The sequence below is a fragment of the Klebsiella sp. RC2 genome (assembly GCF_014192815.1).
GTDB classification, from domain to species: domain Bacteria; phylum Pseudomonadota; class Gammaproteobacteria; order Enterobacterales; family Enterobacteriaceae; genus Klebsiella; species Klebsiella variicola.
This window is the reverse complement of the sequence record NZ_JACHYL010000009.1, coordinates 1-56,218: the sequence shown is the minus strand read 5'-3', so window position 1 is coordinate 56,218 and position 56,218 is coordinate 1. Positions and strand designations below refer to the sequence as shown.

Here is a 56,218-nt window from a genome sequence, read left to right as displayed (position 1 = left end):
AAGTAGGGTATCGACTGCCCGCCGGTAAAGGCGATCGCGCCCCAGCCGGCCAGACTGGTAAACAGTTTTGGGCCGAAGTCGCGCGCCGGATTCAGTGCAAAGCCGGTTAGCGGCCCCATCGACGCGCCGATCACGGCGATCAGCAAGCCAATCAGCAACGGCGCCAGCGGCCCGCGCGGAATTCCGTTGCCGTCGTCGGTCAGGGCCATGATCATCGCCATCAGGATTGCCGTGATGGTGGTCTCCACGGCAAACGCCTGTATAAAAGTGATATGTGAATGCGGGTACGTGGAAAAGACCCCGGCCAGGTTAAGGCTGGCGGCAGTGCCGCGCACGATATGCTGACTCTGTTCAAGATCGAGAAACAGCTGGCGATAGAGCCCATACACCAGCGCGGCGGCGCAGAAGGCCCCGGCCGTCTGGGCAACAATAAACGGCAGCACCTTGCGGCGTTCAAAACAGGCGAACAGCCACAGGGCAATGGTCACCGCCGGATTAAGGTGCGCGCCGGAGACACCGGCCGTCAGGTAGATGGCCATGGCGACGCCAAGGCCCCAGATAATACTGATCTCCCACTGACCAAAGCTGGCCCCGGCGACCCGCAGCGCAGCGACGCAGCCCGCGCCGAAGAAAATGAGCAATCCGGTGCCAAGAAACTCGGCCACGCACTGCCCGGTTAAGGTAGAAGTCTGGTTCATTATCGGCATCCTGAAATAGCACGTTAAAGAGAGAGGCTGGCGCGAGCGCCCGTTTAATTCGCCTGACCGGCCAGTACCAGCCCGGTGGCGACCGCATTGCGCGGCCCTTCTGTTCCCCGAATATTGCCCTGCCCGGCGACCACGCCATAGTGCGACAAGGCTTCCGTGATAAGCTGCGGGATCTCAAAGTCCAGCGATGAGCCGCCCACCAGCACCACAAAGGCGATATCGCGAATGGAACCGCCGGGTGAGACCTGGCGCAGCGCGCGCAGGCAGTTGGTGACAAACACTTTCTCTTTCGCCTGCCGGCGCACGAGACGAATTTTTTCCAGCGGGCTGGCGTTATCGATCGGCACCAGTTCGCCCTCCCTGATGTACACCACTTTGGCGAACACCGCCGGGCTGAGGGCTTCCCGAAAGAACTCCACCGCGCCATTCTCATGACGAATACTGAACAGGCTTTCCACTTTGGCCAGCGGGTATTTTTTAATCGCTTCCGCCAGCGAAAGATCCTCGAGGCCTAACTCGGTTTTAATCAACAGGCTGACCATATTCCCCGCCCCGGCGAGATGGACCGCCGTTATCTGCCCCTCCGCGTTGACGATCGCCGCATCCGTCGAGCCGGCACCGAGGTCGAGGATCGCCAGCGGCGCCGCACAGCCGGGAGTGGTTAACGCCCCGGCGATGGCCATGTTGGCCTCCACGCCGCCCACCACCACCTCGGTCTGCAGTCGGGCGCTCAGTTCGCGGGCGATAACCTGCATTTGCAGGCGATCCGCTTTCACCATCGCCGCCATCCCGACGGCATTCTCCATGGCGCACTCGCCGGCCATCCCGCCCTGCACCTTGCGCGGAATAAACGTATCCACTGCCAGCAGATCCTGGATATATATCGCGCTCATCTCATGGCCGGTCAGGGACGCCATTACCTTGCGCACCCGCTCAAGCATGCCGCCGGCGTGGGTGCCCGGTTCGCCGCGGATATCGCGTACCGGAGCGCAGGCGCTCATCGCCTGCATGATGGCTTCCGCGCCCTCGGCGACATCGGCCTCTCCGCGGCGCTTTTCGCCGCTAATGTAGAGGTTGCCCGCCGGGATCACCCGCGACTGTACGTCCCCCTGCGGGGTCTTGAGCACCACCGCTGAACGGTTGCCAATCAGGGCGCGGGCGATGGGGACGATGGCCTGGGTCTCTTCCGGGCTTAGCCCGAAGAAGGTGGCGATCCCGTAGGGATTCGACAGGATCCGCACCACCTGGCCCGGCGCAGCCACTTCCACCGCCGCCATCACCCCCTCCGGGACCTGCTCCAGCAGCGTCACTTCATCCACCACCGGCAGGGTTTTACGTAGGCGGTTGTTCACCAGCACGCCGTCGTCCTTTTTGAGGATCGCCGCCACCACGTTGATCCCCCGGTCGAGCGCCTCATTGAGCCACCACACGGCGTCAAGGAAATCGACGGCGTCGTCAATCAGTACGATCCACCCCTCGGCATACTGCGCCGCCGGCAGCGTCGCCAGCCGCCCGAGGGCCATAGTCGTCCCCACGCCAACGCCCACCCCGCCCGGAGTCTGCGGGTTATGACCGATCATGGTCGATTCGGTGATAATGGTCTCGGTGATGGTTTCCATCGCCACATCGCCAATCACCGGCGCGGCTTCGTTAAGATAGATGCGAGAGACATCGCTCATCGACCACGGTGTTTTCGCCAGGGCCTGCTCCAGCGCGGCGAGGGTCCCGGCGATATTGTCCCGCGTCCCTTTCATGCCCGTCGTCGCGACGATCCCGCTGGCAACAAACGCCCTCGCCTGCGGGTCGTCGGACGCCAGCGCCACCTCAGTGGTGGCGTTGCCGATATCAATCCCGGCTATTAACGGCATGCTGACCTCCGCTTAGCTTCCTTTACGCAGCTTATGCCGCTGCTGATACACTTCCGCCGACTCCCGGACAAAGGCGGCATTCACTGTCGCATGCCAGGTGTGCTCCAGCTCGTCGGCGATCGCCAGCAGCTCCGCCTGCGAGGAGCGGAACGGGCGCAGCGCGTTATAGATAGCCAGAATGCGCTCGTCAGGAATGGCGATAAGCTCCGCCGCGCGGCGAAAATTGCGCGCCACCGCATGGCGCTGCATCTGCTCGGCAATCTGCGCCTGGTACTCAAGGGTCTGGCGGGAGATCCGCACATCCTGCGGGCCCACCTCGCCAGAGAGCACCTTCTCGAGGGTAATATCGGTCAATGGTTTGCCGGTAGGCGTCAGGATATGCTCCGGGCAGCGGGTGGCTAACGGATAATCCTGCACGCGCATGGTTTTCTCGCTCATGGTCACTCCCTTACTAAGTCGACGTGCAGGGTGACGGGCTCGGCGTCCTGCACCACATGTTTGGTCTCTTTGATATGAAATAGCGCGGCTTTGGCCATAAATTTCGGCCGCACCATCTGATCGTTCACCACCGGCACCGGCGAAGGTGACTCTTTGCGCGCATAGCGCGCGGCGTTTTTGCCAATCTGCCGGTAGGTCTCCAGCCTCAGCAGCGGCGCCTGGGAGAACAGCTCCAGGTTGCTGAGCGGCAGCAGATCGCGCTGATGGATGACCGTGGTCCCCTTCGACTGGATACCGATGCCGATCCCCGAGCCGCTCAGGTTGGCCGCATCCCAGGCCATAAAGGAGACGTCGGACGTGCGCAGAATGCGCACCACCCGGGCGTGAAGCCCCTCTTCTTCCACCCCGGCAATCAGCTCTTTGAGGATCGCGCCATGGGGCATATCGATCAGCGTGTGATGCTGGTGTTTATCGAAGGCAGGGCCGACGCCGATCACCACTTCATCGGCACGTTCATCGGCAGAAGCCACCCCGCCCTCGCGGGTTTTCAGGGTAAAAGAGGGCTGAATTTGGGTTGTCTGTTGCACAGGAATACCGCCTTATTCAATGGTGTCAGGCTGAACCACGCCCGGAATATTTTTGATCTCCGCCCAGCGTTCGGCAGAGATGCGATAGCCGGTGCCCGGCCCCTGATAGTCATTGATGTCGTTGACCGCGCTCACCACCTCGAATTGCCGATCGAGAATGGCCGAGGTCTGCAGGTAATCGCCGGTGACCCGCTGGCGCAGCATATTGAGAATATTGCTGGCGATATCCTCAAAGCCGCTGCGGCTCAGCGCGCCGACAATATCGAGGCCGGTGATGTTGCGCTTCATCATCTCTTCCACCGCGCTCAGATCCTCCACCACGTTACGCGGCGGCATCTCGTTGCTGCCGTGCGCGTAGGTGGCGGCCTCCACCTCCTCGTCGGCGATCGGCGGCAGCCCCAGCTCGCGGAAAACCGCCTGGATCGCCCGCGCCGCTTTCTGGCGAATGGCAATGGTTTCCGCCTCGGTCACCGGACGCAGGCCGCCGTCAACCATCAGGTCACGCTGCAGGATGTTGTAATCATCAAAATCTTCCGCATCGAAGTTCGAGCCGGCGAACATGTTGTCGTAGTTCGGCACCGCGCTGTAGCCGGAGAAAATAAAGTCGGTGCCCGGCAACATCTGCATCAGGGTGCGCGCGGTGCGGCGAATATCCGAGTGGGAGAAAGTCTGGTCGTTGGCGGACGCCACTTCGAGGTCGAGCATAGAGGCAATCAGGTTTTCCGCCAGCACCGCCCGAATGCCCGACGGCACAGCACCGGTCATGCCGATACAGCTCACCGCGCCGTTTTGCAGTCCCTGAACCCCGGCGCCTTTGGTAATGAAGATGCAGCGCGATTCGAGGTAGAGCATCGACTTGCTCTCCGAATAGCCCATCAGCGCTTCGGATCCGGTGCCGGAGGTGTAGCGCATTTTCAACCCGCGGGAGGCGTAGGCCGAGGCGAGGAACGCCTTTGACCACGGCGTATCATCGCCGTCGGTAAATACCGCCTCGGTGCCGTAGACCGACACCGTCTCGGCGTAGCTGGTTAAGCCACGCATGCCCAGCTCAAGCTCGGTGGCCTCTTCCACCGAGCACTGCGTCAACACGCCGGGGCGGCCGCACTGCGAACCGACCAACAGCGCCAGGGCGTTAAACGGCGCGTAGCGCGCGATACCGACCGTGGTCTCCTGTTCTGAGAAGCCGCGGATCCCGGCCTCGGCGGCGTCAGCGGCAATCTGCACCGGATTATCTTTGAGATTGGTGACGTGGCACTGGTTGGAGGGGGTCCGGCGGGCACGCATCTTCTGCAGCGCCATCATCATCTCCACCACGTTCATCTGCGCCATCACCTCGACCGCTTTGGCCGGCGTGATGGCGGTAGTGATGGCAATGATCTCCTCCCGGCTGACGTGAATATCCACCAGCATGCGGGCTATTTCCACCGCCTCCAGGCGCATTGCCTGCTCTGTGCGCTCAACGTTGATCGCGTAATCGGCGATAAACCGGTCGATCATGTCAAACTGGTCCCGGCGTTTGCCGTCCAGTTCGACGATCAGACCGTTGTCCACTTTTACTGAAGAGACAGGGTCAAAGGGGCTGTCCATGGCGATCAGCCCCTCTTCAGGCCACTCGCCAATCAGCCCGTCCTGATTGACGGGGCGCTGGGCCAGTACTGCAAATCGTTTTGATCTTTTCATTGTTCATCGGCTCAAAAGGTGAAATCCGCAGACGGTAGCGAATACGCCGGGCCAGCGTCGTTGCCGCCCGGCCATTACCGGCAATAGCGGAACTTTAAATGAGCCAGTGGTGAAAAAAATAAATTTAATTTCGTTTCAATTTGGCACACGAAATCTACCGACAGTTTCACTATGAAACTTTACTCCGGCGGCAAAAATAAAAAATGTGATCGCCCGCAATGATGTAAATCAATTAATAAAAAACGCCCTTAATTACGTTTTGCCGACGCTATTTTAACCCTATTGACTAAATCATGGCGGGCGACAAAATAACGCTGACAAAAATAAAGCAAGCCAACCGAATGGTAATGGTTTTTTACTATCACCCCCTACTGACTATTCGCGCCAGCGTTATCCTGGTGCGGGAGAGAATGATGAACAAGAGCCAACAAGTTCAGACAATCACCCTGGCCGCCGCCCAGCAAATGGCGGCGGCGGTGGAAAAAAAAGCCACTGAGATCAAGGTGGCGGTGGTGTTTTCCGTGGTTGACCGCGGAGGCAACACGCTGCTTATCCAGCGGATGGACGAGGCCTTCGTCTCCAGCTGCGATATTTCCCTGAATAAAGCCTGGAGCGCCTGCAGCCTGAAGCAAGGTACCCATGAAATTACGTCAGCGGTCCAGCCAGGACAATCTCTGTATGGTCTTCAGCTAACCAACCAACAGCGAATTATTATTTTTGGCGGCGGCCTGCCAGTTATTTTTAATGAGCAGGTAATTGGCGCCGTCGGCGTTAGCGGAGGTACGGTCGAGCAGGATAAATTATTAGCCCAGTGCGCCCTGGATTGTTTTTCCGCATTATAACCTGAAGCGAGAAGGTATATTATGAGCTATCGTATGTTTGATTATCTGGTGCCAAACGTTAACTTTTTTGGCCCCAACGCCATTTCCGTAGTCGGCGAACGCTGCCAGCTGCTGGGGGGGAAAAAAGCCCTGCTGGTCACCGACAAAGGCCTGCGGGCAATTAAAGATGGCGCGGTGGACAAAACCCTGCATTATCTGCGGGAGGCCGGGATCGAGGTGGCGATCTTTGACGGCGTCGAGCCGAACCCGAAAGACACCAACGTGCGTGACGGCCTCGCCGTGTTTCGCCGCGAACAGTGCGACATCATCGTCACCGTGGGCGGCGGCAGCCCGCACGACTGCGGTAAAGGCATCGGCATCGCCGCCACCCATGAGGGCGATCTGTACCAGTATGCGGGAATCGAGACCCTGACCAACCCGCTGCCGCCTATCGTCGCGGTCAACACCACTGCCGGCACCGCCAGCGAGGTCACCCGCCACTGCGTCCTGACCAACACCCAAACCAAAGTGAAGTTTGTGATCGTCAGTTGGCGCAACCTGCCATCGGTCTCCATCAACGATCCGCTGCTGATGATCGGTAAACCGGCCGCCCTGACCGCGGCGACCGGGATGGATGCCCTGACCCACGCCGTAGAGGCCTATATCTCCAAAGACGCTAACCCGGTGACGGACGCCGCCGCCATGCAGGCGATCCGCCTCATCGCCCGCAACCTGCGCCAGGCCGTGGCCCTCGGCAGCAATCTGCAGGCGCGGGAAAACATGGCCTATGCCTCTCTGCTGGCCGGGATGGCTTTCAATAACGCCAACCTCGGCTACGTGCACGCCATGGCGCACCAGCTGGGCGGCCTGTACGACATGCCGCACGGCGTGGCCAACGCTGTCCTGCTGCCGCATGTGGCCCGCTACAACCTGATCGCCAATCCGGAGAAATTCGCCGATATCGCTGAACTGATGGGCGAAAATATCACCGGACTGTCCACCCTCGACGCGGCGGAAAAAGCCATCGCCGCTATCACGCGTTTGTCGATGGATATCGGTATTCCGCAGCATCTGCGCGATCTGGGAGTAAAAGAGGCCGACTTCCCCTACATGGCGGAGATGGCTCTGAAAGACGGCAATGCGTTCTCGAACCCGCGTAAAGGCAACGAGCAGGAGATTGCCGCGATTTTCCGCCAGGCATTCTGAGTGTTAACGAGGGGGCCGTCATGTCGCTTTCACCGCCAGGCGTACGCCTGTTTTACGATCCGCGCGGGCACCATGCCGGCGCCATCAATGAGCTGTGCTGGGGGCTGGAGGAGCAGGGGGTCCCCTGCCAGACCATAACCTATGACGGAGGCGGTGACGCCACTGCGCTGGGCGCCCTGGCGGCCAGAAGCTCGCCCCTGCGGGTGGGTATCGGGCTCAGCGCGTCCGGCGAGATAGCCCTCACTCATGCCCAGCTGCCGGCGGACGCGCCGCTGGCTACCGGACACGTCACCGATAGCGACGATCATCTGCGTACGCTCGGCGCCAACGCCGGGCAGCTGGTTAAAGTCCTGCCGTTAAGTGAGAGAAACTGAATGTACCGTATCTATACCCGCACCGGGGATAAAGGCACCACCGCCCTGTACGGCGGCAGCCGCATCGAGAAAGACCATATTCGCGTCGAGGCCTACGGCACCGTCGATGAACTGATATCCCAGCTGGGCGTCTGCTACGCCACGACCCGCGACGCCGGGCTGCGGGAAAGCCTGCACCATATTCAGCAGACGCTGTTTGTGCTGGGGGCTGAACTGGCCAGCGATGCGCGGGGCCTGACCCGCCTGAGCCAGACGATCGGCGAAGAGGAGATCACCGCCCTGGAGCGGCTTATCGACCGCAATATGGCCGAGAGCGGCCCGTTAAAACAGTTCGTGATCCCGGGGAAGAATCTCGCCTCTGCCCAGCTGCACGTGGCGCGCACCCAGTCCCGTCGGCTCGAACGCCTGCTGACGGCCATGGACCGCGTGCATCCGCTGCGCGACGCGCTCAAACGCTACAGCAATCGCCTGTCGGATGCCCTGTTCTCCATGGCGCGTATCGAGGAGACTAGGCCTGATGCTTGCGCTTGAACTGGCTGGCGTCAATATCGTACTGCTTCATTTTGCGCCATAGGGTGGTGCGGCCGATATTGAGCAGCTGCGACATCTCCTGCACCCGCCCGCTGGTCACTCGGGCGGCGTGAATAATAGCTTCCTTTTCGATGGCGCTAAAGGTCAGGCTGGCCGGCAGCAGCGATGACGCGCTATCCCCGCCCGGCCGCTCGGAAAAGAGATATTCCGGCAGATTACTCAGGCGAATGTGGCCGTTGTCGCTGCTGATGGCGATATTCTCAATGACGCTGTTGAGCTCAAAATCATTCCCCGGCCACGAGTAGGCCACCAGCTGCGCCAGCGCGTCATCGTCCACTTTCAGTCGCGAAGAGAAACGCTTCTCCAGGCTCTTCAACCGGTTATGCACCAGCGACGGAATACTGTTGCGTCGGGCGCGCAGCGGCGGGATGACGATCTCGAACGAGTGCAGCGCATAGTACAGCTGGCGGCTAAAGCGGTTCTGCTCCACCAGGTTGGCCAGATCGACGGTGGTGGTGGCGATCACCTTCACATCCACCGGGATCAGGCGCCGGGCGTCAAGGCGGGTGAGCACTCCCTGCTTAATGACCTGCAGCAGAGCCGACTGCAGCTCCGGCGCCAGATACTCAATCTTTTCCAGAAACAGGGTGCCGCCGTTGGCCAGCTCAAGCCGGCTCAGGCGGCCATTCTCATCATCAGTGGGGGCGCTGCCCATAAAGTCCTGGCCCAACACGCTGTCGGCATACAGCTGGCAGTTGACGGCGATGTAGGGGCCGCCCGCCCGCTCGCTTTCATTGTGGATGGCCTGGCTCAGCAGCTCTTTCCCGACCCCCTCTTCGCCGCACAGCAGCACCGGGAAGCCGCCGCGCGCCGCCTGGCGGCCAAAGTGGATCAGGCGCCGGGTTTCCGGATCGTCAGCAGACATCTGCTCAAAGGTGTGGCTGACTTTACCGAGCTGGCTGGTCATCAGCTGCCGCATCTGCTCCACCGGGTGCAGGAGCAGGATAAAGCTGTTGCCTTGCGCCTCGACAATCGGTTTTAAGGTGATCACCGCGTCGACAAACTGATGCTGACTTTCAAAGGTGACTTCGACGTGATTCAGGCCGCGGGCGTGTTTGATGGCGCGGCGCAGCAGCGCAGGGAGGGTCACCAGATCGGCGATATTTTTCCCCTGGCTGGCCTGGGCATCAAGATGCAGCAGTCTCGCCGCCTGAACATTGAGAAACTGCAGGACGCCCTGCTCGTTCCACGCCATCACCCCATCGTCCATGCTCTCCAGCAGGCCGTACATCTGATTGAGGTGGCGGTTGGATTCCGCCAGCAGGCTGTCGGTGAGCAGTGAATTGCCCACCTCGCGGGCGATGGCCAGCGTCAGGGAAAGGTCGGCGCTGGATTGATTCTCCACCAGGCAACCGAGGGAGATGGAGCCGAATAGCCGCCCGTGATTATCAAACACCGGCGTCGAACAAAAGCTCCATGGCTGCAGGGCCTGCTTAAAATGCCGATCGCCGGCGGTGTTGATCGGCTGCCCCTGCATCGCGGCCAGCGACAGCGCGCAGGTGCCGATAATGCTCTCCGCGCAGTAGCTGCCGTCGCGAAATCCCAGGTCAGCCAGCTGGGCCAGCGTTTGCGGTTCGCCGCAGCGGCTCAGGATGCAGGCGGTCTCATCAAGAATAAACAGCGCGCAGGGGCGACCGTCCATAAACTCCCAGGCGTCCTCCAGCGCCGCCTGACCGATGGTCAGCAGCGCGGTTTTACGCCGACAGATCGAGTCAAAAGTCAGGCCCTGGGCCTGGTGCGGCTTTTGCCAGGTTTCACGCTGCATAAACTTGCTGCAGCGATGCCATGACTGGGCGATGACGGCAGAGACCGCCTTCCCGGTATCCTGAGTCTGAACAGTCATACTGTTTTCCGCGTTTTACCATAGAGAACCCCTCCGGCAGTCACTGCCAGAGGGGAGAAAGAAAAACCGCCGACCGGCGCCAGCGGTTTAGCCACCGCGAATTAACGCGCCAGCCACTGCTGGCCTAACAGATCGGCGGTGAGGATAGCGGCGTGCACACTCTCCGGGGTCACCGCGAACGGCATATTGTGGATGGTCTCCCCTTCCGCGCAGGTGGCTTTCGCCACCGCGGCGATTTTCGCGTCGATCCCCTCTTTGACGCCCATCTGCGCGAGGGTCACCGGCAGGCCGACGCGCTGGCAGAAGCCCAGCACCGTTTCAATTTCGTCCAGCGGGCTGTTCTGCAGCACCAGCTGCGCCAGGGTACCGAAGGCCACTTTCTCACCGTGATACAGATGGTGGCACTCTTCCAGAATGGTGAAACCGTTGTGGATCGCGTGGGCGGCGGCCAGGCCACTGCTTTCAAAGCCAATGCCGCTGAGGTAGGTGTTCGCCTCGATGATGCGCTCCAGCGCTTCGGTCACCACCCCGGCCTGCGCCGCCAGACGGGCCTTTTCGCCCTCCGCCAGCAGCGTATCATAGCACAGGCGGGCGAGGCTCAGCGCCGCCTCGGTGGACTGCCCCCCGGCCATGCTGGTGGCGCGCGCATCGTAGCAGGCCTTGGCCTCGAACCAGGTGGAGAGCGCATCGCCCATGCCGGAGACCAGCAGGCGTACCGGCGCTTTGGCGATAATCGCCGTGTCCATCACCACCATATCCGGGTTTTTCGGATAGATCAGATACTCTTCAAACTCGCCCGCTTCGGTGTAGATCACCGACAGCGCGCTGGTTGGCGCATCGGTCGAGGCGATGGTCGGGATCACCACCACCGGCAGCTTCTGGTAGTAACCGATCGCCTTCGCGGTATCGAGGGTTTTACCGCCGCCGATGCCAACCACGCCGCGGCAGCCCTGTTTTTGCAAAATCGCCATCAGACGGTTAATTTCCGCATGGCTGCATTCACCGTTAAACCGTTCCGCATGGCAGCGAATATCGTGGCTCTGCAGACCATTCACCACTTTCTCTCCCGCCAGCTTCATCACGAAATCGTCGGCGATGACGAAGAAGCTATCCGCCAGGTTTTTGGCATATTGACCGAACAGGACAGCAGCATCAGGACCCTGAAGATATTTGGCTGGAGATTGAATAACTTTTAGCATTCCTTTCACCCTCAAATAAGTGCGCATGTAGACATGAAGAGCCCTGGCGTTATCCGCGCCGGCCGGAAAACGCGGCCTGAACGGAACGGTACCGGAGCAGTGCGATCACTGTAGGGCCGGCAGGGAACAAAAAAATCTTTCGCCTTTTTGTTCTGATATGAAACACAGGTTAATTTTTTACGTTCCATATTGGAACAAAAAACCCTGTTCTCTGTCAGGATTGCGATCCCGATCCGCTCATCTGCCGCATAATGCCCTTACCATCCCCCCTTTTCGGCCTTTTTTTCTCCCGCAGCCGGCAGAAAATCAGCAAAAATTTTTTCCCACCCGCTTCGCCAGCCATCCTGACCGCCGCTTATGACAGAAGAAAAAAAGCGCGCCAGCTCGCATTTTCACCGTATCCTCGGCAAAAACGTTCCATAAAGAAACAAAATCAGGAAGCAATGTTTCGTAATGAAACCCGATCGTCGGGGCATTCTTTTTTTCGTCCGCTCAGCCAGAATCATCATATCGCCAGGCACGCTCCACCGTCAGACGATACCCCTACGCGATGACCGCCTCCGCCAGCAGAGAGGCCGCATCGAACCTTCTCCAACGGAGCACTGAATAATGAAAAAGCTGATTAACCGTGTTGAAGATGTACTGAATGAACAATTACAGGGGCTGGCTAAAGCCCATCCGCAGCTGACCCTGCATCAGGACCCGCTATATGTGACCCGCACCGACGCGCCGGTGGCCGGCAAGGTGGCCTTGCTCTCCGGCGGCGGCAGCGGACATGAGCCGATGCACTGCGGCTATATCGGCCAGGGCATGCTCTCTGGCGCCTGCCCGGGGGAAATTTTCACCTCGCCGACGCCGGACAAAATGTTCGAATGCGCGATGCAAATTGACGGCGGCGAAGGCGTTCTGCTGATTATCAAAAACTACACCGGCGACATCCTGAACTTCGAAACCGCCACCGAGCTGCTGCATGAGAGCGGCATTAAAGTCACCACCGTGGTGGTCGACGACGACGTGGCGGTGAAAGACAGTCTCTATACCGCTGGTCGCCGCGGCGTCGCCAATACCGTGTTGATCGAAAAACTGGTCGGCGCCGCCGCCGAGCGCGGTGACTCGCTGGAAGCCTGCGCTGAACTGGGCCGCCGCCTGAACAATCTCGGCCACTCGATTGGTATCGCTCTCGGCGCCTGCACCGTACCGGCCGCCGGGCAGCCCTCCTTTACGCTGAAAGATGACGAGATGGAGTTCGGCGTCGGCATTCACGGCGAGCCGGGCATCGACCGCCGCCACTTCAGCTCGCTGGACCAAACCGTCGATGAGATGTTCGATACCCTGCTGGAGAATGGCGCCTACAGCCGCACGCTGCGCCAGTGGGATACCGTCAAGGGCGCGTGGCAGGAAGTGAAGCAGAGCAAAACCGCGCTGCAAAACGGCGACCGGGTCATCGCGCTGGTCAATAACCTCGGTGCCACCCCGCTGTCCGAACTGTACGGCGTGTATCACCGTCTCGCCCAGCGCTGCGAAGCGTCTGGCATCATCATCGAACGTAACCTCATCGGCAGCTACTGCACCTCGCTGGATATGTCGGGCTTCTCCATCACCCTGCTGAAAGTGGATGATGAGACGCTGGCGCTATGGGACGCCCCGGTTCATACCCCGGCGCTGAACTGGGGAAACTAAGGAGCACGACATGTCACTGAACAGAACGCAAATCGTCGACTGGCTGTACCGCTGCGGCGACATTTTCACCAAAGAGAGCGATTTTCTCACCGGCCTCGATAAAGAGATCGGCGACGCCGACCACGGTCTCAATATGCACCGCGGCTTTAGTAAAGTGGTCGAAAAGCTGCCGTCGATCGCCGATAAAGATATTGGCTTTATCCTGAAAAATACCGGCATGACGCTGCTCTCCAACGTTGGCGGCGCCAGCGGCCCGCTGTTCGGCACCTTCTTTATTCGCGCCGCGCAGGTCACTCAGGCCCACCAGAGCCTGACCCTCGACGAACTGTACCTGATGATCCGCGAAGGCGCGGACGGGGTGGTCAACCGCGGCAAAGCGGAGCCAGGGGATAAAACCATGTGCGACGTCTGGCTGCCGGTGGCGGACTCCCTGCGCCAGTCCAGCGAGCAGCACCTGTCGATCGCCGCCGCGCTGGATGCCGCCTGCGAAGTGGCCGAGCGTGCGGCCCACGCCACCATCACCATGCAGGCGCGTAAAGGCCGCGCCAGCTATCTCGGCGAGCGCAGCATCGGACATCAGGATCCCGGCGCAACCTCGGTGCTATTTATGGTTCAGATGCTGGCCGCCGCCGCCAAAGAGTAAGGAAATCGCGATGGTAAACCTGGTTATTGTTTCTCATAGCGCCCGGCTGGGCGAAGGTGTCGGAGAACTGGCCCGGCAGATGTTAATCAACGATGGCTGCAAACTGGCGATCGCCGCCGGGATCGACGATCCCGACAGCCCGATCGGCACCGATCCGCTTAAAGTCATGGAGGCGATCGAATCTGTCGCCGATACCGATCACGTGCTGGTGATGATGGATATCGGCAGCGCGTTGCTCAGCGCCGAAACCGCCCTCGATCTGCTCGATCCGACGATTGCCGCGAAGGTGCGGCTGTGCGCCGCGCCGCTGGTGGAAGGGACGCTGGCGGCCACCGTCAGCGCTGCCTCCGGCGCCGGGATCGACAAGGTGATCGCCGACGCCATGAGCGCCCTGGAGGCCAAGCGGGTTCAGCTGGGTTTACCTTCGCCAACTTCTGACGCCGCGCCGGCGCCGACGCTTGCCGACGATGGCGACACAAAATCGGTTTCAGTTATTATTAACAACCACAACGGCCTGCACGTGCGACCGGCGTCGAAGCTGGTCGCCGCGCTGGCGGGTTTTAACGCCGATCTGCTGCTGGAGAAAAACGGGAAGTGCGTCAAACCGGACAGCCTCAACCAAATCGCGCTATTGCAGGTCCGCCGCAACGATAAGCTGCGCCTGCTGGCCCGCGGTCCGGATGCCGACGCGGCGCTGGCGGCGTTTCAGACGCTGGCCGCCGATAACTTCGGTGAATCGCCTGCGGGGCAACCGGCAGCGGCTCCGGCAACGCCCGAGCGCGTCGAAGGCGCAGCCCTGCGCTATCCGCTGGCCCTGATCCAGCCGCTCCGCCCGGCTGCCGCCGATGCCGCCCGCGAGCAGCAGCGCCTGCGCCAGGCCATCGACCAGACGCTGGCGGATCTTATCGCCCTGACCGAGCTGGCGGAAAATAAATTTAACGCCGATATCGCGGCGATCTTCGCCGGGCACCACACCCTGCTCGACGATGACGATCTGTTTGATGCCGCCAACGATCGTCTGCTCACCGAACAATGCTCGGCGGAATGGGCGTGGCATCAGGTGCTAATGGAGCTCAGCCAGCAGTATCGCCAGCTGGATGACCCCTACCTGCAGGCGCGCTATATCGATATCGAAGATATTCTGCAGCGCACCCTGCGCCATCTGCAGGGTATTCAGGAGACGCTGCCGACGCCCGGCGAGCCAACAATTATTATTGCCGACAACATTTATCCCTCAACCGTCTTACAACTGGATGCCAGCCTCATTAAAGGCCTGTGCCTGCGCGATGGCAGCGAACAGGCTCACGGCGCGATTATCGCCCGCGCCGCGGGGATCGTCTGGCTGTGCCAGCAGGGCGAGGCGCTGAAGGATATTCAGCCTGGCGAAGCCATCGCGCTCGATATGCGTAACCAACGCCTTATCCGTGACTAAAATTCACGTTGACCGTTACCGCTCCGGAGGCCTGCCTCCGGAGGGTGAGTTTTCGCTTACTCTTCAGGAACCACTATGTCTCAATTCTTTTTTAACCAGCGCGCCAGCCTCGTCAACGATGTGATTGAGGGTACCATTATCGCCAGCCCGTGGAATAACCTCGCCCGTCTGGAGAGCGACCCGGCGATCCGGGTGGTGGTCCGTCGCGATCTGAATAAAAACAACGTGGCGGTGATCTCCGGCGGCGGCGCCGGCCATGAACCGGCGCACGTCGGCTTTATTGGTAAAGGCATGCTGACCGCCGCGGTCTGCGGCGATCTGTTCGCCTCGCCGAGCGTCGACGCGGTGCTTACCGCCATTCAGGCGGTGACCGGCGAGGCGGGCTGCCTGCTGATCGTCAAAAACTACACCGGCGATCGGCTTAACTTCGGCCTGGCGGCGGAGAAAGCGCGCCGTCTCGGCTACAACGTGGAGATGCTGATCGTCGGCGACGACATTTCGCTGCCGGATAACAAGCAGCCGCGCGGCATCGCCGGGACCATTCTGGTGCATAAAGTGGCGGGCTATTTCGCCGAGCGCGGCTTCAACCTCGCCACCGTCCAGCGTGAAGCGCAATACGCCGCCAGCCATACCGCCAGCATCGGGGTGGCGCTGGCCAGCTGCCACCTGCCGCAGGAAGCCGACAGCGCGCCGCGCCATCAGGCCGGTCATGCCGAGCTGGGAATGGGCATCCACGGTGAGCCAGGCGCCTCGACGATCGCCACGCAAAACAGTGCGGAAATCGTCAACCTGATGGTGGAAAAACTGACTGCCGCCCTGCCGGAAACCGGCCGCCTGGCGGTGATGCTTAATAACCTCGGCGGCGTGTCGGAGGCTGAGATGGCGATCCTGACCCGCGAGCTGGCCAACACCCCGCTGCAGGCGCGCGTTGACTGGTTAATAGGCCCGGCCTCGCTGGTGACGGCGCTGGATATGAAAGGCTTCTCGCTGAGCGCCATCGTGCTGGAGGAGGGTATTGAAAAAGCGCTGCTGTCGGACGTGGAAACCGCCGGCTGGCAGACGCCGGTGCAGCCGCGGGCAGTTAACATCATGCCGTCCACTCTCGCCAGCGCGCGCGTCGACTTTATACCATCGGGCAATCCACTGGTGGGCGATTACGTCGCGCAGGTGACCGGCACCCTCTCCGACCTTGAAGCCCATCTCAACGCGCTGGACGCCAAAGTGGGCGACGGCGATACCGGCTCCACCTTCGCCGCCGGGGCGCGCGAGATTGCCGACCTGCTGCAGCGCCAGCAGCTGCCGCTAAACGATCTGCCAACGCTCTTTGCGCTGATCGGCGAACGTCTGACGGTGGTGATGGGCGGCTCCAGCGGGGTATTGATGTCTATCTTCTTCACCGCTGCCGGGCAGAAGCTGGGACAAGGCGCCAGCGTGGCCGAGGCGCTGAACGCCGGTCTGGAACAGATGAAGTTTTACGGCGGCGCCGATGAGGGAGACCGGACGATGATCGACGCTCTGCAGCCGGCGCTGGCGGCGCTGCTGGCCGAACCGGAGAATCTGCAGGCCGCTTTTGCCGCGGCGCAGGCCGGGGCGGATCGCACCTGCCAGTCGGGCAAAGCTGGCGCCGGACGAGCGTCCTATCTCAACAGCGATAGCCTGCTCGGCAACATGGACCCCGGCGCCCATGCGGTAGCGATGGTGTTTAAGGCCCTGGCGGAACGATAAGCCTTCCCCGGTGGCGCAGCGCTTACCGGGGCTACAAATCGGCGCCAACCGTACGCAAGCCGCTATCCGGGTTTTACTGGGGCGACGTCACACCGCCGAATAGAAGGTCGGGTAAGGCGTAAGCCGCCACCCGACAAAAAACGGCGCCAACCGTAGCCCGGATAAGGCGCAAGCCGCTATCCGGGTTTTACCACGATGGCTTTTTACTTACTGTGCCAGTACGCCTGGGAACGCACCAGCTGCTGATCGATACTCTCGTCTTCAAAGCGCGCCAGCAGCGATTTCACCACCGCGCCTTCGCCGGTCAGCCAGATGAAATAATCCTCCGCCGGCACCTTCACCTGGGCCAGACGCTCGGCGACGAAGGCCGGGTTGTGGCCCACCACCCACTCGATGTTAAAGCCGTCGAGATCCGCCAGATAATCTTTATACGACGCATCGGCGATAGTAACGATGACCGTCACCTGCGGCCTTGCCGGCAGCTGGCGTAATCCCAGCAGACGACGGCGCAGCGCCGGCATGCCGGACTCATCGCAAACATACAGCTGCCAGGCATAATCTTCCGGCACCACCAGCGAGCCGCGCGGGCCGCCGATCACCAGCTTATCGCCCACTTTTGCTTCCAGCGCCCAGCGGCTGGCGATACCGCCATCGTGGATATAGAAATCGTAAGTCAGCTCGTGACGTTCGGCATCGTACAGCGGCGTATAGTCACGAGTGGCAGGCCGCACGCCCTCGCCCCAGTCAATCCCCTCCTCGGTCACCTGCGGCGGGGTAAATGCCGCGCCCGGCTCGGGGAAAAAAAGCTTGGTATGATCGTCAAAGCCGTGAGAAGCGAAGCCTTCCAGCGCCTCGCCTCCCAGCACGATACGCTGGAACGCCGCGCCTGCGCGCTCCACGCGCAGCACCGTCAGCTCACGGAAACGCAGCTCATTGCGGACACGCTGCGGGTACTTGTCTGCTTTGGTTTTTGTCATCATCGATTGCCTTCGTGAACGGTAAATAGATATATCTAAACTTGATGCAAATGATAATGATTGCCAACTAAAAAGAATGCAAGTCTTTTTTTGATATAGTCAAAACAAACCGCATCAAAATCCACAATCAGAAAATAATTACATATATATCAATATATTAAAAAATAAATATCAACCAGCATTGCGAACATTCATTTTTTAGATATAAATTAGATATATCAAAAACAGCAGGAGGTAACCATGCGACATCATCATGAAGAGGGGCGTGGGCCACGCGGGCGCCACGGTGATCCCAGCGAACACGGCGACCATGGCCGCCGCGGCGGCGGACGCCGCCAGCGTTTCTTTGGCCACGGTGAACTGCGGCTGATCATTCTGGATATCCTCAGCCGCAACGCCAGCCATGGCTATGAGCTGATCAAAGAGATCGAAACGCTTACCCAGGGGAACTACAGCCCCAGCCCGGGGGTGATCTACCCGACGCTGGATCTGCTCCAGGACCAGGGCCTTATCAGCGTGGAAGATGACAACGGACGTAAAAAAATCGTTATCAGCGAGGAAGGAAAACAGCTGCACGCCGAGAACCAGGAGCACCTGGCCCATATCCAGGAGCGTCTGCAGGCGCGGATGGTCGGCTGCGAGCTGCGCCGGGATCCGCAGATGAAGCGCGCGCTGGAAAACTTCAAAGCGGTCCTCGACCTGAAAGTGAACCAGCAGGCCAGCAGTGCCGCCCAGCTCAAGCAGATCATCGGCATTATCGACCGGGCGGCGATGGAGATCTCTCAGCTCGACTAAGCCTCTTTTTTCACCACCGGCTGCCCCGCGCTGGGGCAGCCCGCACCACGGCGGATCGCCCCGTCCATTGCTGCCAGGCAGAAAATCTTGTCAGCTCAGGAATAAAACATGCCAATAGTGGCGCAATGAGATTAAATTTTACACATTTCGTCTTTTACCTTGCATTTATCCCGATTTTCACCGCTTCTGCCGAACTGGCGTAATCCCTGCAATACTTAATCCAGTATCGTGTGATACGTCCGCCCCAGGAGCACATTTTGAACAGGTTACCTTCCAGCGCATCGGCTCTGGCCTGCAGCGCACACGCACTGAATCTCATTGAAAAGCGCACGCTTGATCATGAGGAAATGAAAGCACTTAACCAGGAGGTCAGGGAATACTTTAAAGAGCATGTGAATCCGGGGTTTTTAGAGTATCGAAAATCGGTCACAGCCGGCGGGGATTACGGAGCCGTAGAGTGGCAAGCGGGAGGGTTAAATACGCTTGTCGACACCCAGGGACAGGAATTTATCGACTGCCTTGGTGGGTTTGGCATCTTCAATGTAGGGCACCGTAATCCAGTTGTGGTATCCGCCGTCGAGAATCAACTCGCGAAACAACCGCTTCACAGTCAGGAACTGCTGGATCCGCTACGCGCGATGCTGGCGAAAACCCTGGCAGCCTTAACGCCCGGCAAACTAAAGTACAGTTTCTTCTGCAACAGCGGTACCGAATCGGTAGAGGCGGCTATCAAGCTGGCGAAAGCCTATCAGTCGCCGCGCGGTAAATTTACCTTCATCGCCACCAGCGGCGCCTTCCACGGTAAATCGCTGGGTGCGCTGTCGGCCACCGCCAAGTCGACCTTCCGCAAACCCTTTATGCCGCTGCTGCCGGGCTTCCGCCACGTGCCGTTCGGCGATATCAACGCCATGCGCACCATGCTAAGCGAGTGCAAGAAAACCGGCGACGACGTCGCGGCGGTGATCCTCGAGCCGATTCAGGGCGAAGGGGGCGTGATCCTCCCGCCGCAGGGGTATTTGCCGGCGGTGCGTAAGCTGTGCGATGAGTTTGGCACCCTGCTGATCCTCGACGAAGTGCAGACCGGCATGGGCCGCACCGGCAAGATGTTCGCCTGCGAGCATGAGAACGTTCAGCCCGATATTCTGTGTCTGGCGAAAGCGCTCGGCGGCGGTGTGATGCCGATCGGCGCGACGGTGGCGACGGAAGAGGTCTTCTCGGTGCTGTTCGACAACCCGTTCCTGCACACTACCACCTTCGGCGGCAACCCGTTGGCCTGTGCGGCGGCGCTGGCGACGATCAACGTGCTGTTGACGCAAAACCTGCCGGCGCAGGCGGCGCAGAAAGGCGATATGCTGCTGGACGGGTTCCGCCTGCTGGCGCAGGAGTATCCGGACCTGGTGAATGAAGTACGCGGGAAAGGCATGCTGATGGCCATCGAATTTGTCGATAACGAGATTGGCTACGACTTTGCCAGCGAGATGTTCAGACAGCGGGTGCTGGTCGCCGGGACGTTAAACAACGCCAAGACGATCCGCGTTGAACCGCCGCTGACCCTCACCCTGGAGCAGTGTGAGCAGGTACTGAAAGCGGCGCGTAAGGCGCTGGCGGCCCTGCGCGTCTCGGTTGAAGAAGCGTAATAAGTGCCCTTCCCCCTCTCCCACAGGGAGAGGGGGAAGGAAAATCCTCATACCTGCGGCAACAGGCCGATAAAGCTGCGTTTCTGCCGCGGCTGCGACATCATCTCCTCCAGCTTTTCGACGCAGGCTAAATAGTGCGGCGTCTTCTTATGCGCCAGCACCGCCTCATCGTCTTTATAGGCTTCGTAGATAAAAAAGCGGGTTTTCACCTCGGGATCCTGCAGGACATCAAAGCGCAGGTTGCCCGGCTCCTGCAGCGCGCCTTCGTGGTTGGCGCGAAACACCTCAAGAAACTCATCCACCCGCTCGGGTTTAATATTGATCTCCACCAGCGTCACATTCATTTCAGCTCTCCCTGTTTCTCTTCCTGCCAGAACTGATACGCTTCGCGCGCGTTCAGATTCTCATGCACCACCTTTTTCACCGCCTTCAGCATCGCGCGTGGGGCGCTGGACTGGAAAATATTGCGCCCCATATCCACCCCGGACGCCCCCTGATCGATCGCCCGCCAGCACATCTCCAGCGCCTCATGCTCCGGCAGTTTTTTACCGCCGGCAATCACGATCGGCACCGGACAGCTGGCGGTCACTTTTTCAAAGCCTTCCTCAACGAAATAGGTCTTCACAAACTGCGCCCCCATTTCGGCGGCAATCCGGCTGGCCAGCGAGAAGTAGCGCGCATCGCGGGTCATCTCTTTGCCGACGCCGGTAACCGCCAGGACCGGCATACCGTAGCGATTGCCGGCATCCACCAGTTTGATGATGTTATTGATCGACTGATGTTCGTATTCGCTGCCGATATAGACCTGCGCCGCCACCGCGCAAACGTTGAGACGCAGCGCGTCTTCCATCGCCACCGCCACGCATTCGTTGGAGAGTTCGCTCAAAATCGAATTGCCGCCGGAGGCGCGGAGCACCACCGGCTTATTGGTGGCCGCCGGTACCTGGCTGCGCAGTACGCCGCGGGTGCACATCAGCACATCGGTGTCGGCAAACAGCGGCGCAATCGACAGGTCGATACGCTCCAGCCCGGTGGTTGGCCCCTGGAAGTAGCCATGATCGAAGGCCAGCATCACCGTGCGGTTGCTGTGCGGATTAAAGATGCGCGCCATCCGCGACTGCATGCCCCAGTCCAGCGAGCCGCAGCCTTTCAGGGTATACAGCGTATTCTGCTGCGGGCGGTCGATACCGAAGTCCTTACCTTCTTTGATGTCGTCTAAATCAGCCATCTCATCCTCCGTCAGAAGTCGTAGTTATTGATGTTCTCTTTGCTGAACACCACGCGCTCCGGCAGCAGCACGATACCGTTGCCCTTCGCCTCATACTGGTAGCCCTGCACGCTATTCGGTTCGACCTTCAGCGAGCCGATATCTTTCACCTCAACGCTGTCGCCGACGTTAAGATCGCCCTTTTTCAGCAATCGATCGGCGACGTTAACCGCAATTTTGCCCTGCTGAACCACATCCCACAGGCCGAACGCTTTCACCGTGCCGCGCTCAACGTACGGGCGCATCACGTTCGGCGTACTAAAGCCGACGATCGCCACGCCCTGACGCTTGAGGTTCTCCGCCGCCTGCGCCGCCGCCGGCAACGCATTGGCATCCGGCGCGATAATGGCGTCGAGATCCGGATACGCTTTTAAGATCCCCTCGGCGGTTTGCAGCGATTTGGTGGCATCGTTATAGCCAAACTGGGTGGTGACGATTTGCCACTGCGGATGCTCTTTTTCGATTTTGGCTTTGGCTTCCTTCACCCACTGGTTCTGGTCGGTCACCGTCGGGCTGGAGTAGAAAAACGCGACTTTGGCGGCAGGTTTGCTGACCTGCTTTTCCGCCATCTCCACCAGCAGGCCGCCGAGCTGCTGCGGCGTGCCCTGGTTGATATAGATGCTGCGGCACTCCGGTTTGGTATCGGAATCCCAGGTCAGGACTTTCACCCCGCGCTGCATCGCCCGCTTCAGCGCCGGGCACAGGCCGTCCGGCGAAACGGCGGAGACGATAATCGCGTTGTAGCCCTGGTTGACGAAGTTGTTGATAAGCTGCACCTGGCCGGAGACGCTGGGCTCGGTGGGGCCGTCATAGGTGACATCAACGCCCAGCGCTTTCCCCGCCTCTTTCGCGCCGTTGCCGCCGCTGGTAAAGAAGCCGACGCCGACCAGCTTAGGAATAAAGGCGATGCGGTCCGCCGCTTGCGCGGTAACCACGCTCATCGCCAGCGCCAGCGCGCTGACCTGCAGGATACGTTTTGTTTTCATTGTTGTGCTCCGATTGTTCTATGCGAGAAAAGACGCCGCCAGGTCGCGCGCACCCATTCACGGTGCAGGCTCAGCGAACGCCCCATCACCACCACAACCAACAGCGCCCCTGACAGCGCGCTCGACACCTGGTTGGGGATGCCGACCATCTGTAAACCCTGTTGCAGATACCCCACCAGCAATGCCGCCAGCGCGGTACCCAGTATCGATCCCGAGCCGCCGTAAATATTGGCCCCGCCGAGCACCGCCGCGGTCAGCGCCGGCATCAGCAGGTCGCGGCCTAAATCCGAACGCGCCGAGCCGAAATAGGAGACCATCACCAGCGCCGCGACCGCCGAGGCGACGCCCACCAGGCCATACAGCACGTACGGGATGCCGTTCACCGACAGCGCGGCATAGCGCGCGGCGCGCGGGTTTTGCCCGAGTAAAAAGAGATGGCGGCCAAAGCGCCCGCGATGGGCCAGCAGCCAGAAGAGAAAGGTGATAATCGCGAACAGCACCAGCGGTAGCGGCAGTCCGGCGAGGGTTAAATTGGCGATGGCGGTGAAGCTATCGGGAAAACCGCCAATCCCCTCGTAACCGGTCGCGCCGGCCATCCCGGAAAGCAGCAGCGCGCCGCCGCCGTACAGATACAGCGTACCAAGCGTGATCACCAGCGGGCTGATGCCGGTGTAGTGGATCAGCGCGGCGTTGAATAACCCGCACAGCAGTCCCAAGAGCAACGTCAGCGATACCGCCAGCCACAGCGGCCAGGCCGCCTGGGTCATCACCCCGAGGGCGATGGCGCACAGGCCGATGGTCGAGCCCAGCGAAATATCGATCCCGCCGCTGATGATCACCAGCGTCAGCGGCAGCGCGACAATACCGATGCAGATAAAGTCGCTGGTGCTAAAGAGCAGCATATTGAGATCCAGCATGCGCGGATTCAAGGCGCCGAACAGCAGGATTTCCGCGATCAGCAACGCCAGCAGCGCGCTTTCCCAGTTAAGCTTCAGCTTCATTTAAGCCACCTCTTTGCTTTTGCGTTCGGGAAAGCGGGCAACCTGTTTGCCCCCTTTATTACCGGGCTGGAAACGGCTGTACTTTAGCGCCCGCTGATGGCGGGCCAGCGCCTGGCGCAGGCGGCCATCGAGCACCAGCACGCCGAGCAGCACCAGACCGGCGATAAAGTCATTCCACCAGGCGGGAAGGCGGAACAGCACCAGTACGGTGTCGATTTGGGTAAGGAAAAAGGCGCCGAGAAACGCGCCGAGCAGCGTACCGGTACCGCCAAGCAGCGAGATCCCGCCCAGTACGCAGGCGGCGATGGCTTTCATCTCCAGGCCGCTGCCGGTCTGATTAGGCACAAAACCAATCTGCGCGGCGAAGACGATCCCGGCGCAGGCCGCCAGCATACCGTTGAGGGTAAAGGCCAGCATCCGCGTGCGGTTGACCGCCACGCCCAGCTGGCGCGCGGCGGCGAGGTTATCGCCAACGGCGTAAAAATCACGACCAAAGGCGGTGCGCGACAGCAGCCAGCCGCCCGCCAGCAGCAGCGCCAGCACCAGCCAGCCCAGCGGCGACACGCCGATAAACGCCGGCTCCGAGAGCGACTTCAGGCTGTCGGGCAAGCCCTCGATCCATTTCCCGCCGGTCCACAGCAGCATCACCCCGCGATACAACCCCAGCGTGCCGAGCGTCGCGACGATCGCCGGAATGCGCAGCCCCACCACCAGCAGGCCGTTAAACGCCCCGGCCAGCGCGCCAATCGCCAGCGCAAAGGCGATAGCCGTCGCCAGCCCGTAACCGTTGTTCAGCGCCACGCCGACGGCGATGGCGCACAGCCCAACGGTGGAGCCTACCGACACGTCAATATTGCGGGTCAGCATCACCAGCGTCGCGCCCAATGCCAGCAGGCAAAGGATCTGCGAGCTGGCGAAAATCATCGCCAGGGTCTGCAGGCTGAAATAGGCTGGATTGAGCGCCACCAGCACGGCAAAGAGCGCCACGATGGCAAAGAAGGCGCTCAGTTCGCGATTCTTCAGTAACGTTTTCATGCCTGCCCTCCGAAGGCCAGGGTCATCATGCGATCGACGGTCACCGCCTGTCGCGCCAGCTCACCGCTGTAGCGGCCCTGATGCATCACCAGCACCCGGTCGGCCAGGCCAACGAACTCATCCACATCGGAGGAGATCATCAGCACCGCCACGTTTTGCGCGGCAACGCTTTTTAGCAGTTGATAGATATCGGCGCGGGCGGAGACATCCACGCCGCGCGTCGGCTCATCGACAATCAGCAGTAACGGATTAGCTTCCAGACAGCGCGCCAGCAGCACCTTTTGCTGGTTACCGCCAGAGAGAGTGCGCACGGGCTGATCGCCATCGGCCAGCTTGATCCCCAGCGCCCGGTGATAGCGTTCAACCACCGCCGCCTCCCGTTTCCCCTGCTGCCACCACGACGGCTGATTGAACATCACCGTGTTCCAGCGCACCGGCGCATCGAGAAACAGCCCCGAGACCTGACGGTCTTCCGGGAGATAGACCAGCCCGCTGGCCAGCCGGGCGCGGGTACTGTCGCGGCTAATCTCGCGGTTCTCCAGCCAGATCCGCCCGGCGCGCGGAGGACGCAGGCCGTATAAGGTTTCGGCAAATTCGGTGCGCCCGGATCCCACCAGTCCCGCCAGACCGACGATCTCCCCGGCGCGGATCTCCAGATTGAGATCGATAAAGCCTTCTCCGGTAAGATCCTCCACCCGCAGCACGGGAAAATCCTGCGCCTGGGTGCGGCGGTTGCCCGGCAGCGCCAGCCACAGCTTTTGCGTGTCGCTCAGCGTATGGTCGCGGCTGGCCGGCGTCATAGCGCTAATCAGTTGCTCATCGCGGTAAGTTGCGGTCTCGCCGCTCAGCACCACCGCGCCGTCGCGCATCACCGAAATATGGCTGGCAAGCTGGCGGATTTCGGGCAGTTTGTGCGAGATAAACACGATCCCCACGTCCAGCACCTGTAACGCGCGGATCTGGCTAAACAACCTCTCCGTTTCGCCCGGGGTTAAAGAGGCGGTGGGTTCATCCAGGATCAGGATCCGCGCCTCGCGCATCAGGCCGCGCAGGATCTCGACCATCTGTTGATCGGCCACTTCCAGCGTGCTGGCGCTGGCATCGAGGTTGATCTGGCAGTTCAGCTGCCGCAGTTTGTCCTGCAGTCGCGCGACGGTATCCGCCCGCTTCGGCAGGCGGAAAAGAATGTTCTCGCGCACGCTGAGGTTGGGAAACAGCATCGGCTCCTGCGGCACCAGATAGATGCCCAGCTGGTGGGCCAGCGCCGGGCTGAGGCGCGCAAACGCGCGGTCGCCGATCGTCAGTTCACCGCTATCCGGCGTTTCAACGCCGGCGATGATCTTCATCAACGTCGATTTACCCGCGCCGTTGCCGCCCATCAGCGCATGCACCTGGCCCGCGCCTAGTGTGAAATCAATGCCCTTGAGCACCGCAACGCCGGAGAACTGTTTGCAAATCTGGCGAGCTTCAAGCAGTGGCTTCATCATCGCGCCTCGATTGAACAAATGATTTTTAAATTTAATAATGTTCAAAAGCGTAGACGGTGAACTATATTTACAACCGTGCGAAGATCACACTTTGGCGCTTTAGATCCTCAGGAAAAAATGGGCCAGCGATGAAAGATCCGTTTTGCCAGTCGGCTCACACTTTCCGACCGCGCAATAGCGAACATATGATCTAAATTTTTATAAGAGTTCAATTTATGAGCGAAAAACGCATTACGGAAGAGAACCGCTACGCCGGGCTGGCGTTAGCCGAGGAAGAGCTGGTGGCGCGGGTGGCGTGGTGCTACTACCACGACGGCCTGACGCAAAATGACATCGGCGAGCGTTTGGGGCTGCCGCGGCTGAAGATTTCCCGTCTGCTGGAGAAAGGCCGCCAGTCCGGGGTGATCCGCGTGCAGATTAACTCGCGCTATGAGGGCTGTCTGGCGCTGGAAAGTGAACTCCAGCAGCGCTTTGGCCTCAAGATTGCCCGCGTGCTGCCGGCGCTCAACACCCCGCCGATGAATACCCGGCTGGGTATCGGCGCGGCGCAGTCGCTGATGGGCATTCTGCAACCGGGTCAACTACTTGCGGTCGGGTTCGGCGAAGCCACCATGAGCTGCCTGCAGCATCTCAGCGGCTTTATCGGCTCGCAGCAGGTGCGGCTGGTGACCCTCTCCGGCGGCGTCGGCCCCTATATGACCGGCATCGGCCAGCTTGATGCCGCCTGCAGCGTCAGCATTATTCCGGCGCCGCTGCGGGTCTCTTCGGCGGAGGTCGCCGAGATCCTGCGCCGTGAGTCGAGCGTGCGCGACGTTATCCTCGCAGCAACGGCGGCGGACGCGGCTGTGGTTGGCATTGGCGCCATCGATCAGCGGCGCGACGCCACGATTTTACGCTCCGGCTATATCAGCGAGGGCGAACAGCTGATGTACGCGCGCAAAGGCGCGGTCGGCGACATTTTAGGTTATTTCCTGCAGGCCGACGGCCGGCCGGTAGAAGGACTGGAGATCCATCGGGAACTGCTCGGCGTAACCCTGGATGAGCTGGCGCAGCTGCCAACCATCGTCGGCGTCGCCGGGGGAGAAGAAAAAGCGCAGGCGATTTATGCCGCTCTGACTGGAAAGCGCATAAATGGCCTGGTAACGGAAGAGACAACAGCACGCGCGGTGCTCGCGCTGGCCTCCTGACGGCCTGGCGCCGCGCGACAACAGCGAGGCGCATGTCATGAGTTACCTGTTAGCGTTAGATGCCGGGACCGGCAGCATTCGGGCGGTCATTTTCGATCTTAATGGCCGCCAGCTGGCGGTAGGCCAGGCCGAATGGAAACACCTGAGCGTCGATAACGTCCCCGGCTCGATGGAGTTCGACCTTACCACCAACTGGCAGCTGGCCTGCCAGTGTATTCGCCAGGCGCTCAACGCCGCCAGGCTCTCTGCCGCCGATATTCAATCCGTCGCCTGCTGTTCGATGCGCGAAGGGATCGTCCTCTATGACCGCGACGGCGAGGCCATCTGGGCCTGCGCCAACGTCGATGCCCGCGCCAGCCGCGAAGTGGCGGAGCTTAAGGAGATCCACGACTATCGTTTTGAATCCGAGGTATACGAGGTCTCGGGACAAACCCTGGCGCTTAGCGCCATGCCGCGCCTGCTGTGGCTGGCGCACCACCGCCCCGATATCTACCGCAAAGCGGCAACCATCACCATGATCAGCGACTGGCTGGCGGCGAAGCTATCCGGCGAGCTGGCGGTCGACCCGTCAAACGCCGGCACCACCGGCATGCTCGACCTGTTCAGCCGCGACTGGCGTCCGGCGTTGCTGGATATGGCCGGGCTGCGCGCCGATATGCTGTCGCCGGTCAAAGAGACCGGTACCCTGCTGGGCGCCGTCACCGAAGCGGCGGCGCAGCAGAGCGGCCTGCGCGCCGGGACGCCGGTAGTGATGGGCGGCGGCGACGTCCAGCTCGGCTGTCTGGGCCTTGGGGTGGTGCGCGCCGGGCAAACTGCGGTACTCGGCGGCACTTTCTGGCAGCAGGTGGTCAACCTGCCGCAGGTGCGCACCGATCCGCAGATGAATATTCGTGTTAATCCTCATGTCATTCCCGGCATGGCGCAGGCGGAATCGATCAGCTTCTTTACCGGCCTGACCATGCGCTGGTTTCGTGACGCCTTTTGCGCTGAAGAAAAACTGATTGCCGAGCGGCTCGGCGTCGATGCCTATTCGCTGCTGGAGGAGATGGCCAGCCGCGTGCCCGCCGGTTCCCACGGCGTGATGCCTATTTTTTCCGACGCCATGCACTTTAAGCAGTGGTACCACGCCGCGCCGTCGTTTATTAACCTCTCCATCGATCCGGAGAAGTGCAACAAAGCGACCCTGTTCCGCGCGCTGGAGGAGAACGCAGCGATTGTCTCCGCCTGCAACCTGGCCCAGATTTCGCAGTTCTCCGGGGTAACATTCGAGAGCCTGGTGTTTGCCGGCGGCGGCTCTAAAGGCGCGCTGTGGAGCCAGATCCTCAGCGACGTCACCGGCCTGCCGGTGCGGGTGCCGGTGGTTCGCGAAGCCACCGCGCTGGGCTGCGCCATCGCCGCCGGAACCGGCGCCGGGCTGTATGACGATATGGCCAGCACCGGAGAGCGGTTAGTGAGCTGGCACCGCGAGTTCACCCCAAATCCGCAGCATCGCGAGCTGTATCAGGAGATGATGAGCAAGTGGCAGACGGTGTACGCCGATCAGCTTGGCCTTGTCGATAGCGGGCTGACAACGTCGATGTGGCAAGCGCCGGGTCTGGAGCGCCGCCAGCGCGTAGCCCCCTCACCCTAACCCTCTCCCGGTGGGAGAGGGAACCGTTCGGCACAGGCCTTGAATACCGATGCCGATCCGCCTTTCCCCCTCGCCCTTTGGGTGAGGGAACCGTTCGGCACTAGCGTTGAATATCGGTGCCGGTCCGCCTTTCTCCCTCTCCCTTTGGGAGAGGGTCGGGGTGAGGGACAACGTGTTCCGTTCTTTGAATTCCATCACAATCACCGCACTCCCCTTTTCCCTTTTTCTTCGCGACGGCTAAATTAGTAACTCATCCGACCACATAACAATAATTTTACATTGGAAGCCACTATGAGCCGCTATCCGTCGCTTTTCGCCCCGCTTGAGCTGGGCTTCACAACGCTCAAAAACCGCGTGTTGATGGGCTCGATGCACACCGGGCTGGAAGAGCTGCCGGACGGCGCGCAGCGGCTGGCGGCCTTTTACGCCGAGCGCGCCCGCCACGGCGTGGCGCTGATCGTCACCGGCGGCATCGCTCCCGCGCCCTCTGGCGTCACCATGGCCGGCGGCGCGGTACTCAACGATGCCAGCCATCTGGCGCACCATCGCCATATTACCGACGCGGTACATCAGGAAGGCGGCAAAATCGCCTTGCAGATCCTGCATACCGGCCGTTACAGCTACCAGCCCGCGCTGGTGGCCCCCTCGGCGCTACAGGCGCCGATTAACCGTTTTACGCCCCATGAACTGAGCCACGATGAGATCCTGACGCTGATCGATGATTTTGCCCACTGCGCCCAACTGGCGCGTGAAGCGGGCTATGACGGCGTCGAAGTGATGGGTTCTGAGGGCTATCTGATTAACGAATTTCTCGCCGCGCGCACCAACCAGCGCGACGACCAATGGGGCGGCGATTATGCCAGGCGCATGCGTTTCGCCATTGAAGTGGTTAAGGCGGTGCGCCAGCGCGCCGGCCACGATTTCATTATCATCTACCGCCTGTCGATGCTCGATCTGGTCAACGACGGCAGCACGCTGGCGGAAGTCACCGAACTGGCTAAAGCGATTGAAGCGGCGGGGGCGACAATTATCAACACCGGGATTGGCTGGCACGAAGCGCGCATTCCGACCATCGCCACGCCGGTACCGCGCGGAGCGTTCAGCTGGGTCACCCGCAAGCTGAAAGACGCGGTGTCGATCCCGTTGATCACCACCAACCGCATCAACGATCCGCAGGTCGCGGAGGATATTCTCGCTCGCGGCGATGCCGATATGGTATCGATGGCCCGCCCGTTCCTCGCCGACGCCGAATTTATGTCTAAAGCGCAGCGCGATCGCGCCGGGGAGATCAATACCTGTATCGGTTGCAACCAGGCGTGTCTCGATCGAATCTTCGTCGGCAAAGTCACCTCCTGTCTGGTCAACCCGCGCGCCTGTCATGAAACCCTGATGCCGGTCCTGCCGGCCAACGCGCCTAAACGGCTGGCGGTCGTCGGCGCCGGGCCTGCCGGTCTGGCCTTCGCCGTTAACGCCGCCGCTCGCGGTCATCACGTCACGTTGTTCGATGCGCTCCCGGAGATCGGCGGCCAGTTTAATATCGCCAAACAGATCCCCGGCAAAGAGGAGTTTCACGAGACGCTGCGTTACTACCGCACCATGCTCGATCTTCATGGTGTCGATCTACGCCTGAACACCCGCGTCACGGCAGACGATCTGCTGACGTTCGATGAGACAATCCTCGCCACCGGTATCGCCCCGCGCCTGCCGGCGATCGACGGGATCGATCATCCCAAAGTGCTGAGCTACCTGGATGTCTTGCGTGATAAAGCGCCGGTTGGCGCGAAGGTGGCGATTATCGGCTGCGGCGGCATCGGCTTCGACACCGCGATGTTTTTAAGCCAGTCGGGCATGGCCACCAGCCAGGATATCGGCGAGTTCTGCCGCGAATGGGGTATCGATACCAGCCTGCAAACGGCGGGAGGGCTGCATCCTGAAGGCCCGCAACTGAGTAAAAGCCCGCGACAGATTGTGATGCTACAGCGCAAAGCCAGCAAACCGGGCGAAGGGCTCGGCAAAACCACCGGTTGGATCCACCGCGCGACGCTGCTGGCGCGCGGCGTGAAAATGATCCCGGCGGTCAGCTATGAAAAGATCGATGATGAAGGGTTACATGTCATTATAGGCGGCGAGCGCCAACTGTTGGCGGTCGATCAGGTGGTGATCTGCGCCGGTCAGGAACCGCGCCGCGAGCTGGCGGAACCGCTGCGCGCGGCAGGGAAAACGGTGCATCTCATCGGCGGTTGCGACGTGGCGGCGGAGCTGGATGCGCGTCGGGCGATTGCCCAGGGCACAAAACTGGCGCTGGCGATTTAGCCGTGTCCCGGGGGCGGCGCGATGCGCCTTCCCCGGGCTACCACGATAATCCCGTACGCTAGCCCGGCTAAGGCGACAGTCGGTAGCCCGGCTAAGGCGACAGCCGCAAGCCGGGGGGAAACAACAAAAGGAATCAGCGCTGCTTACGCACCTTCGTTGCTTTCAAAATGACAAACTTATTGTTCGTCGCAATCGTCGTGCAATTACCAAAAGCGCGCTTCAGCTTACGGAAGTAATCGAGGTGGCGGTTGCCGACGACGTACAGCTCGCCGCCATATTTCAGGCTGCGGCGGGCATCGTTAAACATCTGCCAGGCAATATGGTCGGTAATCGCGTGCTGCTGATGGAACGGCGGATTACACAGGATCGCCGTAAAGCGATCCGGCTCAATGCCGGAGAGCGAGTTATTGACCATAAATTCACAGCGTGCGATATCGTCCGGCAGGTTGCGCTCGACGTTCAACCGGCTGGAAGCCACCGCCATGTGCGACTCATCGGTGAACATCACGCTGGCGTTTGGGTTTTGCGCCAGCGCCTGCAGGCCAATCACCCCATTGCCGCAGCCGAGATCGGCGATCTCGCCTTCTAGATCAGACGGTAAATGCTGCAGGAAGAAACGCGCGCCGATATCCAGTCCGCTGCGGGCAAAAACGTTGGCGTGGTTATGGATGGTCCACGGCGTGCCGTCCAGCTTCCAGCTGTAGGTTTGCGGCGCATCGGCAAGCTTGGGGGCGGTGAAAACGCAGTGGATCAGACGCGCTTTTTTCCACGCCAGCGAGGTGGTGGTGGTGCCGAGGATTTTTTCAAACAGCGCCAGCGTCGAGTTGTGCACATCACGGGCTTTCGCCGCGGCGATAATGCGGGTTTCCGGCGTGACCACTTCGCGCAGGGCGCGCAGCTGCTGTTCCAGTAGCGCCAGCTGTTTTGGCACCTTAATCAGCACCAGCGCCGGCGCAGCCGGTAGCGGGCTCAGGCTATCCTGAAAGCGCACGCTCTCTTCATCGATACCGTTCATCCGCAGGTTGTGGCGGGTCGCCAGCTCGGAAATAAAGGAGTCGTTGATGCTGACCGGGTTGCGCGCCGCCAGCGCGCAGGCGAGCGCGCCGAAGCCGTCGTTGAAGATGAGCGTCAGGCCGTCGACGTCATTCACCTGTTGCAGCAGATATTCATCCGCCGCTTCCCATGCCTGTAGCGCTTCTTCTTCAGCGTTAGGTGGGAACCGCTCTAATGTGAATAACTCACCGTTTAACTCTGCCTGGCTCATCGCCTCTCCGCCTCCGGAATACTAAAACCCGCGAGTTTATACGCAAACTTCGCCCAGTTGAATAGAGATCGGTCGATTATCTCCCGCTTTCCTGCGCCATATGCGACAGACGTTTATCATCCAGACTGTAGCGATTCATTATCACTATCAACAGCGCCACCAGCACACCCGGGAAGAGAGTGAACAACAATTTAATCATCTGCAGCGCTGAAGCCGATTGCTGCGCGGCGCCGCCGACGTAGTCCCCCCACGCCAGCAGATAACCCACCAGCGCGCCGCCGATGGCAATCCCTAATTTGATTGCAAACAGGTTGGTTGAGAAGACAATTCCGCTGAGCTTCTTGCCGCTGCGCTTTTCTTCCGCATCAATGATATCTGAGAGCATGCTCCACTGTAGCGGTGTTGCCGCCAGCTGAATGATATTGATGATTATCACCAACGTGAAGATGGCGGCGACGTTGCCCGCCGGGACGAAATACATCGCGATTAACAGCACCGCCTCCAGCGCCATTGACAGCTTGAAGCCCTTCACTTTATCGATGTTCTTAAATATGAACGGCGACAGCATGGCTCCCACCACTCCGGAAGCCAGCGTGGTGGTCAGCAACAAGCTGCCAAGATCCGCGCGCCCCATAATGTTATTGACGTAGTAGAGCGTGGTACCGCCTTTGAACAGCACGGCGATCAGGTTCACCACGTTCAGCGTAAATAAAATGCGCCAGTCTTTGTTCGCCAGCAGGGTTTTCAGGTCATCAAGGATGCTGCTCTGATTATTGGCCGTAATGTCTGTAGAGTAGCGCTCTTTAGTCAGGCCAAAACAGATAAAGAACAGCACGATGCTCAAGGCGCCCATCACCATCATGGTGTAGAAATACCCGTTTTGCAGATTGCCTTTCCCCAGCCAGGCTACCAACGGTAGCGCAGTCAGCGACACAATCAGGCCGCCTAAGGTACTTAGCGCAAACCGCCACGACTGCAGCGATACTCGCTCGCGGGAGTCATTGGAAATATTATTAATCATCGCGCAGTACGGGACGTTAATAGCGGTATACACTAACGATAATAAAGTATAAGAAACATAGGCATAAATTAACTTACCGCTATAACCTAAATCCGGGGTATAAAACGTTAAGCAGCACAATACGCCAAACGGAATGGCAAACCATAAAATATAGGGCCGGAATTGACCATATTTAGTGCGGGTTCTATCAGCCACCGCCCCCATTAATACATCGGTCACCGCATCTAATACTCTGACGGCTAAAAACATGGTTCCCATATGCGCGGGGCTTAAACCAAATACGTCAGTATAAAACCAGGCCATGAACAACATCACTGTTTGCCATACTAAATTACAACCGGTGTCGCCTAAACCATAGCTGAATTTTTCTTTGATACTAATACGGGCAGTATTCATCGCGCCTCCGCAATAAGAGCACTGGTAGATTTGATATGCATACGTTATTGCTAAGGGCAATCCGGTTATGTATAAATTATCCTGTTAAATATAAGAAGAGTGTACCCGATGAGTGACGAATCTCCCGTTTTCGAAAAGATCCCCGTTGGCGCAGGTGAACTCTTTACGCTGCGAGCAGATAACATAAATGATTTCAATGGGATAAATGTAGTTCCACATTTCCATATGATGGACGAACTGATGTGGTTCAGAGAATCAGGGGGAAGCTATTCCATTGGCGACGAAAAATTTACCATTAAAAACAACACGCTGGTATACGTCCCTGCCCTACTCATTCATGAAATGACGCTACCGCCCGCTGCCAGCCACAAGCGTTATCTTATGCAATTCGAAAAAGAGTGGCTGGAAGGATATGATCTGTCGCTACCTGCGGCCCACTGCGGCGCGGTAGTTTATCTTTCCGGCGAGGAGGCTGAGCGCCTTGAGCTGCTGCTGAGCTGGTGCAGTGAGTTCAGCGACTTCTCCGATTCGCTGTTCCGTTCCCTGATGCAAAGCGTACTACTGCATGCTTTTAATCGCCTTAAAGATTCCGTTCCTGTTACCGAACGAACCCATCATCGCTACCTGAGCGAACTTATCGAACTACTACAAGTCATTAATGCCAATGAAAATTTTGAAATGACAACAGAGGAAGCCGCCCGACGCTGTCAGTGGTCAAAATCCTGGTTTTCCCGCACCTTTAAATCCGCCTTTGGCATCAGCTTTAAGAAATTCATGCTGCTGCGCAAACTCAATATCGCTGTCAATCTGCTGACAAACACCGACCTGAAGATCAGCGATATCTCGCAAAGTGCCGGCTTCACTGACAGCGCCTACTTCTGCCTCAAGTTTAAAGAGATGATGAACGATACTCCGCAATCTTTCCGCCACAAAATCAGAAGCACCGATGCCGTAGGCAGTCGGGCGGAGAAATAAATCGTTTTTTGTGAGCAGCATCACCAGATAAGTGGACGTTTATTATATAAATGGAAACAGTCTATATATCTCCTGAGTCATCCTCCACTTAAAATTATTGCTATATTTTGAGCATTAAGGATAAATACGATGATTCAGAATCCTGTCTTTAGAGGTTTTAATCCTGACCCCTGTATATGCCGCCGCGGCGATGATTATTATGTGGCGGTATCATCATTTGAATGGTTTCCCGGACTACCGGTTTATCATTCAAGGGATCTTAAACATTGGCAATTGCTCACCCATGTGCTTACCGATGATAATAACCCAGACTTAAAAAAACTGCCTTCTGCCAAAGGTATTTGGGCCCCAAGCCTGACCTGGTGCGAAGAAGAAAAGCTGTTTTATGTCATTTATGGCGTTATGAATTCAATGAACTCCCGTTATTTTGACGTTGATAATTATCTTATTACCGCCGAGGAGATCACTGGCCCGTGGAGCGCCCCCGTTTATCTCCATTCTGCTGGATTCGATGCCTCAATTTTGCACGACCACGATGGCAGAAAATGGATCGTCTCACTGGAGTGGGAAACTCGCGAAGGCTATGAAAAACCGGGAGCGATCTGCCTGGTGGAATATTCGCCGCAGACGCACAGCGTCATCGGCTACCCGCAGCGCATCTGGCACGGCGGTACCGACCGCGGCTGCATTGAAGCGCCGCATCTGACGAGACGCGGCGACTATTACTACCTGATGGTCGCCGAAGGCGGCACCGGTTACGGGCATTCTGTCACCATGGCCCGCGCCACCGAGGTCGCTGGCCCCTATCAAGGCGATCCGCTCAATCCAATCGTCACATCCTGGCCAGAGAATTTTAACGAACGCAAAGATACAGGCCATCTCAAGCCCCACTATTTCAATCCGGAAACCTACCTGCAAAAGGCCGGGCACGGTAGCTATGTCGAGACCCCAACGGGTGAAGTCTGGCTAACCCACCTTTGCAGTCGTCCGTTTCGCCAGGAGCTACGCTGCCCGCTGGGTCGCGAAACGGCGATCCAAAGGATGGAATGGAGCGAGGATGGCTGGCTGCGCCTGGCCGCTGGGGGTCATCTCGCACAGCATCAGGTAGAAGGATCCCGTCTGCCGCCGCACCCGTTTCCACCAAAAGCGGACCTTGATGATTTTGATGAGCCAAGGGTGGATAACGCGTTTTATGCGCCGAGGATCCATTTCCAGCGTTTTACCTGCCTGACGCGTAAAGCAGGCTATCTTGCTCTACGCGGTCAGGAGTCGCTGAGCTCGCTCAATAAAGTCAGTCTGCTGGCGAAAAAGCTGACCTCGGTATACGCCAACATCAGTACGAAGATGGATTTTAACCCGGAGATTTATCAGCACAGCGCTGGACTGGTGCTCTATTACGACAACATGAACTATCTGTTTTTACATAAAACCTGGGATGAAACCTCTGGCGCGGCGCAACTGGCTATTATCTACATGGATAACGGTGAGCGTCACGACGATCCACAGAAAATTCGCCTTGCCGAGGGAGAAATCTATCTCGCGATTGCTATTAATGGCCGAGAGGTACAGTGTTCATGGTCTGTCGACGGTGAGCACTATCACCCCATCGGAGCGGTCTACGACACATCGCATTTCTCCGATGAATACAGCCGCTACGGCGAGTTTACCGGGGCGTTTGTCGGCATGGCCTGCGTGGATAGTATGCTGCATCGCAAAGAGGCGCTGTTTGATTTCTTCTGCTACCGGGCGGATGAAGACGCGATAATCGAGTAACGATGCCTTTCTGGCATCCTGTCCGCACAGGGTGCTAGAATCCCCGGCTGTTGTCGCTTAATTACGCAAACGGGCTACATGAGCACATTACCTTATCTCCATGGCTATCCTGAATCGCTGCTGTCGCAGGTGACGACCTTAATCGAGCAAGACCGCCTCGGCGAGGTGCTGCAAAAGCGTTATCCGCAGGGGCATGACGTTAACAGCGATAAAGCGCTGTATCAGTACACCCAGGATCTGAAGGCCCGCTTTCTGCGCGGAGCGGCGCCGATCAACAAAGTGATGTACGACAGTAAAATCCACGTGCTGAACAATGCGCTCGGCCTGCATACCGCGATTTCCCGCGTTCAGGGCGGTAAGCTGAAAGCCAAAGCGGAAATTCGCGTGGCGACGGTGTTTCGCGACGCGCCGGAGGCCTTTCTGCGGATGATCGTGGTCCATGAACTGGCGCATTTGAAAGAGAAAGATCACAACAAAGCCTTTTATCAACTGTGCTGCCATATGGAGCCACAGTACCATCAACTGGAGTTCGATACCCGCCTGTGGCTGACGCACCTTTCGTTAAATCGTTCTGCGTAGTGACGCACTGGTTTTGTCATGATGGCATGATAGAGTGACGACAGGTTCCCTTTAATGGAGTTCGTCAACGTTTATGATACGTTTCGCAGTTGTTGGCACAAACTGGATCACCAAGCAGTTTGTCGATGCCGCCCATGAAACCGGCAAATATAAACTTACCGCCATCTACTCCCGCAGCCTCGAACAGGCGCAAGCCTTCGCCAATGACTATCCGGTCGAGCATCTGTTTACCTCGCTCGATGAACTGGCACAGAGCCCTGACGTTGACGCGGTCTATATTGCCAGCCCGAACTCGCTGCACTTCCCGCAGACCCGGCTGTTCCTGAGCCACAAAAAGCACGTCATTTGCGAAAAGCCGCTGGCATCGAACCTGCAGGAAGTCGAGGCGGCGATAGCGCTGGCGAAAGAAAATAACGTTGTGCTGTTTGAAGCCTTTAAAACCGCCAGTCTGCCTAACTTTCTGCTACTGAAAGAGACGCTTCCTAAAGCGGGCAAACTGCGCAAAGCCTTCATCAACTACTGTCAGTACTCCTCGCGCTATCAGCGCTACCTTGACGGCGAAAACCCCAACACCTTTAACCCGGCGTTCTCTAACGGTTCGATTATGGATATCGGCTTCTATTGCCTGGCGTCCGCTGTGGCGTTATGGGGCGAACCGCGGGCCGTTCTTGCCACCGCCAGCCTGCTGGACAGCGGCGTAGACGCCCAGGGCACCGTGGTGCTGAGCTATGGCGACTTCGACGTGACGCTGCATCACTCCAAAGTTAGCGATTCCGCGATCCCCAGTGAAATCCAGGGCGAAGACGGCACATTAGTGATCGAAAAAATCTCCGAATGCCAGAAGCTGGCGTTTGTGCCGCGCGGCGGTAAAGCCCAGGACCTGACGCAGCCCCAGCACATTAATACTATGCTGTATGAGGCGGAGACCTTTGCGCGCCTGGTGGAGACACAGGATGTCAATCACCCGGGTCTGACCGTGAGCCGTATTACGGCAAAACTGTCGAGCGAAATTCGTCGCCAGACCGGAGTGATCTTCCCGGCCGATACGCAGCCGCTGGCGTAAAAGAGTGTAAAGGCCGGACCGGCCGCCATTGACGAAAACCGCCCTGTGACATATTTTGTTACGTGCAAAGGGGAGTAACTTCCTTGCCGGTTGATCGTCATTACGATGCGTGCAATACCGCATCCGGTCGCCGGGCAATAACCAAAGCCCATCGCGATGTACTTTGGTTGTTGTAAGTGAGACCTTGCCGGAAGGCGAGGTCTATGCATAAAAGCGCAGCGGCTGCCGTCTTCCGACGTCAGCCGTTTTGTTTTTATGTAAGGAATATCAAATGAATACTGTCGGCACGCCGTTGCTATGGGGTGGATTCGCTGTCGTCGTCGCGATCATGTTGGCAATCGACCTGCTGCTTCAGGGACGACGCGGTTCGCATAGCATGACCATGAAGCAGGCCGCGGGCTGGTCAATCCTTTGGGTCACGCTTTCTCTGCTGTTCAACGCCGCCTTCTGGTGGTATCTGGTACAAACCCAGGGCCGGGCCGTCGCTGACCCGCAGGCCTTAGCCTTCCTCACCGGTTATCTGATTGAGAAAGCGCTGGCGGTCGATAACGTCTTCGTCTGGTTGATGCTGTTCAGCTATTTCGCCGTACCGCCTGCTCTGCAGCGCCGGGTACTGGTGTATGGCGTGCTGGGCGCGATTGTTCTGCGTACCATCATGATCTTCGCCGGCAGCTGGCTGATTTCCCAGTTTGACTGGCTGCTGTACGTCTTCGGCGCCTTCCTGCTTTTTACCGGCGTGAAGATGGCGCTGGCGAAAGAAGATGACTCCGGCATCGGCGATAAACCACTGGTGCGCTGGATCCGCAGCCATCTGCGAATGACGGATAAAATCGAGAGCGAGCGCTTCTTCACCCGTAAAAACGGGGTGCTGTTCGCCACGCCGCTGCTGCTGGTGCTGATCCTGGTGGAACTGAGCGATGTGATTTTCGCCGTCGACAGTATCCCGGCGATCTTCGCGGTCACCACCGATCCGTTTATCGTCCTGACCTCAAACCTGTTCGCCATTCTCGGCCTGCGCGCGATGTACTTCCTGCTGGCGGGGGTCGCCGAGCGCTTCTCGATGCTCAAATACGGTCTGTCGGTGATCCTGGTGTTTATTGGCGTGAAGATGCTCATCGTCGACTTCTACCATATCCCGGTCGCCATCTCGCTGGGCGTGGTGGGAGGCATCCTGACCGTCACGCTGCTGATTAACGCCTGGGTCAACAAGCAACACGACAAGCAGCGCAAACTGCCTGAGTAATCTGCACAACGCGCCGTCGGCCATCGCCGACGGCAATCTCTGCTCATGTCACAGTTATGTTACTGCATAGTTAAAAAACAAGATCCAGATTAAAATCACAGCATTTTACGCTTCCCGCCCGCCATTCTTTCCGTATACTCGACTATGCAAACATCTACTTACATCCTGACATAAACGTAACAAATAATACGTGGCTGGGATGGCTTGCTACATCACTGGAAGGAATGAATTATGACCACACGCACTCCCCCATCGGGGTGGATCTCACGCCTGGCGCAAGGCAGCCTGGTGAAACAAATTTTAATCGGTCTGGTGCTTGGCGTGCTGCTGGCGCTGGTCTCTAAGCCAACGGCCATTGCCGTCGGTCTGCTGGGGACCCTGTTCGTCGGCGCGTTAAAGGCGGTGGCGCCGGTGCTGGTATTGATGCTGGTGATGGCCTCCATCGCTAACCATCAGCACGGACAAAAAACCAGTATTCGCCCCATTCTGTTTCTCTATCTGCTGGGCACCTTCAGCGCGGCGCTGACCGCGGTGTTGTTTAGTTTTGTCTTTCCGTCGACTCTGCATTTAACCACCGCCGCCGACAGCATCACGCCGCCGTCGGGGATTGTCGAAGTGCTGCGCGGCCTGCTGATGAGCATGGTATCTAACCCGATCGACGCCCTGCTGAACGCCAACTATATCGGCATTCTGGTGTGGGCGGTGGGGCTGGGCTTCGCCCTGCGTCACGGTAACGACACCACCAAAAACCTGATCAACGATGTCTCCCACGCGGTGACCTTCATCGTCAAAGTGGTGATCCGTTTTGCACCGCTGGGGATCTTCGGTCTGGTCTCTTCCACCCTGGCGACCACCGGTTTCGAGACCCTGTGGGGCTACGCCCAGCTACTGCTGGTGCTGGTCGGCTGTATGCTGCTGGTAGCGCTGGTGATTAACCCGCTGCTGGTGTTCTGGAAAATCCGCCGTAACCCCTATCCGCTGGTGCTGACCTGCCTGCGCGAAAGCGGCGTCTACGCGTTCTTCACCCGCAGCTCCGCCGCCAATATTCCGGTGAATATGGCGCTGTGTGAAAAGCTGAATCTGGATCGCGATACCTATTCGGTCTCCATTCCGCTGGGGGCGACCATCAATATGGCGGGCGCGGCGATCACGATCACCGTGCTGACGCTGGCGGCGGTGCATACGCTGAATATTCCGGTGGATCTGCCGACGGCGCTGCTGCTGAGCGTGGTCGCTTCGCTGTGCGCCTGCGGCGCCTCCGGCGTGGCGGGCGGTTCGCTGCTGCTGATCCCGCTGGCCTGTAATATGTTTGGGATCCCGAACGATGTGGCGATGCAGGTGGTTGCCGTCGGCTTTATTATCGGCGTGCTGCAGGATTCCTGCGAAACGGCGCTCAACTCCTCCACCGACGCCCTGTTTACCGCCGCGGCCTGCATAGCAGAAGATGACCAGCTGGCGAAAAACGCCCTGCGCAGCTGATGCCTTTCCCCTCCGCTATCGGGCGGAGGGGCTCTTTTCCTGGACTGCGTTTTCAACCTTAAACGGATCGATACCGCGCTTTTGCATCCGGCGGAAGCGAATGATATTCAGCCCGTTGACGATCAGAAAACTGCCTTCAATCAGCGTCCCACCAATCGAACCCAGCCACAGATTATGCGTGACCCAGCAGGCGGTCGAGCACCACATCACGCAGCGGACAGTCAGCCCTTTGCAACGAAACAGCGCCCAGGTGCTGGCGACGGTGCCAATGATCGGCAGCAGCTCCATGGCATGCTGCAGTTTGCCCAGGCCGAGGATCAACGTCAGGAGGATAAAGACGGTCATCACCCACAGGCTACGGGTGCGTAAGGAAATGACCGTACGTAGCGCATTGAGCCCGGCGCTCATTCCGGCCGACCCGGCGCCCATCAGGAAAAAATGGACGCCGATAATAGCGCTATAGACCGCCAGCTGTAGCCTGAAACGGCGTTCATCGCGGTTGATAAAGGTGGTAATGCCGATAAGAAAGGCGATGACGCCGACCCCCTGGGCCAGCCAATACGCGGTCATGAAAGCTCCCTGACTGAAAAAAACAAACGGCGCTTCACTGGCTGAAACGCCGCTGTTACGAGCCCGATGGCGTTACGCTATCAGGCCGATACACGTTCTACACCCCTGGGCGCCAATGTGAATACACCTTTACAGGGTAACACCGCTTTTAAAGATGGCCAGTTCGCGGAAGTCATTCTGTTCATTACAGGTCGGTTTACCGTTAGCGAAAGCCACAATGGCATCCACAAACTCCTCCAGCAGCTGCGGCATCGCTTTGCCATGGAGCAGCTGCCCGGCATCGAAGTCGATCCAGTGCTTTTTCTTCGCCGCCAGTTCGCTGTTGGTGGCGATCTTCACCGTCGGCACAAAGCCGCCGTACGGCGTGCCACGTCCGGTGCTAAACAACACCATATGACAGCCGGCGCCGGCCAGCGCGCTGGTGGCGACCGCGTCGTTGCCCGGCGCGCTCAGCAAATTCAGACCATGAACCTTCAGGCGCTCGCCGTAGCGCAGGACATCCACCACCTGGCTGGAACCCGCTTTCTGAGTACAGCCCAGCGACTTATCTTCCAGGGTGGTGATCCCCCCGGCTTTGTTACCCGGGGAAGGGTTTTCGTAAATAGGCTGGTCGTGTGCGATAAAGTACTGCTTAAAGTCATTGACCATGGTCACCAGCTTGTCGAAGGTCGCTTCGTCACGGCAGTGACTCATCAGCAGCTGTTCAGCACCGAACATCTCCGGCACTTCGGTCAGCACGGTGGTGCCGCCGTTGGCGATCACATAGTCTGAGAAGCGGCCCAGCATCGGGTTAGCGGTAATGCCCGACAGGCCGTCCGATCCCCCGCACTCGAGACCAAACTTCAGCTCGCTCAATTTACCCGGCTGGCGTTTATCCTGACGCATCACTTCATACAGCTGATGCAGATGCGCAACCCCCGCTTCCACTTCATCGTCCTGGTGCTGGCAAATCATAAAGTGCACACGCTGCGGGTCAAACTCGCCCAGCGTTTCGCGAAAGGCATCCACCTGGTTGTTTTCACAGCCAAGGCCAACCACCAGTACCGCCCCGGCGTTCGGGTGACGAACCATATTTTGCAGCATGGTGCGAGTGTTGATGTGGTCATCCCCAAGCTGCGAGCAGCCATAGGTGTGGCTGAAGAGATGCACCCCATCGATATCCTCAGCGCCATACGTCTCTTTCAGGAAACGGTTCTGCATTTGTCTGGCCATCGCGTTGACGCAGCCGACGGTCGGCAGGATCCACAGCTCATTGCGCACGCCGACGTCACCGTTAGCGCGACGATAAATCTGCACTTCGCGATCCGCAGGCTGTGGCGGTTGGGCAACCCGGTCCGGTTGATAGCGATACGCGTCAAGGTCGCTGAGATTGGTGCGCGTATTGTGCGCATGAACATGCTCGCCCGGCGCGATATCCGCCAGCGCATGGCCAATCGGCAACCCGTACTTAACGACGTTTTCCCCTTTCGCGATAGCGCGCAGTGCAAACTTGTGGCCGCGAACGATATCCTGGCCGAGGGTGACCGAATCCTTATCAATCGTCACCACACTACCGGCAGCGATATCCGCCAGCGCGACCGCGACGTTATCCTGCGAATGGATTTTAATGTATTGCATATCAACCGACCTCTGGCCTTAGTTCAGTTCAATGGCGAAATAGTCACGCGCATTGTTAAAGCAAATGTTTTTCACCATCTCGCCCAGCAGCGCGATATCCGCAGGCGCTTCGCCGGCAGCCACCCAGCGGCCGATCATCTGGCACAGAATGCGGCGGAAGTATTCGTGGCGCGTGTAGGAGAGGAAGCTGCGGCTGTCGGTCAGCATCCCGACGAAGCGGCTCAGCAGGCCGAGCTGCGCCAGCTGGGTCATCTGCCGCTCCATGCCGTCTTTCTGATCGTTGAACCACCAGCCGGAGCCGAACTGCATCTTGCCTGGCATGCCTTCACCCTGGAAGTTACCGATCATGGTGCCCAGCACTTCGTTATCGCGCGGGTTCAGGCAGTAGAGAATGGTTTTCGGCAGCAGGTTTTCTTCGTTCTGCTTGCTCAGCAGCTTAGACAGCTCTTCCGCCATCGGGCGATCGTTGATCGAATCGAAGCCCACATCCGGGCCTAACAGTTTGAACTGACGCAGGTTGTTGTTACGCAGCGCACCGATATGGTACTGCTGTACCCAACCGCGACGGGCATATTCTGCGCCGAGGAACACCAGCACCGCGGTTTTGAACTGCGCCACTTCGTGTTCGCTGAGGGTCTCGCCAGCCAGACGGCGCGCCAGAATGGCGTCCAGCTCGGCGTCGGTCGCTTCCGCAAACAGCACCACGTCCAGCGCGTGGTCGGAGACCTTGCAGCCGTGTGCGGCAAAGTGGTCCAGACGTTTGGTCAGAGCGCTTTGCAGGTCCGCAAAACGGCGAATATCGGTATCGGACACCTCACCCAGCTTCGCCATGTAGTCATTAAAGGTCGCCTGTTCAATGTTGAATGCTTTATCCGGGCGCCAGCTCGGCAGCACTTTGATATCAAAGGAGGTATCTTTGGCGACAACCGCATGGTGCTCGAGAGAATCAATCGGATCGTCGGTGGTACCGACCATCTTCACATTCATCTGCTTCATGATCCCGCGGGCGGAGAAGGCGTCCTGAGCCAGTAAATCATTGCACTGGTCCCAGATCTCATCGGCGGTGGATGGAGACAACAGCTTACCTGTAATACCAAAAGGGCGACGCAGCTCTAAATGGGTCCAGTGGTATAACGGGTTGCCAATAGTGTGCGGCACCGTTGCCGCCCAGGCGTCAAATTTCTCGCGATCGGACGCATCACCGGTACACAGACGCTCCGGTACGCCGTTAGTGCGCATTGCGCGCCATTTGTAGTGATCGCCTTTCAGCCAGATGTCATACAGATTTTTGAAGCGATAGTTTTCGGCAACCTGCTGCGGCGGAAGGTGGCAATGGTAGTCGAAAATCGGCTGATCTTTGGCGTAATCGTGGTACAGACGGCGAGCAAATTCGGTATCGAGTAGAAAATCTTCAGTCATAAACGGTGTCATTCGCGTGTCCTCTTCGCTCCGTAGCGGGAGCCTTTCAGATGATTGACTACAATGCTGACAAAGTTATCACACCAATTTCTACAGACCGAGCTGTTTTTCGTGAGTTAGATCAATAAACGTCGATAAAAAAACGACCGCCTCATTGGAAAACACCCCGGCAGGGCGCGCCATCTCTGGCTTTCCCGGTAAGGGCTAAAGACCACACTAACTTTCCCACTTTTGTGACAGCACTCAACTTTTAAAGTTGTATGACAAGTTATCTTTCTGCCGTCGCAACATATAAACCGACGGAATGCATTACCGGTGTTTATGGCATCGGCTTATACGGAATGGACACCGACTTTCAACATAACAACTGATGGTAAGGTTCGGGCCAGAGGGGGATCCCCCCTCCTGAACCCTCCGTTTCGCTTTCCCGACCGCGTATTGCCGTCAGGAAAGGCCGCACCTGATGCGGAAAGATAACAGACGATGAGGTTTACATGCGTAAAATTAAAGGGTTACGTTGGTACATGATTGCGCTGGTGACGCTAGGCACCGTGCTGGGCTACCTGACCCGTAACACCGTGGCGGCGGCCGCGCCGACGCTGATGGAAGAGTTACACATCTCGACTCAACAGTACTCCTATATCATTGCAGCCTATTCCGCTGCCTACACCGTCATGCAGCCTGTCGCGGGTTACGTCCTCGATATTCTCGGGACCAAAATCGGCTATGCCTTCTTTGCTATCGCCTGGGCGATATTCTGCGGCTCAACCGCGCTGGCAGGCAGCTGGGGCGGCCTGGCGCTGGCTCGCGGCGCAGTCGGCGCAGCGGAAGCCGCGATGATCCCTGCCGGGCTGAAAGCCAGTTCTGAATGGTTCCCGGCAAAAGAGCGCTCTATCGCGGTGGGCTACTTCAACGTCGGTTCCTCTATTGGCGCCATGATCGCGCCGCCGTTGGTGGTGTGGGCGATTGTCATGCACAGCTGGCAGATGGCGTTCATCATCTCCGGGGTATTGAGCTTCGCCTGGGCCATCGCCTGGCTTATCTTCTACAAACACCCGCGCGACCAGAAAAAATTATCTGACGAAGAACGCGACTACATCATTGGCGGTCAGGAGTCTCAGCATCAGACCAATAACGCGAAGAAAATGTCGCCGTGGCAGATCCTGCGCAACCGTCAGTTCTGGGGTATCGCCCTGCCGCGCTTCCTCGCCGAGCCGGCCTGGGGGACCTTTAACGCCTGGATCCCGCTGTTCATGTTTAAGGTTTACGGCTTTAACCTGAAAGAGATCGCGATGTTCGCCTGGATGCCGATGCTGTTCGCCGACCTCGGCTGCATCGTGGGCGGTTACCTGCCGCCGCTGTTCCAGCGCTGGTTTGGCGTCAACCTGATCGTGTCGCGTAAAATGGTGGTCACCATGGGCGCCCTGCTGATGATTGGCCCGGGGATGATCGGCCTGTTCACCAGCCCGTACGTGGCGATTGCCCTGCTGTGCATCGGCGGGTTCGCTCACCAGGCGCTGTCCGGGGCGCTGATCACCCTCTCTTCCGACGTCTTTGGCCGTAACGAAGTCGCTACCGCCAACGGTCTGACCGGGATGGCCGCCTGGCTGGCGAGCACCATGTTCGCCCTGGTTGTCGGCGCGCTGGCAGACACCATCGGCTTCAGCCCGCTGTTTGCGGTACTGGCCGTCTTTGACCTGCTGGGCGCGCTGGTTATCTGGACGGTGCTGAAAAACAAACCGGCTGACGATGACTCGACGCCGCTTAGCAGCCGCAAACCCGCCACGCAGAGTTAGATCATGTGCTGATATGACCGCTTATCGAGCCGCCTTCTCAGGCGGCTTTTTCATGCCTGCCAGTGGTGGAAAGCGTGTAAAAGTGGTATAACAAATCGAATATTGTCGCCATCTTGCGGGAGCGAATATGGAAATCATTGAACCACGCCGTCTGTATCAGCAGCTTGCCGCTGAGCTGAAGACGCGCATCGAACAAGGTGTCTACCTTGTAGGGGATAAGCTGCCCGCCGAGCGCTTTATCGCCGATGAAAAAAACGTCAGCCGCACCGTGGTTCGTGAAGCCATTATCATGCTGGAAGTGGAAGGGTATGTCGAAGTCCGCAAAGGGTCGGGTATTCATGTCATCTCCAACCATCCCAAGTACCAGCAGGTGGCCGATGAAAGCCTTGAATTCGCCAACTATGGCCCTTTTGAACTCCTGCAGGCGCGGCAGCTAATTGAAAGCAATATTGCTGAATTCGCGGCGACTCAGGTGACCAAACAGGACATCATGAAGCTGATGGAGATTCAGGAGAAAGCGCGCAACGAGAAGTGTTTCCGCGACTCCGAGTGGGATCTCCAGTTCCACGTCCAGGTGGCGCTGGCCACGCAGAACAGTGCGCTGGCGGCGATCGTGGAAAAAATGTGGACCCAGCGCGTGCATAACCCGTACTGGAAAAAGCTGCATGAGCATATCGACCTGCGCACGGTCGATAACTGGTGCGACGATCACGATCAGATCCTGAAAGCCCTGCTGCGTAAAGATCCCAACGCCGCCAAGCTGGCGATGTGGCAGCATCTGGAAAATACCAAGCAAATGCTGTTTAACGAAACCAGCGATGACTTTGAATTTAATGCCGATCGCTACTTATTTGCCGATAATCCGGTAGTTCATCTCGATACGGCGGCCAACAGCGCGAAATAAGCGCTTATCCTGACGGCGCGCGGCCCCTGCGCGCCTGCCCCCCAGGCCGGCTGGAGTAAGTAAAACATATATAGTGTCAGCCTGTGTAAATCCTCTCGCCTCCCACCGCCGCAATCAGCAAAATCAACGAGCAACACCTTGCAATTTCTCTGACGTAAAGTCAGCTGATTTGTTACAATTAGATGCATTTTGCCGTTCTGGGGGTAAGTGTTTACTTACTTCAGTCTTATACAGGGAAGCGTTCAGAGCGCCTAAGCAGCGACCAAAATCTCATAAAAATCTTGTCGCCCAACATGCCACGCGCTCAGACGTGCCGTTAACCGATGTACCAGGAATCGTGAATGGAACTTTTAACCCAGTTATTGAATGCCTTGTGGGCTCAGGATTACGAAACGCTCGCGAATCCCTCCATGATTGGCATGCTGTATTTTGTCTTGTTTATGATTTTGTTCCTTGAGAACGGGTTACTGCCTGCCGCGTTTTTACCGGGGGATAGTCTGCTTGTGCTCGTGGGCGTGCTGATCGCCAAAGGGGCGATGGGCTTTCCGGAAACCTTGCTGCTGCTTACCGCCGCCGCCAGCCTCGGCTGCTGGCTGAGCTACATTCAGGGGCGCTGGCTGGGCAATACGCGGATCGTGCAAAACTGGCTGTCGCATCTGCCCTCTCACTATCATCAACGCGCGCATCACCTGTTTCATAAGCATGGGCTCTCCGCGCTGCTGATCGGCCGCTTTATCGCCTTCGTGCGTACGCTGTTGCCGACGATTGCCGGCCTTTCAGGCCTCAATAACGCTCGCTTTCAGTTCTTTAACTGGATGAGCGGCCTGCTGTGGGTGCTCATCCTGACCTCGCTGGGCTATCTGCTGGGCAAAACCCCGGTATTCCTCAAGTATGAAGATCAGCTGATGTCCTGCCTGATGCTCCTTCCGGTCGCGCTGCTGGTCTTCGGACTGATCGGCTCGCTGGTGGTGCTGTGGAAGAAAAAATACAGAAGCCGGGGCTAATGATGGTCATTAAACGCCCCTCCCTGCGCCAGCTGAGCTGGCTGCTGGGTGGCTCTCTTGTGCTCTGCGCGCTGTTCTGGCTCTGGCTGGCAGTGCAGCAGCAGGAGGCCACGCTGGCGATCCGTCCGGTTGGCCAGGGCGTCAGCATGCCGGACGGCTTCTCCGTCTGGCATCATCTCGACGCCAACGGTATCCGCTTTAAGAGCATTACGCCGCAAAAAGATGGCCTGCTGATTAAGTTCGACTCCACCGCCCAGGGCGCGGCGGCGAAAGAGGTTCTCGGTCGCGCTCTGCCACATGGTTATATTATTGCCCTGCTGGAGGACGATAACTCGGCCACCGCCTGGTTATCCCGTCTGCGCGACGCGCCTCACCGGCTCGGGTAAACTACCACCGTACTGCGTTTTTTACGCAGTCTGGTGGTTTCCTGCATTTGTTACTATGCTTAAACCTGCGGGAATCAACGCATTCCCGTTCACCATCGGGAACGGGTATATCCTCCGGATATACCCTCAGACAATGGAAGGTACTATCCATGAAACACCGCATCGCTCTGCTTCTGGCCCTGACTTCACTTAGCGCCAGCGCCATAGCAGCCTCTCCCTGCCAGGAAAAAGAGCAGGATATTCAACGAGAGATCAGCTATGCCGAAAAGCATCATAATCAAAGTCGCATTGATGGGCTAAATACCGCGCTACGTCAGGTACGGGAAAACTGCAGCGACAGTAAACTCAAAGCCGATCATCAGCAAAAAATTGCCAAACAGCGGGAAGAGATCGCTGAACGTCAGCGCGATCTGCAGGAAGCCCGGAAGAAAGGCGATGCGGACAAAATCAACAAACGCCAGCATAAACTCAATGAAGCGCAACAGGAGTTAAAAACGCTGGAGTCTCGGGACTACTAATAACAGTTAACTTTCGCAACACGGACCACGCTACAGGAGAACGACATGGCTAAAGAGAATGTGACTGACGACCTTCGTGCAGAACTGAAAACGCTGGCGGATACCCTGGAGGAAGTTCTGAATTCCTCGGCGGACAAGTCGAAAGAAGAGATTGGTAAACTGCGTAGTAAAGCAGAGAGCGCGCTAAAAGAGAGTCGTGCCCGCCTGGGTGAAACCAGCGATGCGATTTTGCGTCAAACGCGCGAGACCGCCGCGCGGGCGGATGATTATGTTCGCGAAAATCCGTGGACAGGAGTCGGGATTGGTGCCGCCGTCGGGCTGGTGCTGGGTGTCCTGCTGTCGCGTCGCTGATTATGGCGAATACTCAACACACGCAGGGGCCAGGCCAGCGCGTGTTCTCCATTGGCCAGCGTATCGTCACGCTGCTGGCCGAAATGGTGGAAACACGGCTGCGCCTGGTCGTCGTGGAGCTGGAGGAGGAGAAAGCCAACCTCTTCCAGCTGCTGATCATGACCGGACTGACGCTGCTGTTTGCCGCGTTTGGCCTCATGAGTCTGCTGGTGCTGGTTATCTGGGCCGTTGACGCCCAGTACCGCCTGCACGTCATGATCGCCACCACCGTCGTTCTGCTCCTCGCCGCCGCGATCGTGGGTATCCTTACCCTACGTAAGGCGCGCCGCTCCACGCTGCTGCGCCTGACGCGTAAAGAGCTGGAGAACGACCGTGCCCTTCTGGAGGACGATAAACCGTGAATGGCCGACAGGAGCGTGAACGGCAAAAGGCGCTGCTGCTGCGCCAGATCCAGCAGCAACGACTGGAGCTTAGCGCCTGTCGTCGCCACTGGCTGGAGGCGACAGCGCCCCTCGATCGCGGCTGGCATACGCTGCTGAGTTTACGTTCGTGGCTGATGGTTGGCAGCGGTTTGATGGCCGTCTGGTCCATACGACACCCGCACTTTTTGATGCGCTGGACCAAACGCGGTCTCGGACTGTGGAGCACCTGGCGGATGGTCCGCGGGATCCTGCGCCAGTCGTCAACACACTAGCAGCCCGGAGCGCGGGCGCTTATCCCGGCGCCCCGCTCTGCCATTTCCCCGTCCGATACAATACGCCGTTCGCGGCAGACGGGGCCTTCGCCGCAACCCGCGGTTAGCCCCCCTCAGATCTCAATTCATTCCGCTCAGCCACCCGATATCGGGACGGGTAGTTCCCCTCGTCGCCAGAAAATTTCTCCTCACCGCACTTATTGCTCAGAAACTTTGAAGAAGATCTACAGTTTTCCTTGCTAACAATTCCCTCTCCGCCTCGTTACTATCCTCTCCATCGACAGCAACACCGTGTAACCACGCGGGATTGCGCTAAAAAACAAAACTGCCGCCCCTTTGGGTTTTCTGGAGTAAGAAATGAAAAAATTAGAAGATGTTGGTGTACTGGTAGCGCGTATTCTGATGCCGATTCTGTTTATCACTGCTGGATGGGGCAAAATCACTGGTTACGCCGGAACCCAGCAGTATATGGAAGCCATGGGCGTGCCGGGAGCACTGCTGCCGCTGACCATTCTCCTTGAATTCGGCGGCGGTCTGGCGATTCTGTTCGGTTTCCTGACCCGTACCACCGCGTTGTTCACCGCAGGCTTTACGCTGCTGACCGCGTTCCTGTTCCACAGCAACTTTGCGGAAGGCGTGAACTCGCTGATGTTCATGAAAAACCTGACCATTGCTGGCGGTTATCTGCTGCTGGCCATTACCGGACCGGGCGCATTCAGCATCGACCGCGTACTGAATAAAAAGTGGTAAGCGCACTATACTGAGTAAAAATCTAAAAAAAGCGAGGGGATATCTCCTCGCTTTTGCTATCTGCAGGAGGAAGTAATGGGACAATTAGTCGACGGCGTCTGGCAAGATACCTGGTATGACACCAAATCCACCGGAGGACGATTCAAGCGTTCCGTTTCGGCCTTCCGTAACTGGCTCACGGCCGATGGCGCGCCGGGGCCTGCGGGCGAAGGTGGCTTTGCCGCGGAAAAAGACCGTTATCATCTGTATGTTTCTTTAGCCTGCCCGTGGGCGCACCGCACGTTAATTCTGCGCAAGCTGAAAGGACTGGAACCCTTTATATCCGTCTCCGTGGTCAATCCGCTGATGCTGGAAAACGGCTGGACCTTCGCCGATGATTTCCCTGGTGCTACCGGCGACCAGCTCTATCATCATCAGTTCCTCTATCAGCTCTATCTGCAGGCTGACCCGCACTATACCGGTCGCGTCACGGTCCCGGTATTGTGGGACAAAAAGCAGCAGACCATCGTCAGCAATGAGTCGGCAGAAATCATCCGCATGTTTAATACCGCCTTCGATGGTCTGGGCGCCAGAGCCGGGGATTACTATCCGCCGGCGCTGCGGGAAAAAATCGATGAACTGAACGGCTGGATCTACGACAACGTCAACAACGGCGTGTATAAGGCCGGCTTTGCCACCAGCCAGCAGGCTTACGACGAAGCGGTCGAGGCGGTCTTTACTTCACTGGAGCGGCTGGAGCAGATCCTCGGTCAGCATCGTTACCTGACGGGAAATCAGCTGACGGAAGCCGATATTCGCCTGTGGACCACGCTGGTACGGTTCGACCCGGTATATGTGACGCATTTTAAATGCGACAAACGGCGCATTAGCGATTACCTCAACCTGTACGGTTTTCTGCGCGATATCTACCAGATGCCCGGCATCGCGGAGACGGTGAGTATTCCGCATATCCGCCACCACTATTACCGCAGCCATAAAACCATTAATCCAACCGGCATTATCTCCATTGGACCGCAACAGGATCTCAACGAACCCCACGGCCGCGATCAGCGCTTCCGTTGATCTTTCGGGCGCCAGTGATGGCGCCCAATAATTCAGAAAACAGATATTTACCCACCATTCATTCACGTCTATTCTTATTGCGATCGCTTAAAAAACAAGTGATTGACGGTTAATTGAGGCGTAGAAATGGACTGGTATCTCAAGGCATTAAAAAACTATATAGGATTTGGCGGCCGTGCGCGGCGCAAAGAGTACTGGATGTTTATTCTGGTCAACCTCATCCTGACCGGCGTATTGAGCATCATCGATAAAATGCTGGGCTGGCAGCGGGCGGGCGGCGAAGGCATTCTGACGACCATCTATGGCGTACTGGTCTTTTTACCGTGGTGGGCGGTGCAGTTTCGGCGTCTGCATGACACCGACCGCTCAGCCTGGTGGCTGCTGCTGCTGTTGATCCCGGTCATCGGCTGGCTGGTGATCCTGATCTTTAACTGCCAGCGCGGCACCGAAGGCAACAATCGCTTCGGACCCGATCCGAAACCCTTCTCCTATTAATCTTCCCGCTCCTCCCGCTAGCGGGAGGAGCGTCTTCTCGACTAGCGTCCCGCAAACAGCTTAGGGATTTCGCGCAGACACCAGGACTTCGCCTCGCCCATACTGTCCCGCCGCCAGGCCATGATTATGTCAATTTCATTGGTGTATTCCGGGCTGACGACCCGCAGACGCCCTTCGGCAATATCCTTCTCCACCAGCGGATAGGGCATGGTCGCCACGCCTAGCCCGGCCAGCAGTGCCTGGCGCTTATCTTCAATGGTACTCACCGTTAAGCGCGGCTGTTTATCCAGCAGCTGAACGGTAAGGACGGGCCGCTCGCGTGCGGTATCCGCTACTGCGACGCCGCGGTATTTCACGCGGGTCACTTCCGAGAGCGGTTCCGGCTCCTGGTGGATCGGGTGATCCGGCGCCGCGACGTACACACTGAGCACCGAATAGAGTTTGCGCGAGTTAATCTCCGAGGAGGAACGAAAATGCATATCCGGCGCGACAACAATATCCGCCCGCCCCTGCTCCAGCCGCTCCCAGGCGCCGGCCAGCACCTCGGTGATAATCGACAACTGCGTATTAGATTTGGTCGCCAGTTTTTCAATTAGCGGAAACAGATCCGGGGTGGGCACCAGCGCTTCGGTGACGATCGTCAGGTGGGTTTCCCAACCGCGCGACAACGCTTCCGCATCGGTGGTGAGTTTATCCGCCGCTTCGAGCAGCACGCGCCCGCGTTCCAGGAGCATCCGTCCAACGTTGGTGAACTTCGTGCGATGACCTGAGCGGTCAAACAGCACCACGTCCAGCTCCTCTTCCAGTTTTTGCATGGTATAGCTCAGGGCGGAAGGCACGCGTCCCAGCTCATCAGCCGCGGCAGCAAAGCTCCCACGGCGGTCGATCGCATCCATCACACGCAACGCTTCCAGCGTTAATGCTCTCTCTTTGGCCATCGCTTTCTCATTCAGGAAATTTGAACATACCGGGCAGAATATCTGGCTAACAATACAGCGTCCATACCTTTACCATTGATTTAGTGTAAAGAGAGGTCAAGAACATGATTACTACCCGAACAGCCAAACAATGCGGACAAGCAGACTTCGGCTGGCTGCAGGCCCGCTACACCTTCTCCTTTGGCCACTACTTCGACCCGAAATTACTGGGCTTCGCGTCCTTGCGCGTCCTCAACCAGGAAGTGCTGGCGCCCGGCGCTTCCTTCCAGGCCAGGACGTACCCAAAAGTCGATATCCTGAACCTGATTCTGGAAGGCGAAGCAGAATATCGCGACAGCGACGGCAACCACGTGCAGGCCAAAGCCGGTGAAGCGCTGCTTATCGCCACCCAGCCTGGCGTGAGCTATAGCGAGCATAATCTGAGCAAAGAGCAGTCGTTAACGCGAATGCAGCTGTGGCTCGACGCTTGCCCGCAGCGGGAAAACCCGCTACAGCAGAAAACCGAAGTGGTGAGCGCACCGCTGCAGCTGCTGGCCTCGCCGGAGGGAGAGAACGGCAGTCTCCAGCTTCGCCAGCAGGCCTGGGTCTACCATATCGCACTGGAGAAAGGAGAGCAGATTAGCGTGCAGCTGCATGGCCCACGCGCTTACCTGCAGTCAATCCACGGCACCGTCCATGCCGTCGCGCAGGAACAACAAAAACAGGCTCTCACCTGTGGTGACGGCGCATTTATTCGTGACGAAGCTAACATTACCCTCGTCGCCGATACGCCGCTGCGCGCTTTGCTGATAGATTTACCGGTGTAACAACGGAAGGGATGGAGTCTGTCAGTGAGTAAAAAGAAAAACAGAAAAAAGGCGTCCCCGACGCCATCAGCCCCGACGCAGCCGGAAACCGCCGGCGTCGTCAGCTTTGGTTATGATGAGATGCTGAGCGAACTGGAAGCCATTGTTGTCGAAGCGGAGATTCGTCTGCGGGATGAAGAAAGTCTCGCCTGAAAAGGCAATATCAATGATTCGATTTTCGTTTATAGCCTGAAGATAATATCGGCCCCGAAAGGGGCCGATGGCATTATTCGCTCAGCGCGTCGGCAAGATCTTTTTTCACCTGGGTACGCTGCTCCGGCGTCAGGACCTGATTCACATCGAAATAATACTTCACGCGGTAATAACGCACCTGCTGATCGATCTTACTGAAGGCAGCCAGCTGATCCTTGACCGCCTTTTCATCCCATTTTCCGGAATCAATCACGTTAATCAGGGCGCCATCTTTAATGTCTTGCTGCGAAATCTGTTGAACATTATTTTCCAGTTGCTGATGCAGGCTTTTAATTTTCGCAACCTGATCGCTGGTGAGTTTTAAGTGCTGGACAATAGGGTCCTGCGCCGGCGCTGGCGCCGCCTGCACGTCCGCGGCTTGCGCAGACAGAGAGAAACCGGTAGTCAGAAGGGCTGCAAACGCAATACGGGTCATTAATTTCATTGTTTTATCCTGAAGTGAAAGTGTCTGAAATAGCGGTTTATTATTTTACAGTTGGTAGTGAATAAATGTAAAAAATAATACCTAAAGATTATTCACAGCGTGCACCTGATCACAAACCATTCAATACATAAGAAATTCAAATGTTCTCACCAAATGAATTCATATGAAAAATACCACGTTTATATAAAATGACTTTAGCGCTTATCACGGAAATTAATTGACAGTAGCCACGGTTACTTTATTTAATTAGCGAGAAAGATGTCATACATAAAAGCAGGGATATCATTTTTAAAATATATAAGGAGATAGTTATGTTATTACGCACTCGCGTATTACCGCTGTTTTTTGTCATCTCGCTGTTAAGCGGCTGCGGCCTGGCGTCTAAAGCCTTTTATTCCGCGGGAGACAAATTATTTCAACCGGGAGATGACGCCGTCGCTTCGATGCAGACGTATTCAGTCGCCCAGTTCCTGCAGCCGTTTACCCTCAACCCGGCGAAGGCCAGCAGCGATTATCTGGGCAAATGGGTCAAGGTGCGCGGCGTGATTGTCGACATTCGCCGAATGAGCGGTATCGCCGGCAGCTACTATTTTACCGTGACCATGCGAGATGAACAGAATAAAACGGATAAACGTCTGACCTTCAATTTTGGCTCACATAACAGCGCAGACGTTGAGGCGTTAAGCAACGGCAGCATCGCCACGATCGTCGGTCAGGTTCATCAGGTACAAGATTCCACGATCCCGACGCTACAGAATCCTAAGGTGGTTAAATAACGGTAACTGACCAATAAGCCGCGTTCTTTTGGTATAGCGTCGTGGACAGTCATTCATCCTGCTTTCGGTATTCGAATAGCAAAAACCCCGCCGGAGCGGGGTTTTGACATAAAGAGGTGAAACTGACCGATAAGCCGCGTTCTTTTGGTATAGCGTCGTGGACAGTTATTCATCCGAGTCACGGATTCAGATAGCAAAAACCCCGCCGGAGCGGGGTTTTGACATAAAAAGGTGAAACTGACCGATAAGCCGCGTTCTTTTGGTATAGCGTCGTGGACAGTTATTCATCCGAGTCACGGATTCAGATAGCAAAAACCCCGCCGGAGCGGGGTTTTGACATAAAAAGGTGAAACTGACCGATAAGCCGCGTTCTTTTGGTATAGCGTCGTGGACAGTTATTCATCCGAGTCACGGATTCAGATAGCAAAAACCCCGCCGGAGCGGGGTTTTGACATAAAAAGGTGAAACTGACCGATAAGCCGCGTTCTTCTGGTATAGCGTCGTGGACAGTCATTCATCCGAGTCACGGATTCAGATAGCAAAAACCCCGCCGG

At 58.1% G+C, this 56,218-nt stretch carries 54 protein-coding genes and 1 pseudogene (1 of these 55 cut by a window edge); 34 read left to right on the top strand and 21 right to left on the bottom strand.

Translation table 11 applies throughout. The features are described from left to right. The 5 genes in view from FHW76_RS23390 to FHW76_RS23370 are tightly spaced (at most 53 nt apart) and all read right to left on the bottom strand, a layout consistent with a single transcriptional unit that may run on beyond the window. Window positions 1–698: the 5' portion of an MIP/aquaporin family protein gene (locus tag FHW76_RS23390; RefSeq protein WP_012540523.1), read on the bottom strand. It extends 106 nt beyond the left edge of the window; only the first 698 of its 804 coding nucleotides appear in the window; it begins with the start codon at window positions 696–698; the stop codon falls past the left edge of the window. A gap of 53 nt (window positions 699–751) precedes the next feature. Further along, complete coding sequence (locus FHW76_RS23385; protein ID WP_032755543.1) at window positions 752–2,575, bottom strand: diol dehydratase reactivase subunit alpha; 1,824 nt, start codon at window positions 2,573–2,575, stop codon at window positions 752–754. A gap of 12 nt (window positions 2,576–2,587) precedes the next feature. Then, entirely contained in the window at window positions 2,588–3,013 is a 426-nt protein-coding gene (locus FHW76_RS23380; protein WP_002917670.1) for a glycerol dehydratase small subunit DhaB3, read from the bottom strand. A 2-nt stretch (window positions 3,014–3,015) separates the two neighbouring features. After that, window positions 3,016–3,600 carry a propanediol/glycerol family dehydratase medium subunit gene (locus FHW76_RS23375; RefSeq protein WP_032731281.1) on the bottom strand — a complete coding sequence of 195 codons (585 nt, stop codon included), beginning with the start codon at window positions 3,598–3,600 and terminating at the stop codon, window positions 3,016–3,018. 12 nt (window positions 3,601–3,612) lie between these two features. Beyond that, on the bottom strand, window positions 3,613–5,280 hold the full coding sequence (locus FHW76_RS23370) for a propanediol/glycerol family dehydratase large subunit (RefSeq protein ID WP_002917676.1): 1,668 nt from the start codon (window positions 5,278–5,280) through the stop codon (window positions 3,613–3,615). A gap of 413 nt (window positions 5,281–5,693) precedes the next feature. Between FHW76_RS23370 and FHW76_RS23365 the strand changes: the two genes are divergently transcribed. Genes FHW76_RS23365 through FHW76_RS23350 form a run of 4 tightly spaced genes read left to right on the top strand, consistent with a single transcriptional unit; the run spans window position 5,694 to window position 8,212 of the window. Beyond that, a complete protein-coding gene (locus FHW76_RS23365; protein WP_022065621.1) occupies window positions 5,694–6,122 on the top strand; it encodes a heme-binding protein in 429 nt (142 codons plus the stop codon). Window positions 6,123–6,143: 21 nt separating this feature from the next. Further along, a complete protein-coding gene (dhaT, locus tag FHW76_RS23360) occupies window positions 6,144–7,307 on the top strand; it encodes a 1,3-propanediol dehydrogenase (RefSeq protein WP_004889680.1) in 1,164 nt (387 codons plus the stop codon). Between the two features lie 20 nt (window positions 7,308–7,327). Continuing rightward, window positions 7,328–7,681, top strand: a complete 354-nt coding sequence (locus tag FHW76_RS23355) for a glycerol dehydratase reactivase beta/small subunit family protein (protein WP_032731284.1) — start codon at window positions 7,328–7,330, stop codon at window positions 7,679–7,681. After that, window positions 7,682–8,212 carry a cob(I)yrinic acid a,c-diamide adenosyltransferase gene (locus tag FHW76_RS23350; RefSeq protein ID WP_032731285.1) on the top strand — a complete coding sequence of 177 codons (531 nt, stop codon included), beginning with the start codon at window positions 7,682–7,684 and terminating at the stop codon, window positions 8,210–8,212. On the opposite strand, the gene dhaR is transcribed toward FHW76_RS23350, so the two are convergent. After that, entirely contained in the window at window positions 8,190–10,115 is a 1,926-nt protein-coding gene (gene dhaR, locus FHW76_RS23345; RefSeq protein ID WP_022065618.1) for a dihydroxyacetone kinase operon transcriptional regulator DhaR, read from the bottom strand. The two genes, FHW76_RS23350 and dhaR, sit on opposite strands and share 23 nt — an antisense overlap. A 101-nt stretch (window positions 10,116–10,216) precedes the next feature. Further along, window positions 10,217–11,314, bottom strand: a complete 1,098-nt coding sequence (locus tag FHW76_RS23340; RefSeq protein ID WP_088717894.1) for a glycerol dehydrogenase — start codon at window positions 11,312–11,314, stop codon at window positions 10,217–10,219. A 251-nt stretch (window positions 11,315–11,565) separates the two neighbouring features. Here FHW76_RS23340 and FHW76_RS23335 point away from each other — a divergent pair. The 5 genes and pseudogenes from FHW76_RS23335 (at window position 11,566) to FHW76_RS23315 (ending at window position 16,794) form a co-directional block, all read left to right on the top strand. Further along, window positions 11,566–11,768: pseudogene (locus FHW76_RS23335) on the top strand (hypothetical protein). Between the two features lie 155 nt (window positions 11,769–11,923). Then, a complete protein-coding gene (gene dhaK, locus FHW76_RS23330) occupies window positions 11,924–12,994 on the top strand; it encodes a dihydroxyacetone kinase subunit DhaK (protein WP_023340739.1) in 1,071 nt (356 codons plus the stop codon). Between the two features lie 10 nt (window positions 12,995–13,004). Continuing rightward, on the top strand, window positions 13,005–13,637 hold the full coding sequence (dhaL, locus tag FHW76_RS23325; protein WP_008806558.1) for a dihydroxyacetone kinase subunit DhaL: 633 nt from the start codon (window positions 13,005–13,007) through the stop codon (window positions 13,635–13,637). A gap of 10 nt (window positions 13,638–13,647) precedes the next feature. Continuing rightward, window positions 13,648–15,069: a dihydroxyacetone kinase phosphoryl donor subunit DhaM gene (gene dhaM, locus FHW76_RS23320; RefSeq protein WP_023340740.1), complete on the top strand. Its 1,422-nt coding sequence runs from the start codon at window positions 13,648–13,650 to the stop codon at window positions 15,067–15,069. A 75-nt stretch (window positions 15,070–15,144) separates the two neighbouring features. Then, window positions 15,145–16,794: a glycerone kinase gene (locus tag FHW76_RS23315; protein ID WP_032731288.1), complete on the top strand. Its 1,650-nt coding sequence runs from the start codon at window positions 15,145–15,147 to the stop codon at window positions 16,792–16,794. A 203-nt stretch (window positions 16,795–16,997) separates the two neighbouring features. On the opposite strand, the gene FHW76_RS23310 is transcribed toward FHW76_RS23315, so the two are convergent. Continuing rightward, window positions 16,998–17,774: a siderophore-interacting protein gene (locus FHW76_RS23310; protein WP_175286753.1), complete on the bottom strand. Its 777-nt coding sequence runs from the start codon at window positions 17,772–17,774 to the stop codon at window positions 16,998–17,000. A 237-nt stretch (window positions 17,775–18,011) separates the two neighbouring features. Here FHW76_RS23310 and FHW76_RS23305 point away from each other — a divergent pair, with 237 nt between their 5' ends. After that, window positions 18,012–18,566 carry a PadR family transcriptional regulator gene (locus FHW76_RS23305; RefSeq protein ID WP_008806562.1) on the top strand — a complete coding sequence of 185 codons (555 nt, stop codon included), beginning with the start codon at window positions 18,012–18,014 and terminating at the stop codon, window positions 18,564–18,566. 257 nt (window positions 18,567–18,823) lie between these two features. After that, the gene (gene ygjG / locus FHW76_RS23300) at window positions 18,824–20,203 is read left to right on the top strand and encodes a putrescine aminotransferase (RefSeq protein WP_110209481.1); all 1,380 of its coding nucleotides are present in this window, start codon (window positions 18,824–18,826) and stop codon (window positions 20,201–20,203) included. A gap of 47 nt (window positions 20,204–20,250) precedes the next feature. On the opposite strand, the gene lsrG is transcribed toward ygjG, so the two are convergent. Genes lsrG through lsrA form a run of 6 tightly spaced genes read right to left on the bottom strand, consistent with a single transcriptional unit; the run spans window position 20,251 to window position 25,976 of the window. After that, window positions 20,251–20,547, bottom strand: a complete 297-nt coding sequence (gene lsrG, locus FHW76_RS23295) for a (4S)-4-hydroxy-5-phosphonooxypentane-2,3-dione isomerase (protein ID WP_002917723.1) — start codon at window positions 20,545–20,547, stop codon at window positions 20,251–20,253. Beyond that, window positions 20,544–21,431 carry a 3-hydroxy-5-phosphonooxypentane-2,4-dione thiolase gene (gene lsrF / locus FHW76_RS23290; RefSeq protein WP_012967199.1) on the bottom strand — a complete coding sequence of 296 codons (888 nt, stop codon included), beginning with the start codon at window positions 21,429–21,431 and terminating at the stop codon, window positions 20,544–20,546. Before lsrF ends, lsrG begins: the two co-directional genes overlap by 4 nt. An 11-nt stretch (window positions 21,432–21,442) precedes the next feature. Next, window positions 21,443–22,456: an autoinducer 2 ABC transporter substrate-binding protein LsrB gene (gene lsrB, locus FHW76_RS23285; protein WP_008806564.1), complete on the bottom strand. Its 1,014-nt coding sequence runs from the start codon at window positions 22,454–22,456 to the stop codon at window positions 21,443–21,445. Then, on the bottom strand, window positions 22,453–23,457 hold the full coding sequence (gene lsrD, locus FHW76_RS23280; RefSeq protein WP_101139599.1) for an autoinducer 2 ABC transporter permease LsrD: 1,005 nt from the start codon (window positions 23,455–23,457) through the stop codon (window positions 22,453–22,455). The genes lsrB and lsrD overlap by 4 nt, the downstream gene beginning before the upstream one ends. Then, window positions 23,458–24,492, bottom strand: a complete 1,035-nt coding sequence (lsrC, locus tag FHW76_RS23275; RefSeq protein ID WP_016161856.1) for an autoinducer 2 ABC transporter permease LsrC — start codon at window positions 24,490–24,492, stop codon at window positions 23,458–23,460. Next, the gene (gene lsrA / locus FHW76_RS23270) at window positions 24,489–25,976 is read right to left on the bottom strand and encodes an autoinducer 2 ABC transporter ATP-binding protein LsrA (RefSeq protein WP_183477049.1); all 1,488 of its coding nucleotides are present in this window, start codon (window positions 25,974–25,976) and stop codon (window positions 24,489–24,491) included. The genes lsrC and lsrA overlap by 4 nt, the downstream gene beginning before the upstream one ends. Window positions 25,977–26,194: 218 nt before the next feature. Between lsrA and lsrR the strand changes: the two genes are divergently transcribed. From lsrR to FHW76_RS23255, 3 genes are all read left to right on the top strand, one after another. After that, a complete protein-coding gene (gene lsrR / locus FHW76_RS23265) occupies window positions 26,195–27,166 on the top strand; it encodes a transcriptional regulator LsrR (RefSeq protein WP_012540508.1) in 972 nt (323 codons plus the stop codon). Window positions 27,167–27,203: 37 nt separating this feature from the next. Further along, window positions 27,204–28,796 carry an autoinducer-2 kinase gene (gene lsrK / locus FHW76_RS23260; protein WP_183477036.1) on the top strand — a complete coding sequence of 531 codons (1,593 nt, stop codon included), beginning with the start codon at window positions 27,204–27,206 and terminating at the stop codon, window positions 28,794–28,796. A gap of 291 nt (window positions 28,797–29,087) precedes the next feature. Then, window positions 29,088–31,109: an NADPH-dependent 2,4-dienoyl-CoA reductase gene (locus FHW76_RS23255; RefSeq protein ID WP_110220890.1), complete on the top strand. Its 2,022-nt coding sequence runs from the start codon at window positions 29,088–29,090 to the stop codon at window positions 31,107–31,109. 133 nt (window positions 31,110–31,242) lie between these two features. On the opposite strand, the gene rlmG is transcribed toward FHW76_RS23255, so the two are convergent. Beyond that, complete coding sequence (gene rlmG / locus FHW76_RS23250; RefSeq protein ID WP_012967193.1) at window positions 31,243–32,373, bottom strand: 23S rRNA (guanine(1835)-N(2))-methyltransferase RlmG; 1,131 nt, start codon at window positions 32,371–32,373, stop codon at window positions 31,243–31,245. A 76-nt stretch (window positions 32,374–32,449) separates the two neighbouring features. Next, window positions 32,450–33,790, bottom strand: coding sequence for an MFS transporter (locus FHW76_RS23245; RefSeq protein ID WP_008806572.1), 1,341 nt, complete (start codon window positions 33,788–33,790; stop codon window positions 32,450–32,452). 108 nt (window positions 33,791–33,898) lie between these two features. Between FHW76_RS23245 and FHW76_RS23240 the strand changes: the two genes are divergently transcribed. The 6 genes from FHW76_RS23240 (at window position 33,899) to sstT (ending at window position 40,902) form a co-directional block, all read left to right on the top strand. Next, on the top strand, window positions 33,899–34,765 hold the full coding sequence (locus tag FHW76_RS23240) for an AraC family transcriptional regulator (protein WP_012540503.1): 867 nt from the start codon (window positions 33,899–33,901) through the stop codon (window positions 34,763–34,765). Between the two features lie 129 nt (window positions 34,766–34,894). Next, window positions 34,895–36,538 (top strand): glycoside hydrolase family 43 protein, encoded by a 1,644-nt coding sequence (locus FHW76_RS23235; protein ID WP_012967192.1) that lies wholly within the window; start codon window positions 34,895–34,897, stop codon window positions 36,536–36,538. A gap of 78 nt (window positions 36,539–36,616) precedes the next feature. After that, window positions 36,617–37,117, top strand: a complete 501-nt coding sequence (locus tag FHW76_RS23230; protein WP_008806575.1) for a M48 family metallopeptidase — start codon at window positions 36,617–36,619, stop codon at window positions 37,115–37,117. 73 nt (window positions 37,118–37,190) lie between these two features. Then, a complete protein-coding gene (locus FHW76_RS23225; protein WP_012967191.1) occupies window positions 37,191–38,180 on the top strand; it encodes a Gfo/Idh/MocA family protein in 990 nt (329 codons plus the stop codon). Between the two features lie 271 nt (window positions 38,181–38,451). Then, window positions 38,452–39,423 (top strand): TerC family protein, encoded by a 972-nt coding sequence (locus FHW76_RS23220; RefSeq protein WP_004188496.1) that lies wholly within the window; start codon window positions 38,452–38,454, stop codon window positions 39,421–39,423. Window positions 39,424–39,654: 231 nt separating this feature from the next. Then, window positions 39,655–40,902 carry a serine/threonine transporter SstT gene (gene sstT / locus FHW76_RS23215; RefSeq protein WP_008806578.1) on the top strand — a complete coding sequence of 416 codons (1,248 nt, stop codon included), beginning with the start codon at window positions 39,655–39,657 and terminating at the stop codon, window positions 40,900–40,902. A 15-nt stretch (window positions 40,903–40,917) separates the two neighbouring features. Here the strand turns inward: sstT and FHW76_RS23210 are convergent, their stop codons facing one another. From FHW76_RS23210 to uxaC, 3 genes are all read right to left on the bottom strand, one after another. Beyond that, window positions 40,918–41,472 (bottom strand): YgjV family protein, encoded by a 555-nt coding sequence (locus FHW76_RS23210; protein ID WP_012540497.1) that lies wholly within the window; start codon window positions 41,470–41,472, stop codon window positions 40,918–40,920. A gap of 129 nt (window positions 41,473–41,601) precedes the next feature. After that, window positions 41,602–43,089: a UxaA family hydrolase gene (locus FHW76_RS23205; RefSeq protein ID WP_101837308.1), complete on the bottom strand. Its 1,488-nt coding sequence runs from the start codon at window positions 43,087–43,089 to the stop codon at window positions 41,602–41,604. Window positions 43,090–43,107: 18 nt separating this feature from the next. Beyond that, window positions 43,108–44,520 carry a glucuronate isomerase gene (gene uxaC / locus FHW76_RS23200; RefSeq protein WP_012967190.1) on the bottom strand — a complete coding sequence of 471 codons (1,413 nt, stop codon included), beginning with the start codon at window positions 44,518–44,520 and terminating at the stop codon, window positions 43,108–43,110. A gap of 482 nt (window positions 44,521–45,002) precedes the next feature. Between uxaC and FHW76_RS23195 the strand changes: the two genes are divergently transcribed. The 11 genes from FHW76_RS23195 to FHW76_RS23145 all read left to right on the top strand — a co-directional run bounded on the left by FHW76_RS23195 (window position 45,003) and on the right by FHW76_RS23145 (window position 52,468). Continuing rightward, window positions 45,003–46,304 carry an MFS transporter gene (locus FHW76_RS23195; RefSeq protein ID WP_008806582.1) on the top strand — a complete coding sequence of 434 codons (1,302 nt, stop codon included), beginning with the start codon at window positions 45,003–45,005 and terminating at the stop codon, window positions 46,302–46,304. 127 nt (window positions 46,305–46,431) lie between these two features. Next, entirely contained in the window at window positions 46,432–47,208 is a 777-nt protein-coding gene (gene exuR, locus FHW76_RS23190; RefSeq protein ID WP_012967188.1) for a transcriptional regulator ExuR, read from the top strand. A gap of 341 nt (window positions 47,209–47,549) precedes the next feature. After that, complete coding sequence (gene yqjA, locus FHW76_RS23185) at window positions 47,550–48,212, top strand: DedA family general envelope maintenance protein YqjA (RefSeq protein ID WP_004206121.1); 663 nt, start codon at window positions 47,550–47,552, stop codon at window positions 48,210–48,212. A gap of 8 nt (window positions 48,213–48,220) precedes the next feature. Continuing rightward, window positions 48,221–48,598 carry an EnvZ/OmpR regulon moderator MzrA gene (mzrA, locus tag FHW76_RS23180; protein WP_162493301.1) on the top strand — a complete coding sequence of 126 codons (378 nt, stop codon included), beginning with the start codon at window positions 48,221–48,223 and terminating at the stop codon, window positions 48,596–48,598. Between the two features lie 149 nt (window positions 48,599–48,747). Continuing rightward, window positions 48,748–49,116 carry a DUF1090 domain-containing protein gene (locus FHW76_RS23175; protein ID WP_008806585.1) on the top strand — a complete coding sequence of 123 codons (369 nt, stop codon included), beginning with the start codon at window positions 48,748–48,750 and terminating at the stop codon, window positions 49,114–49,116. 45 nt (window positions 49,117–49,161) lie between these two features. Continuing rightward, window positions 49,162–49,467, top strand: a complete 306-nt coding sequence (locus tag FHW76_RS23170) for a YqjD family protein (protein ID WP_008806586.1) — start codon at window positions 49,162–49,164, stop codon at window positions 49,465–49,467. A 2-nt stretch (window positions 49,468–49,469) separates the two neighbouring features. Further along, window positions 49,470–49,868, top strand: a complete 399-nt coding sequence (locus tag FHW76_RS23165; RefSeq protein WP_008806587.1) for a phage holin family protein — start codon at window positions 49,470–49,472, stop codon at window positions 49,866–49,868. After that, entirely contained in the window at window positions 49,865–50,161 is a 297-nt protein-coding gene (locus FHW76_RS23160) for a YqjK-like family protein (protein WP_008806588.1), read from the top strand. The genes FHW76_RS23165 and FHW76_RS23160 overlap by 4 nt, the downstream gene beginning before the upstream one ends. Before the next feature lie 357 nt (window positions 50,162–50,518). Next, window positions 50,519–50,911 (top strand): DoxX family protein, encoded by a 393-nt coding sequence (locus FHW76_RS23155; protein ID WP_002917920.1) that lies wholly within the window; start codon window positions 50,519–50,521, stop codon window positions 50,909–50,911. 75 nt (window positions 50,912–50,986) lie between these two features. Further along, window positions 50,987–51,973, top strand: coding sequence for a glutathione S-transferase family protein (locus FHW76_RS23150; protein WP_008806589.1), 987 nt, complete (start codon window positions 50,987–50,989; stop codon window positions 51,971–51,973). Between the two features lie 126 nt (window positions 51,974–52,099). Beyond that, window positions 52,100–52,468: a DUF805 domain-containing protein gene (locus tag FHW76_RS23145; protein WP_008806590.1), complete on the top strand. Its 369-nt coding sequence runs from the start codon at window positions 52,100–52,102 to the stop codon at window positions 52,466–52,468. Between the two features lie 41 nt (window positions 52,469–52,509). Here FHW76_RS23145 and FHW76_RS23140 read toward each other — a convergent pair whose 3' ends face one another. Beyond that, window positions 52,510–53,406: a LysR family transcriptional regulator gene (locus FHW76_RS23140; protein ID WP_004144865.1), complete on the bottom strand. Its 897-nt coding sequence runs from the start codon at window positions 53,404–53,406 to the stop codon at window positions 52,510–52,512. 104 nt (window positions 53,407–53,510) lie between these two features. Between FHW76_RS23140 and FHW76_RS23135 the strand changes: the two genes are divergently transcribed. Together FHW76_RS23135 and FHW76_RS23130 are read left to right on the top strand one after the other, a co-directional pair. After that, a complete protein-coding gene (locus FHW76_RS23135) occupies window positions 53,511–54,212 on the top strand; it encodes a pirin family protein (protein ID WP_008806591.1) in 702 nt (233 codons plus the stop codon). Window positions 54,213–54,236: 24 nt separating this feature from the next. Continuing rightward, entirely contained in the window at window positions 54,237–54,404 is a 168-nt protein-coding gene (locus FHW76_RS23130) for a hypothetical protein (RefSeq protein ID WP_008806592.1), read from the top strand. A gap of 73 nt (window positions 54,405–54,477) precedes the next feature. Here the strand turns inward: FHW76_RS23130 and FHW76_RS23125 are convergent, their stop codons facing one another. Next, window positions 54,478–54,888, bottom strand: coding sequence for a Spy/CpxP family protein refolding chaperone (locus FHW76_RS23125; RefSeq protein ID WP_008806593.1), 411 nt, complete (start codon window positions 54,886–54,888; stop codon window positions 54,478–54,480). Window positions 54,889–55,199: 311 nt separating this feature from the next. On the opposite strand from FHW76_RS23125, the gene FHW76_RS23120 reads away from it, so the two are divergent. Next, window positions 55,200–55,664, top strand: a complete 465-nt coding sequence (locus tag FHW76_RS23120; protein WP_012967186.1) for an OB-fold putative lipoprotein — start codon at window positions 55,200–55,202, stop codon at window positions 55,662–55,664. Window positions 55,665–56,218 lie beyond the last annotated feature (554 nt).

Excerpts from the sequence above, each read along its gene's own strand:
- exuR (WP_012967188.1), top strand. The coding sequence starts at position 46,432 with ATGGAAATCATTGAACCACGCCGTCTGTATCAGCAGCTTGCCGCTGAG.
- FHW76_RS23170 (WP_008806586.1), top strand. The coding sequence starts at position 49,162 with ATGGCTAAAGAGAATGTGACTGACGACCTTCGTGCAGAACTGAAAACG.
- FHW76_RS23155 (WP_002917920.1), top strand. The coding sequence starts at position 50,519 with ATGAAAAAATTAGAAGATGTTGGTGTACTGGTAGCGCGTATTCTGATG.
- FHW76_RS23225 (WP_012967191.1), top strand. The coding sequence starts at position 37,191 with ATGATACGTTTCGCAGTTGTTGGCACAAACTGGATCACCAAGCAGTTT.
- FHW76_RS23165 (WP_008806587.1), top strand. The coding sequence starts at position 49,470 with ATGGCGAATACTCAACACACGCAGGGGCCAGGCCAGCGCGTGTTCTCC.
- lsrG (WP_002917723.1), bottom strand. The coding sequence starts at position 20,547 with ATGAATGTGACGCTGGTGGAGATCAATATTAAACCCGAGCGGGTGGAT.
- lsrK (WP_183477036.1), top strand. The coding sequence starts at position 27,204 with ATGAGTTACCTGTTAGCGTTAGATGCCGGGACCGGCAGCATTCGGGCG.
- lsrF (WP_012967199.1), bottom strand. The coding sequence starts at position 21,431 with ATGGCTGATTTAGACGACATCAAAGAAGGTAAGGACTTCGGTATCGAC.
- FHW76_RS23210 (WP_012540497.1), bottom strand. The coding sequence starts at position 41,472 with ATGACCGCGTATTGGCTGGCCCAGGGGGTCGGCGTCATCGCCTTTCTT.
- FHW76_RS23145 (WP_008806590.1), top strand. The coding sequence starts at position 52,100 with ATGGACTGGTATCTCAAGGCATTAAAAAACTATATAGGATTTGGCGGC.
- lsrB (WP_008806564.1), bottom strand. The coding sequence starts at position 22,456 with ATGAAAACAAAACGTATCCTGCAGGTCAGCGCGCTGGCGCTGGCGATG.
- lsrR (WP_012540508.1), top strand. The coding sequence starts at position 26,195 with ATGAGCGAAAAACGCATTACGGAAGAGAACCGCTACGCCGGGCTGGCG.
- FHW76_RS23315 (WP_032731288.1), top strand. The coding sequence starts at position 15,145 with ATGTCTCAATTCTTTTTTAACCAGCGCGCCAGCCTCGTCAACGATGTG.
- FHW76_RS23245 (WP_008806572.1), bottom strand. The coding sequence starts at position 33,790 with ATGAATACTGCCCGTATTAGTATCAAAGAAAAATTCAGCTATGGTTTA.
- rlmG (WP_012967193.1), bottom strand. The coding sequence starts at position 32,373 with ATGAGCCAGGCAGAGTTAAACGGTGAGTTATTCACATTAGAGCGGTTC.
- lsrC (WP_016161856.1), bottom strand. The coding sequence starts at position 24,492 with ATGAAAACGTTACTGAAGAATCGCGAACTGAGCGCCTTCTTTGCCATC.
- FHW76_RS23380 (WP_002917670.1), bottom strand. The coding sequence starts at position 3,013 with ATGAGCGAGAAAACCATGCGCGTGCAGGATTATCCGTTAGCCACCCGC.
- FHW76_RS23255 (WP_110220890.1), top strand. The coding sequence starts at position 29,088 with ATGAGCCGCTATCCGTCGCTTTTCGCCCCGCTTGAGCTGGGCTTCACA.
- FHW76_RS23240 (WP_012540503.1), top strand. The coding sequence starts at position 33,899 with ATGAGTGACGAATCTCCCGTTTTCGAAAAGATCCCCGTTGGCGCAGGT.
- FHW76_RS23365 (WP_022065621.1), top strand. The coding sequence starts at position 5,694 with ATGAACAAGAGCCAACAAGTTCAGACAATCACCCTGGCCGCCGCCCAG.
- FHW76_RS23340 (WP_088717894.1), bottom strand. The coding sequence starts at position 11,314 with ATGCTAAAAGTTATTCAATCTCCAGCCAAATATCTTCAGGGTCCTGAT.
- FHW76_RS23175 (WP_008806585.1), top strand. The coding sequence starts at position 48,748 with ATGAAACACCGCATCGCTCTGCTTCTGGCCCTGACTTCACTTAGCGCC.
- FHW76_RS23355 (WP_032731284.1), top strand. The coding sequence starts at position 7,328 with ATGTCGCTTTCACCGCCAGGCGTACGCCTGTTTTACGATCCGCGCGGG.
- FHW76_RS23350 (WP_032731285.1), top strand. The coding sequence starts at position 7,682 with ATGTACCGTATCTATACCCGCACCGGGGATAAAGGCACCACCGCCCTG.
- FHW76_RS23385 (WP_032755543.1), bottom strand. The coding sequence starts at position 2,575 with ATGCCGTTAATAGCCGGGATTGATATCGGCAACGCCACCACTGAGGTG.
- FHW76_RS23220 (WP_004188496.1), top strand. The coding sequence starts at position 38,452 with ATGAATACTGTCGGCACGCCGTTGCTATGGGGTGGATTCGCTGTCGTC.
- lsrA (WP_183477049.1), bottom strand. The coding sequence starts at position 25,976 with ATGAAGCCACTGCTTGAAGCTCGCCAGATTTGCAAACAGTTCTCCGGC.
- FHW76_RS23310 (WP_175286753.1), bottom strand. The coding sequence starts at position 17,774 with ATGATGACAAAAACCAAAGCAGACAAGTACCCGCAGCGTGTCCGCAAT.
- FHW76_RS23150 (WP_008806589.1), top strand. The coding sequence starts at position 50,987 with ATGGGACAATTAGTCGACGGCGTCTGGCAAGATACCTGGTATGACACC.
- dhaK (WP_023340739.1), top strand. The coding sequence starts at position 11,924 with ATGAAAAAGCTGATTAACCGTGTTGAAGATGTACTGAATGAACAATTA.
- dhaM (WP_023340740.1), top strand. The coding sequence starts at position 13,648 with ATGGTAAACCTGGTTATTGTTTCTCATAGCGCCCGGCTGGGCGAAGGT.
- FHW76_RS23125 (WP_008806593.1), bottom strand. The coding sequence starts at position 54,888 with ATGAAATTAATGACCCGTATTGCGTTTGCAGCCCTTCTGACTACCGGT.
- FHW76_RS23120 (WP_012967186.1), top strand. The coding sequence starts at position 55,200 with ATGTTATTACGCACTCGCGTATTACCGCTGTTTTTTGTCATCTCGCTG.
- FHW76_RS23235 (WP_012967192.1), top strand. The coding sequence starts at position 34,895 with ATGATTCAGAATCCTGTCTTTAGAGGTTTTAATCCTGACCCCTGTATA.
- FHW76_RS23140 (WP_004144865.1), bottom strand. The coding sequence starts at position 53,406 with ATGGCCAAAGAGAGAGCATTAACGCTGGAAGCGTTGCGTGTGATGGAT.
- uxaC (WP_012967190.1), bottom strand. The coding sequence starts at position 44,520 with ATGACACCGTTTATGACTGAAGATTTTCTACTCGATACCGAATTTGCT.
- FHW76_RS23205 (WP_101837308.1), bottom strand. The coding sequence starts at position 43,089 with ATGCAATACATTAAAATCCATTCGCAGGATAACGTCGCGGTCGCGCTG.
- dhaR (WP_022065618.1), bottom strand. The coding sequence starts at position 10,115 with ATGACTGTTCAGACTCAGGATACCGGGAAGGCGGTCTCTGCCGTCATC.
- FHW76_RS23370 (WP_002917676.1), bottom strand. The coding sequence starts at position 5,280 with ATGAAAAGATCAAAACGATTTGCAGTACTGGCCCAGCGCCCCGTCAAT.
- dhaL (WP_008806558.1), top strand. The coding sequence starts at position 13,005 with ATGTCACTGAACAGAACGCAAATCGTCGACTGGCTGTACCGCTGCGGC.
- yqjA (WP_004206121.1), top strand. The coding sequence starts at position 47,550 with ATGGAACTTTTAACCCAGTTATTGAATGCCTTGTGGGCTCAGGATTAC.
- lsrD (WP_101139599.1), bottom strand. The coding sequence starts at position 23,457 with ATGAAGCTGAAGCTTAACTGGGAAAGCGCGCTGCTGGCGTTGCTGATC.
- FHW76_RS23230 (WP_008806575.1), top strand. The coding sequence starts at position 36,617 with ATGAGCACATTACCTTATCTCCATGGCTATCCTGAATCGCTGCTGTCG.
- FHW76_RS23305 (WP_008806562.1), top strand. The coding sequence starts at position 18,012 with ATGCGACATCATCATGAAGAGGGGCGTGGGCCACGCGGGCGCCACGGT.
- sstT (WP_008806578.1), top strand. The coding sequence starts at position 39,655 with ATGACCACACGCACTCCCCCATCGGGGTGGATCTCACGCCTGGCGCAA.
- dhaT (WP_004889680.1), top strand. The coding sequence starts at position 6,144 with ATGAGCTATCGTATGTTTGATTATCTGGTGCCAAACGTTAACTTTTTT.
- FHW76_RS23135 (WP_008806591.1), top strand. The coding sequence starts at position 53,511 with ATGATTACTACCCGAACAGCCAAACAATGCGGACAAGCAGACTTCGGC.
- FHW76_RS23195 (WP_008806582.1), top strand. The coding sequence starts at position 45,003 with ATGCGTAAAATTAAAGGGTTACGTTGGTACATGATTGCGCTGGTGACG.